General features: G+C 57.6%; 55 protein-coding genes and 1 pseudogene (2 of these 56 only partly in view). 23 read left to right on the top strand and 33 right to left on the bottom strand.

Going from position 1 to position 56,677, the window contains the following annotated elements:
• Nucleotides 1-753, bottom strand: the 5' portion of a protein-coding gene (locus tag DDA898_RS07605) for a LysR family transcriptional regulator (RefSeq protein ID WP_038910768.1). Its footprint begins 168 nt before the window's first position; the window shows 753 of its 921 coding nt (coding positions 1-753); its start codon is at nt 751-753; its stop codon lies beyond the left edge, outside the window.
• 102 nt (nt 754-855) lie between these two features.
• Here DDA898_RS07605 and DDA898_RS07600 point away from each other — a divergent pair, with 102 nt between their 5' ends.
• A complete protein-coding gene (locus DDA898_RS07600; RefSeq protein ID WP_038910767.1) occupies nt 856-1,740 on the top strand; it encodes an aldo/keto reductase family oxidoreductase in 885 nt (294 codons plus the stop codon).
• Nucleotides 1,741-1,936: 196 nt separating this feature from the next.
• Here DDA898_RS07600 and phnP read toward each other — a convergent pair whose 3' ends face one another.
• The 10 genes from phnP to phnF are packed head-to-tail and all read right to left on the bottom strand — an operon-like array spanning nt 1,937 to nt 9,656.
• Nucleotides 1,937-2,686, bottom strand: a complete 750-nt coding sequence (gene phnP, locus DDA898_RS07595; RefSeq protein WP_038910766.1) for a phosphonate metabolism protein PhnP — start codon at nt 2,684-2,686, stop codon at nt 1,937-1,939.
• An 18-nt stretch (nt 2,687-2,704) separates the two neighbouring features.
• A complete protein-coding gene (gene phnN / locus DDA898_RS07590) occupies nt 2,705-3,265 on the bottom strand; it encodes a ribose 1,5-bisphosphokinase (protein WP_038910765.1) in 561 nt (186 codons plus the stop codon).
• Complete coding sequence (phnM, locus tag DDA898_RS07585) at nt 3,265-4,434, bottom strand: alpha-D-ribose 1-methylphosphonate 5-triphosphate diphosphatase (protein ID WP_050570224.1); 1,170 nt, start codon at nt 4,432-4,434, stop codon at nt 3,265-3,267. Before phnM ends, phnN begins: the two co-directional genes overlap by 1 nt.
• Nucleotides 4,431-5,153, bottom strand: a complete 723-nt coding sequence (gene phnL, locus DDA898_RS07580) for a phosphonate C-P lyase system protein PhnL (protein ID WP_038910764.1) — start codon at nt 5,151-5,153, stop codon at nt 4,431-4,433. The genes phnM and phnL overlap by 4 nt, the downstream gene beginning before the upstream one ends.
• 24 nt (nt 5,154-5,177) lie before the next feature.
• A complete protein-coding gene (gene phnK / locus DDA898_RS07575) occupies nt 5,178-6,005 on the bottom strand; it encodes a phosphonate C-P lyase system protein PhnK (protein ID WP_236616716.1) in 828 nt (275 codons plus the stop codon).
• Complete coding sequence (locus DDA898_RS07570; RefSeq protein WP_038900824.1) at nt 5,992-6,846, bottom strand: alpha-D-ribose 1-methylphosphonate 5-phosphate C-P-lyase PhnJ; 855 nt, start codon at nt 6,844-6,846, stop codon at nt 5,992-5,994. Before DDA898_RS07570 ends, phnK begins: the two co-directional genes overlap by 14 nt.
• Complete coding sequence (locus DDA898_RS07565) at nt 6,824-7,915, bottom strand: carbon-phosphorus lyase complex subunit (RefSeq protein WP_038910763.1); 1,092 nt, start codon at nt 7,913-7,915, stop codon at nt 6,824-6,826. Before DDA898_RS07565 ends, DDA898_RS07570 begins: the two co-directional genes overlap by 23 nt.
• Nucleotides 7,915-8,490, bottom strand: coding sequence for a phosphonate C-P lyase system protein PhnH (phnH, locus tag DDA898_RS07560; RefSeq protein WP_038910762.1), 576 nt, complete (start codon nt 8,488-8,490; stop codon nt 7,915-7,917). Before phnH ends, DDA898_RS07565 begins: the two co-directional genes overlap by 1 nt.
• The gene (gene phnG / locus DDA898_RS07555) at nt 8,487-8,936 is read right to left on the bottom strand and encodes a phosphonate C-P lyase system protein PhnG (protein ID WP_038900821.1); all 450 of its coding nucleotides are present in this window, start codon (nt 8,934-8,936) and stop codon (nt 8,487-8,489) included. Before phnG ends, phnH begins: the two co-directional genes overlap by 4 nt.
• On the bottom strand, nt 8,937-9,656 hold the full coding sequence (gene phnF, locus DDA898_RS07550) for a phosphonate metabolism transcriptional regulator PhnF (RefSeq protein ID WP_013317265.1): 720 nt from the start codon (nt 9,654-9,656) through the stop codon (nt 8,937-8,939).
• Nucleotides 9,657-10,352: 696 nt separating this feature from the next.
• Between phnF and DDA898_RS07545 the strand changes: the two genes are divergently transcribed.
• The gene (locus DDA898_RS07545; protein ID WP_071604513.1) at nt 10,353-10,571 is read left to right on the top strand and encodes a hypothetical protein; all 219 of its coding nucleotides are present in this window, start codon (nt 10,353-10,355) and stop codon (nt 10,569-10,571) included.
• A 228-nt stretch (nt 10,572-10,799) separates the two neighbouring features.
• Here DDA898_RS07545 and DDA898_RS23615 read toward each other — a convergent pair whose 3' ends face one another.
• Nucleotides 10,800-11,216 (bottom strand): hypothetical protein, encoded by a 417-nt coding sequence (locus DDA898_RS23615; RefSeq protein WP_236616715.1) that lies wholly within the window; start codon nt 11,214-11,216, stop codon nt 10,800-10,802.
• Nucleotides 11,201-11,593 (bottom strand): hypothetical protein, encoded by a 393-nt coding sequence (locus DDA898_RS23610; RefSeq protein WP_236616714.1) that lies wholly within the window; start codon nt 11,591-11,593, stop codon nt 11,201-11,203. The genes DDA898_RS23615 and DDA898_RS23610 overlap by 16 nt, the downstream gene beginning before the upstream one ends.
• A 689-nt stretch (nt 11,594-12,282) precedes the next feature.
• Between DDA898_RS23610 and DDA898_RS07530 the strand changes: the two genes are divergently transcribed.
• The 5 genes from DDA898_RS07530 to DDA898_RS22130 all read left to right on the top strand — a co-directional run bounded on the left by DDA898_RS07530 (nt 12,283) and on the right by DDA898_RS22130 (nt 16,748).
• Nucleotides 12,283-13,293, top strand: a complete 1,011-nt coding sequence (locus tag DDA898_RS07530; RefSeq protein ID WP_038910759.1) for an AraC family transcriptional regulator — start codon at nt 12,283-12,285, stop codon at nt 13,291-13,293.
• Between the two features lie 17 nt (nt 13,294-13,310).
• Nucleotides 13,311-13,979 (top strand): NAD(P)H-binding protein, encoded by a 669-nt coding sequence (locus DDA898_RS07525; RefSeq protein WP_038910758.1) that lies wholly within the window; start codon nt 13,311-13,313, stop codon nt 13,977-13,979.
• A 1-nt stretch (nt 13,980) separates the two neighbouring features.
• Complete coding sequence (locus DDA898_RS07520; protein WP_081639227.1) at nt 13,981-14,982, top strand: patatin-like phospholipase family protein; 1,002 nt, start codon at nt 13,981-13,983, stop codon at nt 14,980-14,982.
• A 61-nt stretch (nt 14,983-15,043) separates the two neighbouring features.
• Complete coding sequence (locus DDA898_RS07515; protein ID WP_038910757.1) at nt 15,044-15,874, top strand: oxidoreductase; 831 nt, start codon at nt 15,044-15,046, stop codon at nt 15,872-15,874.
• Nucleotides 15,875-16,268: 394 nt separating this feature from the next.
• Complete coding sequence (locus DDA898_RS22130) at nt 16,269-16,748, top strand: Hcp family type VI secretion system effector (protein WP_071604512.1); 480 nt, start codon at nt 16,269-16,271, stop codon at nt 16,746-16,748.
• 214 nt (nt 16,749-16,962) lie between these two features.
• Here the strand turns inward: DDA898_RS22130 and DDA898_RS07505 are convergent, their stop codons facing one another.
• Together DDA898_RS07505 and DDA898_RS23345 are read right to left on the bottom strand one after the other, a co-directional pair.
• Complete coding sequence (locus DDA898_RS07505) at nt 16,963-17,475, bottom strand: hypothetical protein (protein WP_038910755.1); 513 nt, start codon at nt 17,473-17,475, stop codon at nt 16,963-16,965.
• Between the two features lie 13 nt (nt 17,476-17,488).
• Nucleotides 17,489-17,749 carry a hypothetical protein gene (locus DDA898_RS23345; protein ID WP_161624723.1) on the bottom strand — a complete coding sequence of 87 codons (261 nt, stop codon included), beginning with the start codon at nt 17,747-17,749 and terminating at the stop codon, nt 17,489-17,491.
• 113 nt (nt 17,750-17,862) lie between these two features.
• Between DDA898_RS23345 and DDA898_RS07500 the strand changes: the two genes are divergently transcribed.
• Nucleotides 17,863-18,183: a hypothetical protein gene (locus DDA898_RS07500; protein WP_038910754.1), complete on the top strand. Its 321-nt coding sequence runs from the start codon at nt 17,863-17,865 to the stop codon at nt 18,181-18,183.
• A 110-nt stretch (nt 18,184-18,293) separates the two neighbouring features.
• Here the strand turns inward: DDA898_RS07500 and ygjG are convergent, their stop codons facing one another.
• The 3 genes from ygjG to pdxR form a co-directional block, all read right to left on the bottom strand.
• Entirely contained in the window at nt 18,294-19,712 is a 1,419-nt protein-coding gene (ygjG, locus tag DDA898_RS07495; RefSeq protein WP_038910753.1) for a putrescine aminotransferase, read from the bottom strand.
• A 279-nt stretch (nt 19,713-19,991) separates the two neighbouring features.
• On the bottom strand, nt 19,992-21,428 hold the full coding sequence (patD, locus tag DDA898_RS07490) for an aminobutyraldehyde dehydrogenase (protein WP_038910752.1): 1,437 nt from the start codon (nt 21,426-21,428) through the stop codon (nt 19,992-19,994).
• A gap of 249 nt (nt 21,429-21,677) precedes the next feature.
• Nucleotides 21,678-23,159: a MocR-like pyridoxine biosynthesis transcription factor PdxR gene (gene pdxR / locus DDA898_RS07485; protein ID WP_038910751.1), complete on the bottom strand. Its 1,482-nt coding sequence runs from the start codon at nt 23,157-23,159 to the stop codon at nt 21,678-21,680.
• 189 nt (nt 23,160-23,348) lie between these two features.
• Here pdxR and DDA898_RS07480 point away from each other — a divergent pair, with 189 nt between their 5' ends.
• Together DDA898_RS07480 and DDA898_RS07475 are read left to right on the top strand one after the other, a co-directional pair.
• Nucleotides 23,349-23,978 carry an FMN-binding negative transcriptional regulator gene (locus DDA898_RS07480; RefSeq protein ID WP_038910750.1) on the top strand — a complete coding sequence of 210 codons (630 nt, stop codon included), beginning with the start codon at nt 23,349-23,351 and terminating at the stop codon, nt 23,976-23,978.
• Nucleotides 23,979-24,692: 714 nt separating this feature from the next.
• Nucleotides 24,693-26,033, top strand: coding sequence for an anaerobic C4-dicarboxylate transporter (locus DDA898_RS07475; protein ID WP_013317253.1), 1,341 nt, complete (start codon nt 24,693-24,695; stop codon nt 26,031-26,033).
• Nucleotides 26,034-26,120: 87 nt separating this feature from the next.
• Here the strand turns inward: DDA898_RS07475 and cuyB are convergent, their stop codons facing one another.
• The 3 genes from cuyB to DDA898_RS07460 all read right to left on the bottom strand — a co-directional run bounded on the left by cuyB (nt 26,121) and on the right by DDA898_RS07460 (nt 29,064).
• Nucleotides 26,121-26,849 (bottom strand): cysteate racemase, encoded by a 729-nt coding sequence (gene cuyB / locus DDA898_RS07470; RefSeq protein WP_038910749.1) that lies wholly within the window; start codon nt 26,847-26,849, stop codon nt 26,121-26,123.
• On the bottom strand, nt 26,849-27,862 hold the full coding sequence (cuyA, locus tag DDA898_RS07465) for a D-cysteate sulfo-lyase (RefSeq protein ID WP_038910748.1): 1,014 nt from the start codon (nt 27,860-27,862) through the stop codon (nt 26,849-26,851). Before cuyA ends, cuyB begins: the two co-directional genes overlap by 1 nt.
• Nucleotides 27,863-28,041: 179 nt before the next feature.
• Nucleotides 28,042-29,064: a malate/lactate/ureidoglycolate dehydrogenase gene (locus tag DDA898_RS07460; RefSeq protein WP_038910747.1), complete on the bottom strand. Its 1,023-nt coding sequence runs from the start codon at nt 29,062-29,064 to the stop codon at nt 28,042-28,044.
• A gap of 355 nt (nt 29,065-29,419) precedes the next feature.
• On the opposite strand from DDA898_RS07460, the gene DDA898_RS07455 reads away from it, so the two are divergent.
• The 4 genes from DDA898_RS07455 to DDA898_RS07440 are packed head-to-tail and all read left to right on the top strand — an operon-like array spanning nt 29,420 to nt 33,297.
• Nucleotides 29,420-30,487: an ABC transporter substrate-binding protein gene (locus tag DDA898_RS07455; protein WP_236616713.1), complete on the top strand. Its 1,068-nt coding sequence runs from the start codon at nt 29,420-29,422 to the stop codon at nt 30,485-30,487.
• A 16-nt stretch (nt 30,488-30,503) separates the two neighbouring features.
• Nucleotides 30,504-31,361 carry an ABC transporter ATP-binding protein gene (locus DDA898_RS07450; protein ID WP_038910746.1) on the top strand — a complete coding sequence of 286 codons (858 nt, stop codon included), beginning with the start codon at nt 30,504-30,506 and terminating at the stop codon, nt 31,359-31,361.
• Complete coding sequence (locus tag DDA898_RS07445; RefSeq protein ID WP_038900804.1) at nt 31,321-32,187, top strand: ABC transporter permease; 867 nt, start codon at nt 31,321-31,323, stop codon at nt 32,185-32,187. Before DDA898_RS07450 ends, DDA898_RS07445 begins: the two co-directional genes overlap by 41 nt.
• A gap of 33 nt (nt 32,188-32,220) precedes the next feature.
• Nucleotides 32,221-33,297, top strand: a complete 1,077-nt coding sequence (locus DDA898_RS07440; protein WP_038910745.1) for an iron-containing alcohol dehydrogenase family protein — start codon at nt 32,221-32,223, stop codon at nt 33,295-33,297.
• Nucleotides 33,298-33,437: 140 nt separating this feature from the next.
• Here DDA898_RS07440 and DDA898_RS07435 read toward each other — a convergent pair whose 3' ends face one another.
• The 7 genes and pseudogenes from DDA898_RS07435 to DDA898_RS07405 form a co-directional block, all read right to left on the bottom strand.
• A complete protein-coding gene (locus tag DDA898_RS07435) occupies nt 33,438-34,445 on the bottom strand; it encodes an amidohydrolase family protein (RefSeq protein ID WP_038910744.1) in 1,008 nt (335 codons plus the stop codon).
• A gap of 101 nt (nt 34,446-34,546) precedes the next feature.
• Nucleotides 34,547-35,341: a carboxymuconolactone decarboxylase family protein gene (locus DDA898_RS07430; RefSeq protein ID WP_038910743.1), complete on the bottom strand. Its 795-nt coding sequence runs from the start codon at nt 35,339-35,341 to the stop codon at nt 34,547-34,549.
• A gap of 132 nt (nt 35,342-35,473) precedes the next feature.
• Entirely contained in the window at nt 35,474-36,457 is a 984-nt protein-coding gene (locus tag DDA898_RS07425) for an aldo/keto reductase (protein ID WP_038910742.1), read from the bottom strand.
• A 164-nt stretch (nt 36,458-36,621) separates the two neighbouring features.
• Nucleotides 36,622-37,311 (bottom strand): type 1 glutamine amidotransferase domain-containing protein, encoded by a 690-nt coding sequence (locus tag DDA898_RS07420; RefSeq protein ID WP_038910741.1) that lies wholly within the window; start codon nt 37,309-37,311, stop codon nt 36,622-36,624.
• A gap of 11 nt (nt 37,312-37,322) precedes the next feature.
• Nucleotides 37,323-38,371 (bottom strand): annotated as a pseudogene (locus tag DDA898_RS07415) (NAD(P)-dependent alcohol dehydrogenase).
• Between the two features lie 97 nt (nt 38,372-38,468).
• Entirely contained in the window at nt 38,469-38,768 is a 300-nt protein-coding gene (locus DDA898_RS07410; protein ID WP_038910740.1) for a hypothetical protein, read from the bottom strand.
• Nucleotides 38,769-38,798: 30 nt separating this feature from the next.
• Complete coding sequence (locus DDA898_RS07405) at nt 38,799-39,368, bottom strand: flavodoxin family protein (protein WP_038910738.1); 570 nt, start codon at nt 39,366-39,368, stop codon at nt 38,799-38,801.
• 184 nt (nt 39,369-39,552) lie between these two features.
• Between DDA898_RS07405 and DDA898_RS07400 the strand changes: the two genes are divergently transcribed.
• From DDA898_RS07400 to yghU, 3 genes are all read left to right on the top strand, one after another.
• Nucleotides 39,553-40,458: a LysR family transcriptional regulator gene (locus tag DDA898_RS07400; RefSeq protein WP_038910737.1), complete on the top strand. Its 906-nt coding sequence runs from the start codon at nt 39,553-39,555 to the stop codon at nt 40,456-40,458.
• A gap of 364 nt (nt 40,459-40,822) precedes the next feature.
• Nucleotides 40,823-42,718, top strand: coding sequence for an autotransporter outer membrane beta-barrel domain-containing protein (locus DDA898_RS07395; RefSeq protein WP_081639285.1), 1,896 nt, complete (start codon nt 40,823-40,825; stop codon nt 42,716-42,718).
• Between the two features lie 224 nt (nt 42,719-42,942).
• Nucleotides 42,943-43,806 carry a glutathione-dependent disulfide-bond oxidoreductase gene (gene yghU / locus DDA898_RS07390; protein WP_038910736.1) on the top strand — a complete coding sequence of 288 codons (864 nt, stop codon included), beginning with the start codon at nt 42,943-42,945 and terminating at the stop codon, nt 43,804-43,806.
• Between the two features lie 37 nt (nt 43,807-43,843).
• On the opposite strand, the gene DDA898_RS07385 is transcribed toward yghU, so the two are convergent.
• The 5 genes from DDA898_RS07385 to hybG form a co-directional block, all read right to left on the bottom strand.
• Nucleotides 43,844-44,833, bottom strand: a complete 990-nt coding sequence (locus tag DDA898_RS07385; RefSeq protein ID WP_038910734.1) for a Gfo/Idh/MocA family protein — start codon at nt 44,831-44,833, stop codon at nt 43,844-43,846.
• A 94-nt stretch (nt 44,834-44,927) separates the two neighbouring features.
• Nucleotides 44,928-45,698: a YdcF family protein gene (locus tag DDA898_RS07380; protein ID WP_038910733.1), complete on the bottom strand. Its 771-nt coding sequence runs from the start codon at nt 45,696-45,698 to the stop codon at nt 44,928-44,930.
• Nucleotides 45,699-45,919: 221 nt separating this feature from the next.
• Nucleotides 45,920-47,236 carry a glutamate/aspartate:proton symporter GltP gene (gene gltP / locus DDA898_RS07375; protein ID WP_038910732.1) on the bottom strand — a complete coding sequence of 439 codons (1,317 nt, stop codon included), beginning with the start codon at nt 47,234-47,236 and terminating at the stop codon, nt 45,920-45,922.
• 437 nt (nt 47,237-47,673) lie between these two features.
• The gene (cbl, locus tag DDA898_RS07370; protein ID WP_038910731.1) at nt 47,674-48,627 is read right to left on the bottom strand and encodes an HTH-type transcriptional regulator Cbl; all 954 of its coding nucleotides are present in this window, start codon (nt 48,625-48,627) and stop codon (nt 47,674-47,676) included.
• A 450-nt stretch (nt 48,628-49,077) separates the two neighbouring features.
• The gene (gene hybG, locus DDA898_RS07365; protein ID WP_013317240.1) at nt 49,078-49,353 is read right to left on the bottom strand and encodes a hydrogenase maturation factor HybG; all 276 of its coding nucleotides are present in this window, start codon (nt 49,351-49,353) and stop codon (nt 49,078-49,080) included.
• 399 nt (nt 49,354-49,752) lie between these two features.
• Between hybG and DDA898_RS07360 the strand changes: the two genes are divergently transcribed.
• The 6 genes in view from DDA898_RS07360 to DDA898_RS07335 are tightly spaced (at most 16 nt apart) and all read left to right on the top strand, a layout consistent with a single transcriptional unit that may run on beyond the window.
• Nucleotides 49,753-50,379, top strand: a complete 627-nt coding sequence (locus DDA898_RS07360) for a 4Fe-4S dicluster domain-containing protein (RefSeq protein WP_038910730.1) — start codon at nt 49,753-49,755, stop codon at nt 50,377-50,379.
• Nucleotides 50,376-52,415 (top strand): hydrogenase 4 subunit B, encoded by a 2,040-nt coding sequence (gene hyfB, locus DDA898_RS07355; RefSeq protein ID WP_038910729.1) that lies wholly within the window; start codon nt 50,376-50,378, stop codon nt 52,413-52,415. The genes DDA898_RS07360 and hyfB overlap by 4 nt, the downstream gene beginning before the upstream one ends.
• Nucleotides 52,416-52,427: 12 nt before the next feature.
• Nucleotides 52,428-53,375, top strand: coding sequence for a respiratory chain complex I subunit 1 family protein (locus tag DDA898_RS07350; RefSeq protein WP_038910728.1), 948 nt, complete (start codon nt 52,428-52,430; stop codon nt 53,373-53,375).
• Nucleotides 53,376-53,391: 16 nt separating this feature from the next.
• Nucleotides 53,392-54,831, top strand: coding sequence for a hydrogenase 4 subunit D (locus DDA898_RS07345; RefSeq protein WP_038910726.1), 1,440 nt, complete (start codon nt 53,392-53,394; stop codon nt 54,829-54,831).
• A 9-nt stretch (nt 54,832-54,840) separates the two neighbouring features.
• The gene (gene hyfE, locus DDA898_RS07340) at nt 54,841-55,491 is read left to right on the top strand and encodes a hydrogenase 4 membrane subunit (RefSeq protein ID WP_013317235.1); all 651 of its coding nucleotides are present in this window, start codon (nt 54,841-54,843) and stop codon (nt 55,489-55,491) included.
• Between the two features lie 5 nt (nt 55,492-55,496).
• A protein-coding gene (locus tag DDA898_RS07335) for a hydrogenase 4 subunit F (RefSeq protein WP_038910725.1) crosses the window boundary here: on the top strand, nt 55,497-56,677 show its 5' portion. 499 nt of this gene lie beyond the right edge of the window; only the first 1,181 of its 1,680 coding nucleotides appear in the window; it begins with the start codon at nt 55,497-55,499; its stop codon lies beyond the right edge, outside the window.

The raw sequence follows: 56,677 nt of genomic DNA, 5'->3' as shown, positions 1-56,677 counted from the left end.
TAGCCAGTCCTCAAACAGATAGACAATACCGACGCCTGCAATCGCTACATCGATAAGAAGATCGGTACCACCACCGATCTGCACCACCAGCGGCCCCGCAGGATCCACCTGCACCACCTCGCCATTACGCTCAAACTCCCACAGCGGCATCGTCCCGCTGGGAAAACGACCACGCAGACAAGCATGCCCGACCAGATCTCGCGGGTGCGCCGGGCGGCCACAGCGTGCAAAGTAAGCGGGAGACGCCGCTATCGCCAGGCGTTGCGAGCGAGGCCCAATGGGCACGGCGATCATATCCTGCTCCAGTCGCTCGCCGTAACGAATACCCGCATCGCATCCTGCGGCCAGCATATCGACAAAGCTTTCCTCTACGACCACCTCAAGTTTGATATCAGGATACGCGGCAAGAAATGGAGCGATCAGGCCCGGCAACACCAGTCTGGCGGCACTGACGGGGACATTCAGTCTCAGCGTCCCCGTTGGCCTATCGCGAAAACCGTTCACCACATCAAGCGCATTTTCGACTTCGGTCAACGCGGGCTCCAGCCGCGCCAATAAACTCTGGCCCGCCTCCGTCGGCGCAACGCTACGCGTCGTACGATGCAATAACCTGATCGCCAGTTGCGTTTCAAGGCGGCGTACCGCCTCACTCAACCCTGACGCGCTGACGCCATTCGCTCGGGCGGCGTCACGAAAACCGCCGGCACGCGCCACCGCCACGAAGGCTTCCAGATCTTTTAAATCGATATTCATTTATTGTTCGCAATATTGCACAGCCCGTACCAATTGTACTGAATTATCGTCAATATCAACAACCGCTATAGTGTCGCCTTGCTCATCTGAAGGAGAAAGGCCATGTCAACTATCAATACATTAGATACAGTTACCCTCGGCAGCTACACCATCAAACGGTTAGGTTACGGGACAATGCGGTTGGCGGGTCCCGGCGTCTTCGGCCCGCCGAAGGACAAAAATGCCGTACTGGCGGTGTTGCGCGAAGCGGTTGCATTAGGGGTGAACCACATCGACACCGCCGATTGCTATGGTCCCCATGTGACTAACCGGTTGATCCGCGAAGCGCTGGCCCCTTACTCCGACGATCTGGTCATCGCCACCAAGGTTGGCGTCGGGCGAAGCAAGGACGGTTCATGGTTCGACGCGTCATCCCCCAGAGAGTTGACCCAGGCGGTGCACGATAACCTGCGTGATCTCGGGCTGGATGTGCTTGATGTGGTTAACTTTCGGGTAATGACCAACCCGCACGCGCCGATGGAAGGGTCGATTGAGGCTCAACTTACTACGTTGGCCGAGCTTCAGCAGCAAGGTCTTATCCGCCATATTGGGCTGAGTAATGTCACGGCCTCTCAGGTGGCGCAAGGACAAAAAATCTGCGCAATCGTCTGTGTCCAAAACCACTACAATCTGGCGCATCGTACCGATGATGAGCTGATTGATGCGCTGGCCGCGGCAGGCATCGCCTACGTTCCGTTTTTCCCGCTTGGCGGCTTCAATCCGTTGCAGTCGTCTATTCTGTCCAATGAGGCCCAACGCCTCGGTATCACGCCCATGCAGTTAGCACTTGCATGGCTGCTGCGGCGTTCACCGAACATCACATTGATTCCTGGCACCTCATCCGTTATGCATCTTCGGGAGAATCTCGCGGCCATCAATATCAAACTACCAGAGGAAGTCATGACGATACTGAACAATGTGGCAGTACGCTCTGGTGCCGCCGTCTAGTTTTTCTTTCTCATCGGCGTGATTCTTTTCAATCAAAAAACGCCACTACCACGCAGGCGTTTGTATCACTTGCGTGTTTGTATCACTTGCATGTTTGTATCACTTGCATGTTTGTATCACTTGCGTGGTAGCGATGGTGGAGAACCGATGAGCCCCCGCTGAATACACTGATCGAATTGAGATTCGGTTTTGCGCATTACATAACGATCCATGCCCCATCGGCCGCGGCGCGCACCCCGTCCGGCAGGTCGTTTTGCATCAGCCAGGCGTCGGTTTCATGGCTGACGTGGGTCAGCCAGGTCTGCGTCGGCCGCAGTTGTTCGCGCACCCGCAGCACGGTGTTGAGGTCGCTGTGGTTGAGCGGCGGCCGATCTCGCGGCGGCTGGGTGCAGTCCATCACCATATGGTCGAGCGGTTTGCCGCGCAGGAAATCCAACGTATCGTCCGGCAAACCGCAGGTGTCGGTCAGGTAGGCCACGCTCTGCCCGCCATGTTCCAGCAGATAGCCGAAGGTGGGTTTGGAATGATTGAGCGGCAGCGCCGTGACCCGCAGCGCCCCCATCGCTACCGTCTGAAACGGCGTCATCGCCGGCTGAAAATCAAGCCGACGCGGATGCTTGTACAGATCGTCGCATCCTTGTTCATCCGGCGGGCCGAACACCGGAATACGGTCGCCGATGCCCCAGCGCAGCGAAAACAGCCCCTGCACATGGTCGACATGGTAGTGCGTCAGCAGAATGCGGCGAATCTCGTTAACGCCAAAGCGCTGCTCCAGTTGGGTCACGCCGGCGTCCAGCAGCGTCGCCTCGCCGTCGCACCGCACCAGCATGCTGCTCGGTCCGCGCTGAAAACGCGGGTCCAGCCGGGCGCGCTCGCAAGCGATGCAGTCGCAACCGGTCAGCGGCACCTGCTGCGCGTCGCCGGTGCCCATAAACATCAGTTCCATAACATTAGCTCCATAACGTCACTTCCATTTTTCAGCCTCTCGTTTTTCAGCCGCCAGCAGGGCGTGAAACGCCTGCAGCGTTTGCGCCAGCGAACCATCGTTATTCAGCAGTCGGCACGCCGCCGGAACCGGCATCGCGCTGGCCCGCTGCAATCGCTGCGCGATCTGTTCTTCATCTTCCCGCCCGCGCTGACGCAGCCGCTGCGCCAGCACCGCCGGCGACACCTGCAGACACACCGGCAATAAGCGGTCGCCATAGCGCTGTTGCGCCTGCGGGTGGTGAGAGCGGGAGCCGTTGATTACCACATCCAGCCCGGCGGACAGCCACAGGTCGATTTCAACGCCGATGCCGTACTGATACTGATGCGCCTGCCAGTGCAGGGCGAACAGGCCGCACTCGCGGCGGTACGCAAACTCCGCGTCGCTCAGCGCAATATGGTTTTCGCCGCCGGCCTGCGCCGGGCGAGTGATATAACGGTGCGCCACCAGCAGCCGCGCCGGATTCGTCTGCCGCAGCGCATCCAGCAGGGAATCTTTGCCGGAGCCGGACGCGCCGGTCAGCCAGATTAACCGCGCCATCAGAACACCTGCCGCCCCTGCGCCCACACCTGACGAATCCGCACCTGACCGTGGGAGTGGTGCGCCAGCACCAAATCGGCGCGCAGCCCGTCGGCAATCCGCCCCCGATCGCTTAACCCGACCGACTGCGCCGGATTAGCGCTCACCATCGCCACCGTCTGCGGCAAGGTAAACGGATTATGCTCATCCGCCGCCAGACGAAACGCCGCATCCAGCAAGCTGGCGGGGTAATAGTCGGATGACAGAATATCCAGCAGCCCTTGCTCCGCCAGATGGGACGCCGCCACGTTGCCGGAGTGGGAACCGCCGCGCACGATGTTGGGCGCGCCCATCAGTACCTTCATACCGCTGGCGTGCGACGCCTGCGCCGCCATCTCGGTGGTGGGAAATTCGGCAATCACGCTGCCCAGCGCCAGCGATTCATCCACGTGCGCCGCGGTGGCGTCGTCGTGGCTGGCCAGCGCGATGCCGCGCTCGCGGCAGTGGGCGGCAATCGCCAGCCGGTTCGGCGTCGACCAGCGTTCGGATAGCATTCGCTGTTCGGTTTCAAAGGCATCCATCTCAGCATTGTTCAGGCGGTACTTGCCCTGATAATACTCGCGGTATTTTTCCGGCGTGGCGAACTGCCGTTGCCCCGGCGAGTGGTCCATCAGTGATACCAGCGCCACTTCCGGGGTGTCCATCAACGCTTCAAATAACGGCAAGGTGCTGTCGTGCGGCAATTCACAACGCAGGTGTAGCAGATGCTGCGCCCGGTTCACCCCCAGTTGCTGGCTGTGAATCACGGCGTCAATCATCCGCCGCAGGTTGTCGAGCCGGTGGCCGCCGTCGCGCACATCGCCTATCGCCACCGCATCCAACACCGTGGTGATACCGCTGGAAACAATCAGCGCATCGTGGCTGCTCATCGCCGAATGGGCCGGCCAGTCGACTTTCGGGCGCGGCATAAAAAACTTGTCCAGGTTGTCGGTATGCAGTTCCACCAGCCCCGGCAGCAGCCAGCCGCCTTCGCCGTCCAGCGCCTGCGGCAGTTGGCTGGGCGTGGAAGAAAACGCCTCGATCACGCCGTCGCGCCAGGCCAGCGACCCGCTGACGACTTCATCCTGCAACACCAACTGCACATTATTGATGATCCGGGTCGTATTGATGATCTGAGTAGCCGCGCTCATGACGTGAGCTCCTGCGTTACGGGTGCCATGTGATGCAGGCGGTCCGCCACACGGGCGCGCACCTCCGCATCGTGGAAAATACCGACTACCGCCGCGCCGCGCGAGCGGGCTTCCTCAATCAGCCCCACCACCGCCTCGCGGTTGGCGGCATCCAGCGAGGCGGTCGGCTCGTCCAGCAGCAGCAACGGATAGTCGGCGATAAACCCGCGGGCGATGTTGACCCGCTGCTGCTCGCCGCCGGAGAAAGTGGCGGGCGCCAGCGTCCACAAGCGACGCGGAACGTTGAGCCGGGTCAGCAGTTCGCTGGCGCGCGCTTCGCATACCGCCCGGTCTTCGCCGCGCTCCAGCAACGGCTGCATCACCACTTCCAGCGTCGGAATACGCGGGATCACCCGCAGAAACTGGCTGACCCAGCCGATAGTATCGCGCCGCACCGCCAGCACCTGCCGGGCCGGGGCGGTGACCAGATCCACCCACGTATTACGATGACGCATCCACACCCGGCCGCTATCCGGCTGGTAGTTGGCGTACAGCGAACGCAACAGCGTGGACTTGCCGCTGCCGGAATGGCCGTGCAGCACCACGCATTCGCCGGCCGCCACCGTCAGGCTGGCCTGATGCAACACCGGCAGCCGGGCGGCGTGCTGGTTGTGTAGTACAAAGGTTTTACTCAGATTTTCCACACGCAGAATTGTCATGGCCGTGCCTTCGGTTGTCATAGTTCACCCTATCGTCAGTCGCGCTTATCCCAGTACCGACGACACCAGCAACTGGGTGTAAGGATGATGAGGATCATCCAGCACCCGGTCGGTCAGGCCGCTTTCCACTACCCTGCCCTCGCGCATCACCAGCAGCCGGTGCGCCAGCAGACGCGCCACGCCGAGGTCATGGGTAACAATCACCACCGCCAGCCCAAGGTCGCGCACCAGCGTGCGCAGCAGATCCAGCAACCGCGCCTGCACCGACACATCCAGCCCGCCGGTCGGCTCATCCATGAACACCAGCTTCGGATGGGTGACCAGATTGCGGGCGATCTGCAACCGCTGCTGCATCCCGCCGGAAAAGGTGGTCGGCAGGTCATCAAGCCGCGACAGCGGGATCTCCACATCCTGCAACCACTGCCCGGCCTGACGGCGAATATCGCCGTAGTGACGCCCACCGACCGCCATCAGCCGTTCGCCGATGTTGCCGCCCGCCGATACGCGGGGGCGCAAGCCATCCAGCGGATGCTGGTGCACCACGCCCCACTCGGTGCGCAGCAGGCGGCGACGATCGCTTTCGCTCATGGCGTACAGCGAGCGGCCCTGGTAATCAATCTGCCCGGCCTGCGGCGTCAGCCGGGCGGATATCGCCCGCAGCAACGTGGTTTTGCCGGAACCGGACTCGCCGACAATCCCCAGCACTTCGCCGGGATAGAGATCGAACGACACCTCGCTGAAGCCCTTACCGGGCGCGTACAGGTGGGTCAAATTGCGCACCTGCAACAGCGGTGTTTCAGCGTCACCGCCAACCGGTACGACGGCCTGATCCACAACAACCTGATCCACACCAGCCTGATCAATGTGATTCATGGTGCCCAGCCTCCTGACGCTCGCGGCAATAATCGGTATCGGAACAGACGTACAGGCGGGTGCCCTGATCGTCCATCACCACCTCGTCGAGGTAGCTGTCGTGCGAACCGCACAGCGCGCAGGGCTGCTCCCAGCGCTGAACGCTGAACGGGTGGTCGTCAAAATCGAGGCTTTCCACGTTGGTATAGGGCGGTAGCGCGTAAATACGCTTCTCGCGCCCGGCGCCGAACAGTTGCAGCGCCGGCATCTGGTGCATTTTCGGGTTGTCGAATTTCGGGATCGGCGACGGGTCCATAATGTAGCGACCGTTCACTTTCACCGGGTACGCGTAGGTGGTGGCAATGTGGCCGAAGCGGGCGATGTCTTCATACAGCTTCACCTGCATGATGCCGTACTCCTCCAGCGCGTGCATTTTGCGCGTTTCCGTCTCGCGCGGTTCGATAAAACGCAGCGGTTCGGGGATCGGCACCTGGTAAATCAGGATCTGGTCTTCGCACAGCGGCGTTTCCGGGATGCGGTGCCGGGTCTGAATTAGCGTGGCTTCCACCGTGCGTTCCGTGGTGGCCGCTTCGCTGACCCGCTGAAAGAAGCGGCGGATCGATACCGCGTTGGTGGTGTCGTCGGCGCCCTGATCGATGACTTTCAGCACATCGTCATCGCCGATCAGGCTGGCGGTCAGTTGGATGCCGCCGGTACCCCAGCCGTAGGGCATCGGCATTTCCCGCCCGCCAAACGGCACCTGATAGCCGGGGATCGCCACCGCTTTGAGGATGGCACGCCGAATCGTACGTTTACTCTGTTCATCCAGATAACCGGGGTTATATCCGCTCAGCGTGTTCATCGCGCTCCTCCTGCGGTGACTGGCGCAACTGGCGCAGCAGCGCCAGCTCGGCCTGAAAGTCGACGTAATGCGGCAACTTGAGATGGGAGACGAAACCGGCGGCCTCCACGTTGTCCGCGTGCGACAGCACAAACTCTTCGTCCTGCGCCGGGCTGCCGACCGGCTCCTGATAGGCCGGCGCCTGCAACGCCCGGTCCACCAGCGCCATCGCCATCGCCTTGCGTTCGGCACGGCCGAATACCAGCCCGTAGCCGCGGGTGAAATGCGGCGGCTCCTCCTCCGGCACGGTAAAACCGTTGACCATCTCGCATTCGGTCAACAGGATGTCGCCTATTTCCAGCGCAAAGCCCAGTTCTTCCGGTTCGATTTCCACCGTGACGTAACCGGTGCGGATCTCGCCGGCGAACGGATGGGTACGGCCGTAACCACGCTGGGTGGAGTAGCCCAGCGCCAGCAGAAACCCTTCGTCGCCGCGCGCCAGTTGCTGTAACCGGGCGCTGCGCGGCATCGGGTAGGCGGGCGGATCGCGGGTGATATCCAGCGGCTCGCTGCCGTCGTCCCGTTCGGCCGCCGCCAACCCTTCCGCCGTCATCATGGTGAACATGTGCGGGCAGTGGTCCGCCAGCGGTTCTTCCGCCCTGGGCGCGAGCGGCGGCTCACCTTCCGCCAGCAGGACAAAATCCAGCAGCCGGTGGGTATAGTCATAAGTAGGGCCGAGCACCTGTCCGCCGGGCAGGTCCTTGTACACCGCCGAAATACGCCGCTCCAGTTGCATCCGCCCGGTATCCAGCGGCAGGCTGTCCGCCAGCCGGGGCAGCGTGGTGCGATAGGCGCGCAGCAGAAAAATCGCCTCCACCAGGTCGCCGCTGGCCTGTTTGATCGCCAGCGCCGCCAGTTCCCGGTCGTAAATACCGCCCTCGGTCATTACCCGATCCACCGCCAGCCCCAGTTGCTGTTCAATCTGCGCCGCCTGCACCTCTGGAAGCCGGGTGTCGCCGCGCCGCAGGTTGGCCTGTAACTGATGAGCGGCCTCAATGGCTTTTTCGCCCCCTTTCACCGCGACATACATCAGCACACCTCCACATGCGTGGTGCGCGGCAACGCCATCAGCGTGCCGCCGCAGGTAAACATGAAGTCCAGCCCGGCGGGAAACGGGTGCGGGCGCTGTTCCAGATAATCCAGTACGCTGGCGGGCAACTGCGGCGCAATCATGCGCGCTTCGGCAATCCCCGGCCCGGTCAGGCGCAATGCGCGTCCGCCGCCCAGCGCGGGCACTTCCAGCACCAGCGTGACGCCGTTTTCCGGTGCCATCTCGTCGCCGGCGGCAAAACCATCCAGCGACAGTTCCCGGCTGATCGGCAACAGCGCGAACGCCGCCGCCTCGCGCTCCACCAGCTTCACGCCGGTGTGAAAGCGCAGATTGGTCAGCAATGTCTCCTGCGACAAGGCCGGGTCCAGCCACAGCGGCGTTTCGCGGTCCATCAGCGTCAGCGCCACCGCGGTGGCGGACGGCGAGAGTCCGTCCCAGCCGATATCATGATTCAGCGACACCACCACGCCCGGTTCGCTCATCGCTTTCAGAATGCGGCGAAACGCGTACTGCGCATCGCGCCAGGGATGGGAAAATCCTGCCAGTAGCGTCATGCGTTATCTCCTCGCACCAGCGTAAAGAAATCGACCTTGCTGCTGGCTATCTCCCGCGCCCGTTGCTGACGCAACTCGTCACGGGTAGCGGCCAGCGGCACGATCAGTTGTTGGTAGAGCGCGCTTTGCGTGCCCTGCTGTTGCAACAAGGCGTCGATCACCGCGCACAGCTCGGCGTGGGGCTTGTTGCGGCCGGTAACGTAGCTGTAGCCGCAGGTGCCGTCGTCCAGCCGAACCACCGCGCGGGTGACGGTGACATCACCCAGCACGAAGCGATTGCCGGTCGCGCCGATGCGCGCCTGCAAACGAGCCAGCCCGGTTTCCGGCGCCCGTAATGTTTGCCAGGCCGGATGCAGACTCAGCGGTTGCCAGTGGCGTTGCAGTTGCTCCGGATCGCTGTGCGCCAGTACCGACAGCCAGCGTTGCCTTGCGGTTTGGGTTGCCATTCAGTGCTCCATTGTCAGTTCGATCATGTCGGCCCGCGCCAGACTGACGGAATACTCCGCCACCCGGTCGCTGCCGCTGCAAATATTGAGCGTGCGGATGCACATCAGCGGGGTTTGCCGCGCCACCTCCAGTAACTGCGCTTCTTTTGCCTGCGATGCGCGGGCGCTGATGCGGGTCTGGCGGCGGGTCAGGGATTGCTGTAGCTCGCGGGCCAGAAAATCGTGCAGCGACCCGCTGGTGAAACGCTGCAACGCCGGCCACCAGTCCAGCGCCGGCAGGTAGTGATCGATCAGCGATACCGGCACGCCGTTGACCCGGCGCAGGGTGCGCAGGTGGATTACCTCGTCGCCATCTTCCCGCCCCAGCGCCGCCGCCACATCGGCGTTGGCCGGGCGCAATACCGCCAGCAACCGCTCGCTGGTGGGATGACTGCCCTGCTCCAGCAGGTTTTGGCTGAAACGCGCCTGCGCATGCAACGGATAGTCATAAGGTCGCATCAGCACCAGAATGCCGACGCCATGCCGACGCTGCACCAGCCCTTTATTGACCAGTTCATCCACCGCTCGGCGCAGCGTATGGCGATTGACCTCGTAGCGCGCCGCCAACTGCTGCTCGGACGGCAGATAGTCACCGCAGCGGTAGACGGTGCGCAGCTCTTCTTCCAGCCGGGCGGCGATAGCCTGATACACAGTGGTAGGATGTCTAGATATCATGTCCATAAAAAAACTCCTGCTCGCAGGGAGCCTTTCCGGGCGGACATTCGCTCGCGGATCGGTTAGCCACGAAGCGGGACCGGAATGCCGCCAGCGGGCAGCGCGGTACATCGCTTCAATCAGGGGGATTGGCGATTATGTTGGCAAAAGCTGTGTGACAGACCGGCGAAGCGTGGATGACGAAATGGTGAAGGAAAAAGGACAGGTGGCGAGGCGGGTTGATTTAATAGATAGGCAGGTAGTGGGCGAAGAACATCTTATGTGTATTGGCTCAGATTTGAGCTAGTGCTTTGTGGCTCAGGGCTATGCCTAAATAGCTGCGCCTAATACCGCTACATCTGTCATTTATTGACGTGTGGCAGTCGCGAAAGAGCAACACATCACTAGCCAGATGTAACGCGACTTTGCGGAAAAAGTGCCTAAGCTCCTCGCCCTGCAAGAGCTAGCCAAAAGTGGATGCTTCATCTTCAACGTATGTTATCCAATCGGGAGTGGAGCACTGCTCAAACGATGTTTATGGGCGCATTAGCGGTTCAATACCGATCCACTTTACAGAGGAAAACACTGCACGATTACATCTGGAATGTTAACTCTATCAACAAAATTAAAAATAATATAATACGAGCTTGAAATCCCCAGTACAAAAACCGATGTAAGAGAAGCGCAGCACACTATTTTCGTACTAAAAAACGAGGAGATAGAATGCCTAACTATGTTATCAACAAAAACCAGCAAGCTAATGGTGATCATGAAGTACATGATGTCACTAATGGTTGTTCTTATATGCCTGCTTCAGAGAACCAAATTTCTTTGGGCTATCACCCATCCTGCCAAAGTGCTGTTCTTGATGCTAAACGCCGCTGGCCGGGCTATAGAATTAACGGTTGCTACTATTGCTGTAAGCCATGCCACACTAGTTAAGAGATCCAAAAGCTCTCTGTCGGGAGCTTTTTTTAATTATGCTGGCGGCACCTAACAGTCCAGGGGTATTTCTACCATAATCTGAACGTACGCCCCTCGGCCATAGCTGATATAAAAGTTCTCCACACTGTCCGCTCCGTACCAGAAGCGGATATTGTTATACGGGGAGCAGGTCACTCTACCCGTTATAACCATTGCTAATAAGTGTGGCTTTTATTGAGAATGCATTTATATCCTTGAGTGATCGTATTCATCATTGCGGATTAGAATCTGTTCCATTTTCTCAAGTCTAGGCTGCATCTCATCTAATATTTCTTCATAACCTGCAGCTGAAAAAACATTCATTAACGATACACATCTTAACCCAGTTGCTAATGAAAAATTATATATAGCTAGACGTCTATGCTCCTGTTTTATGAACTTCATCCCATCCACCATAATTTCGTCACATAGCGTTCCCGCGTGGAACAAATCAACAATATTAGCCATGTCATCAGCAAAGGTATGAACAGAATCGCATAATGGAACGTAATAGGCATGATACTGATTTTCCCAATCAAGGGCTTCAAATAATCTCCGGACGCCTGGATAGGACGGAGTATCAGGCCACCTACTACTATAATGCTCTGTCAAAAAATTACCCATTCTAATTCTTTCTTGTGCCGCTGGATTCTTTTTTCCACTAGAGTTGAGGTGCGACAGCCAATTATTTCCGTTTTTAATAAGCATTTTTTACAGGCTATAAGTAATGACTGCGAATTTTTTCCATCATCAGCAGCTATGTAGCTTTGATTCGCAACTTGCTCCATTATTACCCTTGTTAAAACTTCAACTACTGATAACCTATTAGATTTTAAACAATCACAAGCTTGGGTACTGAGTTCATTTAATATGTTGAAATATTGCATCACCATCAGTTTCTGTTCAATACATCCAAGCTTGTTCAGCTTAGACTTATGCTCTAAAAATTTTTCCTGGCAAAAAACATTGACATTTATAACCACATCAATATCTTCTTCCATGTTGAACTCATACTTTTTAAACATGTTATCATTCATATGCTTTCATCCCGGACATATCGATAATTGTACGTTAGAGTTTAAGTTAAACTGATTAGAGAAATTACTCAAATACTATTTCTCATCCATTACCAGAAATCAATAAATGAAAAACTTAAAAATATATTTCCCCTGATATCAAACAAACAATCACATTCACTTGGTTTTTATTTCCCCGTATACATTATGAGAATGTAGGTGTATTGGCCTCTTTTCGAAAAGCGCAACTACTACATATTCCCATAGTTGCAATTGTCTGGAAAAATATATAACGCTATTTAATATAAAGAATAACCCTTGTGTAATCCATTTCGCAGTAGTGAGAGAAATTACGAACTTCCGCCCCTCGCTCATGCCAGACCTGACAGCTCTCCAGCCTGTCAGCCTCGTGCCAAAGCAGACAAAGACATAAGTACATGCGCTGATCATCCGGTAGTTGATAAAAGTGAGGAGAAGAAACCTCAAGATACCCGGCTGTAAAAATACGGATATGGTTATTGCCTGATGTAGAAGGTGATTCACAGGCTTCAGTTTCTGTCGCGCTTTACCATAAATATGGCGCCTTATGAATGTCACCACCCGGATTGAAACGTTATGCTGTTACCTGAAACCCGTTTCATATTCGAAGGTCATTCACTCCCGGAAATCTGACAATGGCACGTAACCGCACTTTCTCTCTCGATATCGGCTGGAGAACGCTGCTGAAAGATGCAGGACTGCAGCCTGAACATGTCCTGCGAAAGGCAGGATTGCCCGACGATCTTTTTTCAAGGTCAGAGCGTGGCCTTGGCACTGACGAATATTTTCGTTTCTGGCGCACACTGGAGACAGAGGCTAATGATGCTGCGTTTCCCTTGCGCCTGGTAGAAATGGTTACTGCAGAAGTGTTCGATCCTCCGCTCTTCGCCGCACTGTGCAGCACCAATATGATGCAGGCGGTACAGCGGCTAGCCAGATATAAGCAGCTCATTGCCCCGATGGTTCTGGAAACAACCGTGGATCAAACCGGGAACCTGACCGTGTACCCGCAATGGTTGTCTGTCGCGACAGACATACCCGCATCGTTGCAGGTCGCTGAACTTGCCTTTTTACTACGGCTGCTACGGCTTGGAACCCGTGAACCGGTTAAAGCGCTACGGGTGGTGATCCCACAACTTCCTCCTCGTGTTTCGGCTCGCCACTATGACCGCTTCTTCGGTATAGCCGTGCAATATGGTGAAAAACCAGCCATCAGTATTTCGGCCGCGGATGCACTCCGACCGTTTTTGACGGTGAACGAAGGAATGTGGCAAGTATTTGAGCCTGAACTGCGCCGCCGTCTCAGTCAGTTAGATGAAACGGCGTCAACCGCTGAACGCGTGCGCGCGGTACTACTGGAACTTCTGCCGGGTAACGAAGCCACCATCGAGAAAACGGCGGAACGCCTGGGTATGAGCAAACGCACACTACAGCGCAGGCTCGAAAATGAAGGGGAAAGTTTTCGCGTCCTTATCAACAGTTGCAGGGAAAACCTTGCCCGCCACTATCTGTGCAATACCAGTCTGTCCGGTTATGAAATTGCATTCCTGCTTGGTTTTGAAGACCCAAACTCATTCTACCGTGCATTTATGGCCTGGACCGGCCAGACACCTGAAACAGTCAGGGAATCCCTGCGTCTTAATTAAAAGAGAACATCATAACGATGCCAGAAAAAAAGCGTGTTGTACTGCTTGCGGGCGCCACCGGTCTGGTGGGGGGCCAGTTGTTACAAATTTTGCTGAACGACCCGGGTGTTGTCAGCATCCATGCACTGGGCCGTAAGCCACTGAAAATCAACCACCCGAAGTTGCAGGTCCACCTGATCGATTTTACTTCCTTGCCACAACTTCCTCATGCGGATGAAGCCTACATTGCACTGGGGACAACGATTAACGTCGCGGGTAGCAGGGAAGCGTTCCGGGCTGTGGATTTCGATGCCTGTCTGGCGGTTGCCAGAGCCGCGCTTTCGGCAGGCGTCCGCCGTATGGGACTGGTCAGCGCGGGAGCTGCAAATGTGAAGTCATCCCTGTTTTACACCCGCGTTAAAGGCGAACTGGAAGCAGCGATCAGCGCCCTGCCATTTACCACACTGGTGATCGCGCGCCCCTCTTTTCTGCTTGACTACCGTTATGGACTGGGGCAGCCAGTACGCCTGGGCGAACTGATTTCCATACCGATAGCCAGGCTGCTATCTCCCCTTTTGCCCGGGGCTTACAAACCCGTACGCGCTCTGGCTGTTGCCCGATCGCTGGCGCAGACGGTACCCACGACAGAGGGGATTGAGGTCCTGGCTTCTGACCAGCTGATCAGGCTGGGAAAGCGATCCGGCTGACATGAAAGCGAGCCTTTCCGGTCGAAGCATGTTGATGCTTTTTATGGTCTGTCTGCTCGCGGCCTGTTCAACCGCCGGTCTTCCTGCCCGCAACAATTTTTCAGGCAGCCTGCTGATTGATGGCCGCTTACAGAACCCGGGCTCCGTTCTCTCTCCCTTGCCGACAACCACCCGACCACAGGTGGCTCTGGTACTTGGAGGCGGCGGTCTGCGCGGCTATGCACATATAGGCGTGCTGCAGGCACTGGAAGATGCGGGTATCCGGCCCGACATCGTTGTTGGGACATCAATCGGAAGCATCATCGGGGCTGCCTATGCGTCGGGTAACTCCCCCAGCCAGATCTGGCATCTGGCCACTACCCTGCGGGTACTTTCTCTGGCCGATTTGAGTATGAGCGGCCCAGGTTTTGTCAGGGGGAATGCTCTTGCACTCTGGGCAGATAACCTGGTCGGGGGAAAAGTCATTGAACGCTTCCCTGTGCGCTTCGCCGCAGTAGCAACAGCGCTGAATCTTTCGCTGCCGTATGTGATCACGGCGGGAGATGCCGGTCAGGGACTGAGAGCCTCGGCAGCCATACCGGGCGTGTTCTTGCCGGTAGAGAGCAATGGTCTGACGCTGGTCGATGGTGGAGTCAGCGCACTGGTTCCTGTACGGGCTGCCCGCGCGCTGGGTGCCGATGTGGTGATCGCCGTCGATATTTACTGCCATGGGCAGCAGTACCCGATGAACTCAGCACTCTCAATGCTGTTACGCGTATCGCAGGCACAAAGCTGTCTGCTCGCCAGCCCTGAAGCGGATTCAGCAGATGTCCTCGTCACCCCGGCAGTCAAACCCGCAGGAATAAACGACGCCAAAGCGCGTGAAACAGCACGCCGTCTGGGCTATCAGGCTGCCGTTGAAAAACTGCCAGCGATAAGATCGGCGTTACGGCATTTCCGTTTGCCTGAAAGAAGCGCTCTCCCCGCTCCGGTTGGCGTACCTGGCAAGAACTCTGACGCGTAATGCAAGAACAATCAGGCATCTGTTCAGGCAAACTGGCAGCAGGTCATTAAACGAGGTGCCTATGTTTACTCAGGAAAAGAAAACCGCGCTGGTCACCGGCGCATCGTCAGGCATGGGCAAGACCATTGCTCGTCGTCTTATTAAGGATGGCTATCAGGTCTACGTGGCCGCCCGCAATATCGAAAAAATGGCTGACCTTGCCCGGCTCGGAGCACAACCGCTGCGGATGGATATTTCCAGGGATGAGGAGATTGTATCCGGAGTAAACACCATTCTGGCTCAGACTGGCGGTGTCGATGTGCTGGTCAACAACGCCGGCTTTGGTCTGTACGGGCCCGTAGAAGAGATTGGTATTGACGAAGCTCGCTATCAGTTTGAGGTCAACCTGTTCGGTGCCGCGCGGCTCACGCAGCTGCTGCTCCCCGCCATGCGTGCCAGACGCTCCGGGCGTATTATCAACATCTCCTCCATGGGAGGAAAGATGTACAGCATTCTGGGGGCCTGGTATCACGCCACCAAACACGCACTGGAAGGCTGGTCAGACTGCCTGCGGCTCGAAGTTGCCGAATTCGGCATAAAGGTCGTGATCGTCGAACCGGGGGTCATAGAGACGGGCTTCGGAGATGCCGCAAATGACAGCATTGTCAAACGTTCGGCCAGTGGGCCGTATGGTCACCTGGTGAAGAGGGTGTCCATGTCGATAAAAAATACTTATGGGCAGGGCACTGGCAGTTCTCCGGAGGTCATTGCTGAAGTGGTTTCCCGTGCAGTGAAAAGCCGCAACCCGCGTACACGCTATGCTGCCGGTAAGTTTGCAAAGATGCTCATCCGTATGCGCGTCTGGCTGGGTGACCGTCTATTCGACCGTATTATTCTCAGTCAAACCCGCTGACATGTAGTCCCTTCGGTTTTTAGTACCACCGCCAGCGGGCAGCGTGGTACATCGCTTCAATCAGTGGGATTGGCGATTATGTTGGCAAAACTGTGTGACAGGCCGGCGAAGCGTGGATGACGAAATGGTGAAGGAAAAAGGACAGGTGGTGAGGCGGGTTGATTTGACAGGGAAGAAGGTAATAGGAGAAAACAACTTATACGTTCAGTTAGTTCCTAAACGAACATTTTAGATGTCCATTATATTATTTCTATATTTATCATTAAGCAATGCAAATGAAATAAAGCCATGCTAATTGAGACGATTTTATTTGAAATGAAGCCTATTTTTAAATAGAATATTATAAAATAAAAAATCAATGATAACACCAACTCAATAAATAAGGATATTAATTATGTCACATGTTATTTATCTAACCTTAGAGGGTGACCAACAAGGGTTAATATCATCCGGGTGCTCAACACATGACTCGATTGGAAATAGATACCAATCTGGGCATGAAAATCAAATTCAGGTTCTGGGACTTAACCACGCAATTACCAGAGAACAAAACATTGCTCACCATCCAATACAGCTTATTAAGCCAATTGATAAGTCCTCACCTTTGCTAGGCGTATCCATAACTTCCAACGAAGCTCTCACAGCGACATTCTTTTTCTATAGAACAAATATAGCGGGACAATTAGAAGTATTTTATGAAATTAAGCTCGCAGATGCCAGAATTGTTGATGTATCTTCGACCTACCCTCACTCGATAAACAACAACGATGCCATTCCATATGAGAAGATTCTACTGAAATATAAATCAATTTCATGGTCACATAAAACAGCCGGCACTTCGGGGTATAGCATATGGAATGAGAACTCCCTTTAAAATCAAACCAGGTGTTACAATCACACCTGGTTATTTTCTATACCAAACGCAAGTCAAAATCATTGCAGTGAACCCTAATGTTAACCGCCCCCAAATATCTGGAAAGAACTCTACCGTGATAACAGAACACATTACGATAAGAATAACAGGGATAACCCCCCATAAAATATCACTAGCAAGTTCCATTAAAAATTTAACAATATATTTAATCACATCAATCACCATTCGATAAGTCTAATAATGTTAAAGCCGCCTCCTCATCCGTTCTTATTTTCTTTATACGATTTATATACTTAGAAAAAGCCGGCTCAACAACGAAATAAACCATCTCCAATCTCTCAGAGTATAGAGCCCAATAAAACTCCGGGAATTCTCGCTTTAGTCTATCTGCGGATACAGAAGCATGCTCAACATTCCCATATAATGTAAACGCAAAAATAGACATATTGGAAAACGACTGAATCCTTCTTCTGACTATCATATTAAAGTAGATCTGCTCTGATAGAACTTTAGCTATAGAATATGCAATCGCCGTTTTTGTCACGCCAGTAAATATAAATTTAGATGTGTACTTTAGTAAAATTCTATATACCGCATCAAAATCTCTCTTCTTTAAAATTTCATTAACATATATCTCTGTCATCCTAAAGATAGCATTACCTTCTTTTATTACCCTCCATATATTTTTGGCCATTCGGGTATCTTCAGCGTTGATTTTCTCATTCACATCTTCATAGCCTTCAAAAAAAAACAGAAGTTCTCCAAATGAGTCTCTTAGCACCAACCTCTATTGTTTCCACGGTATCCTTTGCAATATCACCCAATGCTTTTCCTGTATGATCAGCATTCAAAGCCAAGTTTTTTTCGGCTTCCAACTTCTGCTGTAAGTACCGATCCATGTAATTCATTACTGTAATCCCTGTTAATGTCAGCTGTTGGATTTTTCGAGATTTAAAAGCATTAACTCTAAATTTTATGGTAAAACCTATGGTAAAAGACACATGATTGTCATTCTTGTAACTGCATTATTATAACATCAGTTGATACTATAAATCACGTTTTGCGTTTAGATTTGCAACCGTTCTATTTACCCCCGTTAAAACAGGCGTATAACATGCAAAGAATCAGCAACGGCACATCACGCATCATCATGCTCTTTTGCCTGTTACCGTGGCAGGTTACGTTAGCAAATACCGTTCATTTTCCTGATGACGTAAAACTTCCCGACGACGTACAACGTTTCTTAAATAACGCGGAGGAATGTCAATATCTCTCCGGAGAGTGGGACAGCTCACTGCCTAAATCACGTCAGCGGGAAATTGAGCGGGAAGTGGATAAGTACTGCAAGCCGGCGAAAAAACAGCTGAATGCGCTCAGGCATAAGTACAAAGGAAATCAGCAGATAGAAGACAAACTCAGTGAATTTGATTTTTAATCTGTTCTTCCATCTCCGGCAGATTTACCCACAAAAAAAAAGCCAGTCGACTAATCAGACTGGCTTAACGTATCGGCTCAGCACCGGGCTGAACGCATAAGGGGGGGTGTTCACTGGAGTGCGAGTTCCTTATTAACAGGTTTGGGTTTGGCGTCATCCACATCGGTTGCCCGTAGCCTCGCCAGCGCCCGTTCTGCCTCTTGCAGCACGTGCTGACATTGCTCGTGGGTGATGGTCAGCGGTGGTTCGATGCGAATCGACTTGGCGTTGTTCAGCGTACCCGCCACCAGCACGCGGCGCTGGAACAGTTCGCTGGCAAAGGCATAGCCAATCGCGTTTTCCTTGAATTCAATCGCCTGTAACAGCCCTTTGCCGCGCGCTTCCACGATCAGGTCCGGGTACGCCGCCGCCAGCCGTTGCAGCCCGGCCAGCAAAAACGCCCCCTGACGCGCCGCCTGCTCCGCCAGGTTGTCGCGCAACAGCACGTTGACGGTCGCCAGCGCCGCTGCACAGGCCAGCGGGTTGCCGCCAAAGGTGGTGGTGTGCAGGAACGGGTTGTCGAACAGCACCGAGAACACTTCTTCGGTGGCGACCGTTGCGCCGATCGGCATCACGCCGCCGCCGAGCGCCTTCGCCAGACACAGGATATCCGGCTGCACGCCATAGTGCTCGCAGGCAAACATCTTGCCGGTGCGGCCCATGCCGGTCTGTACCTCATCCAGAATCAGCAACGCACCAATTTCATCGCACAGTGCGCGAACGGCGGGCAGATACTGCTCCGGCGGCACAATCACCCCGCCTTCGCCCTGAATCGGCTCCAGAATCACCGCGGCGATACCTTCGCCGTTGCGCTGGCACTGCTCGACTTTCTGCCGCATGGCCTGAATATCGCCGAAGGCTACATGGTGGAAATCCGGCAGTAGCGGCATGAACGGACGACGGAACACCGGCTTGGCGGTGGCGGACAACGCCCCCAGCGACTTGCCGTGGAACGCGCCGTGGGTGGCGATGAAGCTGAACTTGCCGCGCGGCGACTGATAGGCTTTCGCCAGCTTCAGCGCCGCTTCCACCGACTCGGTGCCGCTGTTGCTAAAGAAGCTGTACTTCAGCTTGCCGGGCGTAATGGCCGCCAGCGTTTTCGCCAGCATGGCGCGCAGCGGGTCCAGCAACTCCTGGCTGTGCAGCGGTTGTTTGGACAGCTGTTTTTCCACCGCCGCCACTACCGTAGGGTTACGGTGACCGACGTTGAAAATGCCATAGCCGCCAAGACAGTCGAGGTATTCATTGCCCTGCGTATCAAGCAGCGTGTTGGGGCCGCTGGCGCGCCATTCTACCGCACCGTAGCTGCCACCGGAGGTGACGGATTTTCTGTATTCCAGAAAACCGGGATTGACGTATTCACGAAAAGCGTTAAGGGTTTCCTGGTTGAGCGCCGCCATCGCGTCGGCGGACAGGGTATCGCTCATAATCCAGTCAAGGGCCTGCTGAGAACACTCTAGCGGGTTAAAATGTGACGGAGATCTGGACAAAATGTGCTCCTTGGGGGTGAGGTATCATGTGATACCAATTTAAGTAATGCATATAACGCACCACCTGCCCACCCGATTTGGAAATCACGATTTCCTCCTGCCATTGTCTTTTTTTGCAACACTTTATAAACAAAATAATATATTCCGTATCACCCCCAGCCATGAGCAGCCTGATAAAGAGCAAAAAACGCTAAAAAAACAAGGCGGACGCACTACTACTGTGCAATCCGCCCCAGTGTTGGGCATTTTTTCACCACCTGCCCAGGTTTACCCAAGCCGTCAATGACGGATCATGACGTGCCGCACTACGGTGTAATCTTCCAGACCGTAGACAGACATGTCCTTGCCGTAGCCGGACAGCTTCTGGCCGCCGTGCGGCATCTCGCTCACCAGCATAAAGTGGGTATTGACCCAGGTGCAGCCGTATTCCAGACAGGCGGCGACGCGGTGCGCGCGGCCGATGTCGCGGGTCCACACCGAGGACGCCAGCCCATAATGTGAGTCGTTAGCCCACGCCACCACCTGCGCTTCATCGTCAAACGGCGTGATGGAGATAACCGGGCCAAACACTTCCCGCTGGACGATTTCATCCTCCTGCCGCGCATCCGCCAGCACCGTGGGCTGAAAATAGTAACCGCCGCCGGGCACCCGCTCCCCGCCGGTGATCAGCCGGATATGCGATTGCGCGCGGGCGCGATCGACAAAACCGGCGACCCGCTCCAGTTGCTCAGCGGTAATCAGCGGCCCCAGTTCGGTAGTGGGGTCGTCGGGCGCGCCGATCTTCAGGGTGGCGACCGCCTTGCCCAGCGCCTCCACCAGTTGTTCATACACCGGGCGCTGCACATACAGGCGGCAGGCGGCGGTGCAATCCTGCCCGGCGTTGTAGAAGCCGAAACTGCGAATACCGTCCACCACCTGATCCAGGTCGGCGTCGTCAAACACAATCACCGGAGCTTTGCCGCCCAACTCCATGTGGGTGCGTTTCACGCTGGCCGCCGCATTGCCGATGATATGCGAACCGGTGGCGATCGACCCGGTCAGCGATACCATGCGCACCCGCTCGTGGCCGGTCAGCGCATCGCCGATTTCTCGTCCCTGCCCGAACAGAATATTGACCACGCCCGGCGGGAACAGGTCGGCCAGCAGGCTGGCCAGATACAGCGTCGTCAGCGGCGTCTGCTCCGCCGGCTTCAGCACCGCGCAGTTCCCCGCCGCCAGCGCCGGGGCCAGCTTCCACGCTGCCATCATCAGCGGGTAATTCCAGGGAGCGATAGAGGCGACGACGCCGACCGGATCGCGGCGAATCATTGAGGTATGCCCTTCCAGATACTCGCCCGCCGCCGAACCGTTCAGGCAGCGCGCCGCCCCCGCGAAGAAGCGGAACACGTCCGCCACCGCCGGGATCTCGTCATTCAGCGCCGCGTGATAGGGCTTGCCGCAGTTCAGCGACTCCAGCCGGGCCAGCGTCTCGCCGTGCGCCTCGATAGCGTCCGCCAGTTTCAGCAGTAGCGTGGCGCGCGTTTTCGGCGTGGTCTGCCCCCAGTGGGCAAACGCGGCATCCGCCGCCATCACCGCGTCATCGACCTGCGCCAGGTCCGCCTGCGCAATCTCAATGATGGCTTCGCCGGTCGCCGGGTTGTATACCGTGTAAGGCGCCCCGTTGCCCGACACCCGTTTTCCGTCAATCAACATGTCAGTCAATATCTTGTCGTGCATAACCTGATCCCTCGAAGCGATAGCTATAGGCATACCTGTAGAGACTTATTTGCAAAATATCTGCCATTTTCACGGTGTTGAACCGCATTCGGATTCGCGAGTGAAAACCGCAGGCGTTCCTTATCAAGCGTAGCCGAGCCGTTAGCAAATGAGCGGACGGCCCTTGTGAGGGAAAGCACATCTATACTATTCCGTTCACAGCGATGCCTCAGTTCACAACGATGTCTCAGGTCACAACAATGTCTCCAATCACAACAATGTCATAAACGGCGTCAGTACCGTGCGCAACTGTCGAACAGCCTGTCGCAGCGCCTCGGGCGGAAACCCGCCGAACCCCAGCATCAGGCCCGAGCGACGCGTCGGGCCGGCATACATCGGCGAGAGCGCGCGCAACGCCAGCCCGGCGGCGTGGGCCGCACGCTCGACCGCCACATCCTCTACGCCATCGGGCAGCCACGCCACCAGATGCATGCCTTGATCGCCGGGTTCAAGCTGCAACCAGGGCGTTTCGTGCTGCAATGCCTCAATCAACACGTGACGCCGTTCGGCATAAACGGTGCGAATGCGACGAATATGCGCCTCGAAATACCCCTCTTGCATATACGCCGTCAGCACGTGCTGGTCAGCCAGCGGCGAAGCGCGCCCCATCAGTGCGCGGGCGCCGGCGAACGCCTCCGTCAGCGCCGCGGGCACCACCATATAACCGAGCCGCAACGACGGCGCCATCACCTTGCTGAACGTGCCCAGATACACCACCCGCCCGGGGTCCAGCCCTTGCATGGCGGGAAACGGATGCCCGACGTACCGCAGCTCGCTGTCGTAATCATCTTCCACAATCCAGCTATCGTGCTGCCTCGCCCACTCCAGCAGCGCCAGGCGGCGCCCCATGCTGAGCGGCATTCCGAGCGGATACTGATGAGACGGCGTAACAAACGCCGCCCGGGCATCGGCATAGCGGCGTGTCGCCAGTTCCACGTCCATGCCCTGCGTATCCACCGGTATGCGCCGCGTCTGCACGCCGCATTCGGTCAGCACCGCGATCAACCCGGCATAAGCCGGATCTTCCGCCCAGGCGCCGTCGCCGGGCGACAGCAGTACCCGCGCCGCCAGATACAGCCCCTGCTGGGTGCCTTCGGTCAGGATAATGTTGTCCGGCTCGGCGATCGCCGCCCGCGACTGGCGCAGATACGTGGCAATCGCCGCACGCAGCGAAAACAGCCCTCGGGGGTCGCTGTATCCGGCCAGCGCCGCCGCCTGACCGGCGCGTACCCGGTTGCCGAGGCATCGCCAGCGATCGTCCGGCGCCGCCTCCCCTTCCGGCACTGCCACTGAAAACGGTACTGCCGGTAACGGCGACAACGCGCGGGCGATGGCGGCATAACGCTGCGCCGAGGACGGCAACGACACCGGAGCCGGAGGCGCTGCCGACGATGCCGTCATGCTGACCGGCGCCATGAGGCCAAACGCGGAAGAGACCCAGGTGCCGGAGCCGCTGCGCGCGTCCAGATACCCCTCCGCCGCCAGTTGGTCGAACACATCCGCCACCGTCGAGCGCGCCAGCCCCAGCGATCGCGCCAGCGTTCGGGTTGAAGGAATACGTTCGCCCGCTTTTAATTCTCCGCGCTGAATGGCTTGCCGCAGCGCCAGAGCCAGCTGGCGCCCCACCGAGCCGGCGGCCCGGTCCAGCGCGCCGAGCGCAGGCAATTCGGTCAGGCAACGTGATCGTGGCATCAGCGCATTCCTTTTTATCTGTGATCGCATGGGATATCGCCACCGAATAGCGGCCTGTCAATTAATAGTGGCCTATCAATTAATAGTGGCCTGTCGATATTACGCCAAAGCGGCTCTTAATTGCAGACCGCTTTACCGCACAATGGTCGGGATGAATGATGTTATCCAGCCACAGAAGGAATGATCGCTATGCATTGTCCGCACGTATTTCGGGAAGAACGCCAGCCGATTCTGCACGCGTTGATGCGTGCCCATCCGCTCGCCATGCTGATTACCGCCGGCCCCGGCGGTCTGTCCGCCAACCTCGTCCCTTTTCTGTTAACCGATGACGGCGCATTCGGTACGTTACGCGCTCATCTGGCCCGTAATAATCCGCAGGTGGCTGAATTAAGGACCGTCGGCGAGGCGCTGGTGGTGTTTCAGGGGCCGGACAGCTACATCTCGCCAGACTGGTATCCATCGAAACAGGCACACGGCAAAGCGGTGCCGACCTGGAACTATGTGATGGTGCAGGCGCGCGGCGCGCCAATGGTGACTGACGACGCAGACTGGCTGCGCCGGCAGATCGACGCCTTGACCCACGCCCATGAGCACGAGCGCCCCCGGCCGTGGCAGGTGGACGATGCGCCCGCCGCGTTTATCGCCGCCCAGCTTAACGGTATCGTCGGGTTGGAAATCCCGATCGCGGCACTCGACGGTAAATGGAAAGTCAGCCAGAACAGAACGCCGGAAGATCGTCAGGGGGTGATTGATGGGTTACAACGTGAAAACGGCTGCCCGGCAATGGCGGAATGGGTTGGCGCCCGACGTGCAGAATGAGTGTTCGTCGGCAATGCCGTTTCACCTGGCTTTAGGTTAAACCTGTAATGATGCGCAGCGAGGTCTAATAGACAAAAATACACCATGACGGTTTTATTTTAATAACCAGACAAACTATTAACCGTTCCCCATCATATTCATTTTACCCATGAATGAAATAATGTGATGTCGCCGGTAGATTTATAAAATAACGCAGTCAGAACGACCGGGAATTATTATCATTTATTCCCGGCCATCGATACACGCGATTGACATTAAAAAAACAGCGCAGAAAGATAGAATTAAATTTATATAAGATGATTATAATCAATGACTTACTTTAAAGTTATATTATTGATTTATTTTTAAAACAGCGTTAACTTTCGCGCCGCTCACCCTATTGGGGCAAAAACGCAACTATAAAAAAACACCATCACAACAAAAACAAAACACTCATCAAAACAAAACGTTGAAGCAATAAAACCTATGAAACAAATTGACGACAATTCATCTTTATTAAGAATTATAAAATTAATCTTATAATTAATAAACTAAAAAAAATCAGGAGATTTTTATTCCTGCAACACGCCCCATTAATTCACCATCCAGGAAAGAAACAGAGAGAATAGTAGATTTAGATCAAGAAAAAACAGACGGAATAATCTCTATAGTACCTGTGACGACAGTAATCCAATCTCAATTAATTAACTCGTCATTCTGAGCAATGGGGAATCTATGGACTTTATCATTCAACTTATCATAGTCCTGATCTGCCTGTTTTACGGTGCGCGAAAAGGTGGTATCGCGCTCGGATTATTAGGGGGTATCGGACTCGTCATTCTGGTTTTCATTTTTAAACTAGAGCCTGGGAAACCGCCGGTGGACGTGATGCTGGTCATCATCTCCGTGGTGGCCGCCTCCGCCACGCTGCAAGCCTCCGGCGGGCTGGATGTGATGCTGCAGGTGGCGGAAAAAATGCTGCGACGCAACCCGAAATATGTGTCGATCATTGCGCCGTTCGTGACCTGTATACTGACCATTCTGTGTGGCACCGGCCACGTGGTGTACACCATCCTGCCGATTATTTACGACGTCGCCATCAAGAATAACATTCGCCCGGAACGGCCGATGGCCGCCAGTTCGATCGGCGCGCAGATGGGGATTATCGCCAGCCCGGTTTCGGTGGCGGTGGTGTCGCTGGTCGCCATGCTCGGCAAATTCACCTTCCACGGCAAACATCTTGAATTCCTGGACTTACTTGCAATCACGATTCCCTCTACCCTGTTGGGTATTCTGGCCATCGGGATTTTCAGTTGGTTCAGGGGTAAAGATCTGGACAAGGATCCGGAATTCCAGAAATTCATTTCCGTGCCGGAAAACCGCGAGTACGTCTACGGCGACACCGCCACCCTGCTGGACCGCAAACTGCCGCGCAGCAACTGGGTCGCCATGTGGATCTTCCTCGCCACCATCGCCGCGGTAGCGTTGCTGGGCGCGGTGGAAAGCCTGCGTCCGTCCTTCGGCGGCAAACCGCTGTCGATGGTGCTGGTGATTCAGATGTTCATGCTGCTGTCCGGCGCTATCATCATCATCGCCACCAAAACCAATCCGGGGTCGATTTCGAAAAACGAGGTATTCCGTTCCGGGATGATCGCGATTGTTGCGGTGTACGGCATCGCCTGGATGGCGGAAACCATGTTCGGCGCGCACCTGACGGAAATTAAGGAAACGCTGGGCACGCTGGTGAAAGAGTACCCGTGGGCGTATGCGCTGATCCTGCTGCTGGTGTCCAAGTTCGTGAACTCGCAGGCCGCCGCGCTGGCCGCCATTGTGCCGGTCGCGCTGGCGATCGGCGTTGACCCGGCGTACATCGTGGCGTCGGCACCGGCCTGTTATGGTTACTACATTCTGCCGACCTACCCGAGCGATCTGGCCGCTATCCAGTTCGACCGCTCCGGTACCACCCACATCGGCCGGTTTGTGATTAACCACAGCTTCATCCTGCCGGGCCTGATTGGCGTCAGCACCTCCTGCGTATTCGGCTGGGTGTTCGCCGCCATGTACGGGTATTACTGAGTTATCACGCTGCGCCGCAGCACGTCGGCGCAGCACATGTTCTCCCCCCAACCGCCCGTTCGGTCCCAGCCGTCGGGCGGTTTTTCGTTACCCGCCCGCCTGTTCCCGCCACAGCGCGACGCAGTGCCGGGCCAGCGCCTCAGTACTGTCGATACTGCGCGCCAGCCAGCGTGACTGCGTTGCCGCCAGTCCGGGAGCCACTTCAGTACAGGCCAGAATCAGGTGGGTGGCGCCGCGTGCAGCCAGCCGTTCCGCCAGTTGCCCGAACAGCGCGCCGCCCGCCGCCACGTCGCCGCGCTTGACGGCGTAACAGCCCGGCACAAACAGGTTATCCATCTCCTGTTCATCGGGCAGCACCGTCTCGATATCCAACGCCGCCAGCCGCCGTTGATACCAGCCCGCCGCCAGCGTGCCATGGGTGGCGATTAGCCCTACCCGGGGCGATGACGTGTCAGCCAGCGCGGCCTGCGCCTGTGCCAGCGTGACATCGGCGATATGCAGCACCGGCGCGCGGCTGGCCGCTTGCAGTTCATCAAACCAGTGATGCGCGGTATTGCAGGGAATAATCAGATGACTGATATCCAGCCGGTTGAGGCGCTCAACGCCATCCAGCAACGCCGGCAACGGCGATGCGCCAATCCCGGCCAGCGCCCGCTGACGATCCGGAATCTGCGGCACATTCCACACCGCGACCGGTACATGTTGCTGGTCGCGCTCGGCGGGCGTGGCGGCGATGATCTTCTGTAACAGGTCGACGGTGGCGAGCGGCCCCATGCCGCCCAGCACCCCGACCAGAAAACGCGCCGGCGACGGCATCACCAGCCTTCCTGCTGTTCGAACAGTTGGCGGTAACCAAACAGCCCGGCCGACCCGCCGGTATGAATAAACAGCACGTTTTCATCCTTGCCGAACCGCCCCTTGCGCGCCAGATCGATCAACCCGGCCAGCGCCTTGCCGGAATAGACCGGGTCCAGCAAAATGCCTTCCAGCTGCGCCGCCAGCGTCAGGGCCTCCAGCGTCCCGGCGGTGGGAATGCCGTATCCTTGCCCGACATAGTCACTGTTAACCTGGATAGCCTCGCGCGGCACCTCGCCCACCAGCCCCAGCTTCTGCCAGGTGCGCTGCGCCAGTTGCCAGACGTTTTCTTCCTGCTTCGCTTTCGGCGCACGCACGCTGATGCCCAGCACCGGAATACCGCTGTTGCTGGCGGTCAACCCGGCAACCAGCCCGGCCTGAGTGCCGGTGCTACCGGTGGCGTGTACGATATGGTCGATGCGCAGCCGCTGCTGGCTGGACTGATACAGCAACTCTTCAGCACAGGCGACGTATCCCAGCGCGCCGGTCGGGCTGGAGCCACCGCCGGGGATCACATAGGGGCGGTGTCCCTGCTCGCGTAACGTGGCGGCCAACACCTCCATCGCCTGCTGCATATCGGTGCCGGCCGGCAGGTGGTCAACAATGTCGCCGCCCAGCAGTTTGTCCAGCAACACGTTGCCGGAACGCTGGTAATCCACGCCGTAATCTTCAACCCGTTTTTCCAGCAGTACCTGGGTTTTTAACCCCAGTTTCGCCGCGGCGGCAATGGTTTGCCGTACATGGTTGGACTGGGTAGCGCCCTGGGTGATGATGACATCGGCCTCCTGCTGCAAGGCTTCCGCCAGCAGAAATTCGAGCTTGCGGGTTTTATTTCCGCCGGTCGCCAGCCCGGTGGCGTCGTCACGTTTGATATAAATCGTCGGGCCGCCGAGATAAGCCGATAAACGCGGCAGCGGTTCCAGCGGCGTAGGGAAATGGCCCAGCGATAAGCGGGGAAAACGGGCGAGATGCATATTTTTCTCCTCGGGGAATAATCAATGTGTTTTAGCCGTCGTTTTTTTCATCTTATTTCGCCCACGCTAATCAACGGACGAAGTAATAAAAACGTGTTGCAGAACACGCCATGAAATAAGACGTCGCGCAGTTAATCAGGGTAATAAAAATAACCGTGGCGTACTGACTGACAACCGGTTCAGGCCACTTGCCGCTCCAGTTCGGTTAATTGCCGCCAGCTGGTGTCGTCGACGAAAATACCGTTTGCCAGCCGTTGCTGATACGCCTGCTGTTCCGGGTCGCCGGGCAGCAGCAATCCGCCATCGGGGCGCGACTGGCGCACCCAGTCCAGCAAGGCGGGAATTTCCTGCTGATAGCTGGCCGCGCCGCCCAGCCGCTCCGGGTCGATCAGTATCGACAGCATGCTGTTGATGATCTGCTTACCCTGACCGGTGGCGGTGCGCTCGGTCGACCCGCCGGTCAGCGCCGCGCCAAGCAGCGAGCACACCAGCGCCAGCCCGGAACCTTTATGTTGACCGAACGCCAGCAACGCGCCGAATGGCTCTTCCATTAGCCAGCGCGGCTCCACCGCAGGCTGGCCCTGACTGTCGACAATCTGCCCCGGCGGCAGCTGTCGCCCTTCGTTCCAGGCAATGCGCGCCTTGTTGCCGGCAATCACGCTGGTAGCGAAATCGAGAATCACCGGCGAGCCGCCCGCCACCGGAACGCCGGCGCAGAACGGATTGGTGCCAAAACGCGGTTGCTGCCCCTGCCAGGGCATGACGATCGGGCGGGTATAGACGTTGGCGAAATGCAGCGACACCAGCCCGGCCTCGGCCGCCTGCTCCGCCCAGGCGCCGATGCGCCCGAGATGGTGTGCATCCGACAGGCTGATCACCGCCACGCCCTGCTGTTTCGCGCGCTCAATGCCCTGCGCGATCGCCTGCCGGGCCACCACCTGACCAAAGCCATGCTGCCCGGAAAACGCCAGCATCGGCCCGGCGTCCAGGGTCTGTTCCGCCCGCGCGTGCGGTGACAACCCGCCTTCGCGAATGGCGGCGATGTAACGCGGCAGCATGCTGACGCCGTGGGAATCGTGCCCTTTTAAGCTGGATTCCACCAGATTATCCGCCACTATCCCGGCAACCTCCGCATTCACCTCCGCGTCGGTCAGGCGTTCGCGCAGATAGCGACGTAAATAATCATGAGCAAAGACAGGCATACTCCGGGTCCCCGTAAATCAGAAAGGGGTTTACTATAATCCTCGCGGAAATCGGGGTAAGTGAATAATACGGGAAACGATAGCAACAATATTGCTTAACAGAATATCCACTCTGCTTATCAGGAATAACTATAAATAGAATTAAAATAACTTATTCCCAAATAAGCTTTGCCGTCAGGGATTATAAAAATAGCATGCGAAAGTTATCCCTTTCGAAATGAAACATGATTGCCGATTTTTATTAATTAAATAATTAACCGACTGCGAGACTATACCGATGGCGCCAGTGGAAACGCAATTTTTGAAAACCAATCGATTCGTGAAAACAGATCTATGTGTAAAAACAAATCAGTTCGTGAAAAAAAACCAATTCGCCAAAATAAACCGGACTGAAAGCACGTCTGGGCAGAATACCGCCTCCAGCCATGTCACACGCGGCTGGCTGCTCGCGCTGGTACTCGCTCTGGGCGCCTCGCCGCTGGCAGCACAGGCGGAAGGTAGCATCAGCATCGCCCAGCAGTTTGGCATCGGCTACCTGATTCTGGACGTGGTGCGTGACCAGCAGCTGATTGAAAAGCATGGCAAGCAACAAGGGCTGGAGATCAAGGTCGACTGGCGCACGCTGTCCGGCGCCACCGTCATCAACGAAGCATTGTTGTCCGGCGCGCTGGATGTCGCCTCCGCCGGCGTACCGCCGATGCTGACCCTGTGGGACCGCACGCTGGGCAAACAAAATGTGCGCGCCATCGCCTCGCTGGGCTCCATGCCGAATTACCTGCTGAGCAATAACCCGGCGGTGAAAACCCTGCGCGACCTGAGCGACCGCGACCGTATCGCCACCCCGGCCGCCGGCGTCGGTTTCCAGTCACGCACGCTGCAAATTGAAACCGCCAAACTGTTTGGAAATAGCGACTACAAACGCTTCGATACCATCACCGTCAGCCTGCCGCACCCGGACGCCAACGCCGCGCTGATCGCCGGCGGCTCGGAAATCACCACCCATTTCTCCAGCCCGCCGTTCCAGTATCAGGCGCTGGAGCACCCGAACGTGCACAAAATCCTGAGTTCCTATGACGTGCTGGGCGGTCCGGGCACCTTCAACGTGCTCTACACCACGCAGAAATTCCACGATGAAAACCCGAAAACCTACCGCGCCTTTTACGACGCGCTGAAGGAAGCGTCCGACATTATCAACGCCAACAAGGCCGCCGCCGCGGAAATCTATATCCGGGTGGAAAATTCGCGCCTGCCGCTGCCGCTGGTCAAACGCATCGTCGAAGACCCGGAGGTGAACTTCACCATCGTGCCGCAGCGAACCTCGGTATACGCCGAAAAACTGCACCAGCTCGGCGTACTGAAAAACAAGGCGGCATCATGGAAAGACTACTTCTTCACTGAAATCCACGATCAGCCGGGCAGTTAATATCCGGCTACAGGAGATGGCGATGTCCGCTCATCCATTGCATCCGCTGTTGCAGGTCAATGGCGTTGACCTGCGTTACCGCACCCATCGCGCGCAGATACAGGCGACCCATGACGTCAGCTTTGACGTGTTCCCGGCGGAACGCTTCGTTTTGCTGGGGCCGTCCGGCTGCGGCAAGTCCAGCCTGCTGAAAGCGATCGGCGGATTTCTGTCGCCGGCCGGCGGCAGTATCCGGTTGGAAAACCAACCGGTTACCCGCCCCGGACCGGACCGTATGATGGTGTTTCAGGAGTTCGACCAGTTGCCGCCGTGGAAAACCGTGCTGGAAAACACACTGTTCCCGCTGGTCGCCAGCGGCACGCTGCCACTATCCGAAGCGCGTGAACGGGCGCTGCATTTTCTCGATAAGGTCGGGCTGGCAAAATTCGCCGATGCCTACCCGCACACGCTGTCCGGCGGTATGAAACAGCGGGTGGCCATCGCCCGCGCGCTGGCGATGCAGCCGAAAATCCTGCTAATGGACGAGCCCTTCGCCGCGCTGGACGCCCTCACCCGCCGCAAGATGCAGGAAGAGTTGCTCACACTGTGGGAAGAGGTGCGCTTCACGTTGCTGTTCGTCACCCACTCGATTGAGGAAGCGCTGGTGGTCGGCAGCCGGATCCTGCTGTTATCGCCCCATCCCGGCCGGGTACGGGCGGAAATCAACAGCCATCAGTTTTCGCTGAACGATGCCGGCGGCGAGGCGTTCCAGCACACCGCGCAGCGCATCCACGATCTGTTATTCCCGCCGACGCCGGCCCCTCGCGGCGCGTTGGCTTCACACGAGGTTCCTCATGAATACGTTGCCCCCGGTCAGACCCGAGTATCAGCGTGAACTGACGCCGCTGCCGCCCGAGACGCTGGAAGCGCCGCTACCGTGGCTGACCCGGCTGGCGCAGCATACCGTGCTGCGGCGGTTGATACTGGTGCTGTTGCTGCTGGTGTTGTGGGAAGCCGCCGCCCGCTGGCAGAACAACGACCTGATGCTGCCCGGCTTTCTCCAGACGCTACAGGCATTCCAGCAGGATTGGCTGAGCGGCGAACTGCCGCAGAAAACAGCCGTGTCCCTCGGTACGCTGCTCAAAGGATACGTCATCGGCAGCGTGCTGGCGCTGTTGCTCAGTACGCTGGCGGTGTCGGTGCAACTGGGGCGCGACCTGCTGGCGCTGCTCACCGCGATGCTTAACCCGCTGCCCGCCATCGCCCTGCTGCCGCTGGCGCTGCTGTGGTTTGGACTCGGTGAAAAAAGCCTGGTTTTCGTGCTGGTGCATTCGGTAATGTGGCCGATGGCGCTCAACGCCTACAGCGGCTTTCTCGGCGTTTCCGACACCCTGCGCATGGCCGGGCGCAATTACGGCCTGACCGGCTGGCGCTATGTCGCCCGCATTCTGATCCCGGCGGCGCTGCCCGCCATTATTTCTGGTCTGAAAATCGGCTGGGCTTTCGCCTGGCGTACCTTGATCGCCGCTGAACTGGTGTTTGGCGCTTCCAGTGGCAAAGGCGGACTGGGGTGGTACATTTTTCAGAACCGCAATGAGCTGTATACCGACCGCGTGTTCGCCGGTCTGGCTTCGGTGATCCTGATCGGGTTATTGGTGGAAGGGCTGATTTTCGCCACGCTGGAACGCCTGACCGTCCGAAAATGGGGTATGCAGCGCTAGGCTGCGCAGAAAAAATCGACAGGAGAACAGAGCATGATCGCCATACAGGTCCCGGACACCTACCTTAATCAGGACGGCCTGCTCGCCCAAGTGGGCGATTATATCCAGCCGCTGGCGAAACGGGTGTTGATCATCACCAGCCCGACCGCCTGGCTGCACACCGCCGCCACGCTGGAGGCCAGCCTCAGGCAGCATGGTTTGTATTACCGGACGCTGTTTCTGGAAGGCTATTGCACCGAAGAGAGCATCGCGGCGCTGCGTGAACAGGCGCACATCGAACGCGCCGAACTGATTCTCGGCGTCGGCGGCGGAAAAGTGTTGGATACCGCCAAAGCAGTGGCCGACCAGTCCGACGCGTTGCCGATGATCGCCGTGCCGACCGTCGCCGCCACCTGCGCCGCCTGGTCGCCCATCAGCGTGCTCTATACCCGTGACGGCGCGCATCTGGGCCGGCTCAGTCTGAACCGTCTGCCGGCGTGGGTGCTGGTCGATAGTACGGTGATTGCCCGCGCGCCGGTACGCTATCTGAAAGCCGGTATTGTCGACGCGCTCGCCAAATGGTACGAATTTCTGCCTTACCTGCGGCACGGCGACGATGCTCTGTCGTTGCACATCAAAGCCCGTATCGCCCGGCTGGCGGTCGACATGTTTGATGCACACGGCGAGCAGGCGCTGGCGGATAACCAGCAGCAACGGGTAACGCCGGCGCTACGCCGGGTGATCGACGCGGTGATTGCGCTGGCCGGAATCGCCAACAGCGTCAAGGATGAACGCGCGCGACTGGGCGTTGCACACGCCATTCATAACAGTCTGACCCACCAACCGGAATCCAAACGCTGGTTGCACGGCGAAAAAGTCGGGTTGGGTCTGGCCGTGCAGGCGCAACTGGAAGCGCGCCACGGGTTCGACAATCAAGAGCTGCTGGCACAATTGCGCCGCTACGACAGCCCGTTAACCCCGCAAACGCTGGGCCTGACCGCCGAATCCCAGTGGGACGACATTGCCGCGCAGGTGACAATCCCAGCCGACGTCGCCGCCCGGCTGCCGTTCGCGGTGGATAGGGCGGCGCTGAGGCAAGCGCTGGCCGCTACGGCGCAGTCCAGAGCGTAGTCCACGCGGATTAACCCGTATGTCTGGCCCGCATCTCAATCGGCTTATGCGGATTACCGATTGGATTACGGGCGGCCCGGCGTACGGGCATCAGGATCGGGACCGCCATGATGGATTCCATATTGTTTCGGACGTCATTATTAACGCACCAGATCCGCTGGTTCATTCCCACCACCCCGCCGGGCGCAAAGCCGCTCCCAGTTTTGATGAGCAAGCCCGGCTTTGCTCGCCGGCTCCAGCGCCAGTTCGTTCAGGAAACGTCTCGCATCGCCTCCCGGCCGATACTGGTAGGGATAATCGGTCGAAAACAGAATGCGATCTGGCCCCACGGCATCGATCGCGCGCTGCAGGTAGTTTGCACTGAACATACCGCTGGCGGTCAGATAGAGGTTGTTACGAACATAGTCGAGCAATGGCTTCTGCAGTTTAGACACCCGATCCAGCATGGTCAGGCGCTCCAGATAGAAGATGACCACTTCCCCCCAGTGCCCCAAAATGACCTGAAGGTTGGGATGGCGATCAAACACCCCGGCCAATACCATCCGGACAAACTCGATGCCGGCTTCGTAATGCCAGCCCAGGCCAAAGGTAGCAAAAGCCAGGTCGACCGGCGGGGAAAACCCGCTGTAATAGGCCTGTTGCACCGACGGTTGCGGAATCTGCGGATGGATCAGTACAGGGACGTTGAGTTCGGCCGCGCAGGCAAACGTCGGTTCGAACAGTTCATCGTCCAGATGCTTATCCCCCACCCGGCCGTACAAAATGGCGCCTCTGGCGCCCAGTGCGGTGACAGCGCGGCGTAATTCGCTCGCCGCCGTTTCGGCATTGGCAAAAGGCAGCGCGGCAAGAAACTGGAAACGGCTCGGGTTGGCGCGAACAGCGCCCGCCAGCAGGTCATTGGCGCGTTGGGCCAGATCGACGCCGTGCTCCCCGAGATTGTTCAGGCCCGGCGTGGTTAGCGACAAGACCTGTACGTCGACGCCCGTCTCGTCCATCAATGCCAGCCGCTGCTCGCCAAGGTCGGCGAGGCGTTCATCGATGACCGCGGGATTGAGGGCCAGAGTCCCATCATCCGCACCGGTTATCGTCGTCCAGGCGTGCTTGATGTCGCCCGGCAGAACATGCTCTTCAATCGCCACGAGTTTCATCGTTGCATTCCCCTACTTCGGTTTAACGTCGCTCACCGTCCGGGCTGCGTGGGTCGCGCCGTGGTCCTCGGGTGAGATTGCGATGCGCTATATTCGCACGACTATTTCGCACGACTGCGCAGTACCTCCGCGACCACCGCCGATGCGGAAAACGCATTCGGCCAGCCGGCATAGAACGCCGCATGTGCCACGACTTCCCCCGCCGCTTCGGCGGTCAGGCCGTTATCCATGGCGCGGTTGAGATGATAGGCGATCTGTGCGCTCTGGCCCGATGCGATCAACGACGTGACGGTCACCAGACTGCGATCCCGCGCGGCAAGCCCGGGCCGCTGCCAGAGGTCGAGAAACAGCGGATCGGTCGTGAATTTCACCAATCCCGGCGAAACGGAGCCGATGCTGTTCTCGACGGTGGTAGCGCGCCGTTGCTCCGCCTCTTCATTGAGCGGCAGCAACGGCGGTGACGCCGGAGGAAGCTGCCCGGCGGTGACGCCTCGCGCCGCGAAGACATCCTTAGTGACGGCGATCGCCGACATCGCGTTCGGCCAACCGGCGTAGAAAGCCAGGTGGGTGATGATTTCGGAGATCTCAGCCGGGGTCACACCGTTATCGAGCGCCACACCAACATAGTGCCGGAGCTCGGCGGGTTGGTTGCGCGCAATCAGGGTGGCGACGGTGACGATACTGCGGTCGCGCGGCGACAGCTGCGGCCTTTGCCACAGGTCCGCCAGCACGTCTTCGCGGGCATAGCGGGCAAGCGCCGGGGATACGGATTGAATGTCGTTGATCGACAATGACGATACGCTTTCTGGCATGATGGTGCCTCCTGTTCTTTCTTTCGCCAACGCGGGTTCACTCAGCACGAGCGAGAGCGCGGCGGCCAATACGATACGTTTCATGGTGTCCCTCCCGATGCGATCTGTTCTTCAAGCCAACCGGCCTCAAGGCGCGAAAACAACCATCGTGCTACGGCCCGGAACTACACTCCTGAACTACATTCCTGAACTACAGTCTGGAACTACAACCTGGAACTACAGCCCAGAGCGGCGCAGGATGGCCTCCGGATAGCGGGCGCCCTGGATAACGATGTTGGCTTGCTGGATTTCATCAAGGTCGGCCCTGTCGAGCGTCAGGTGCAACGCGCCGATGTTCTCCTCAAAGCGTTCGAGCTTGCGCGTACCGAACAGAGGAACGATCCAGGGTTTTTGGGCCATCAGCCAGGCCAGAGCAACCTGCGCCGGCGTCGCCCCCCGCTTCTCCCCAATCTTGCGGATGAGATCGATCAGCTTCTGGTTGGCGACCCGCGCGTCTTCAGCAAAGCGGGGGGTTTCCGAGCGGATATCGGATGCATCGAACGTCGTATTGACGTCGATCTTGCCGGTCAGAAAGCCCTTTCCAAGTGGGCTGTAGGGCACCAGTCCGATGCCAAGCTCTTCAAGCGTCGGGATGATTTCCGCCTCGGGTTCACGGGTCCATAGCGAGTATTCGCTTTGCAGCGCCGCCAGCGGCTGCACCGCATGCGCCCGGCGGATCGACAACGCGCTGGCCTCGGACATGCCGAACCACCGGACTTTGCCCTCGGCGATCAGGTCCTGCACTGTCCCGGCCACGTCTTCCATCGGCACGTCGGGATCGACCCGATGCTGGTAGTACAAGTCGATATAGTCGGTCCGCAGGCGCCGTAGACTGCCCTCAATGGCGCGGCGGATCTGGTCGGGCTTGCTGTTGACCCCGCCCCGGTGTTCGCCGGTCGCTTGATCGATGTCCCAGCCGAACTTCGTCGCAATCTTGACCTTATCGCGCACCGGTGCGAGCGCTTCGCCCACCATCTCCTCGTTAGTCCAGGGGCCGTAGACCTCTGCGGTGTCGAAGAAGTCCATACCGTAGTCGACCGCAGTGCGGATGAGCGTCATCATCTCCGCCCGGTCGGGGAGTTCCCGCGCCTTGCCATAACCCATAGCACCGAGCGACAGGGCCGATACCTCAAGCCCCTGACCGAGTTTGCGTGTGATCATGCTGTGTCTCCTTTCTTCGCTGACTGACTGCCGGGAAGCAAGACTGAGATGGCAACGGTCACTCGTCGTGACCTCAGGAATGCTCCCGGCGACAGATGGCAAAATGTTTGAGCGCTACGATTATCGCGGCCTGCCGGCAGCCATCTACCCCGACAGATTCCCCGTCAGGCGGTTGCCTTGAGCTGGTTGACGACCGCCACGCCGACGCCATGCGCCGATGCCGGATTTTGACCGGTTACCAGCCGACCATCCGTCACCACGTTTTCAGCCCAGTCCGGCGCGGGCTGATGCCGCGCGCCGCGCTGTTTAAGGGCGCTCGCCAGCAGATAAGGCACCACCGCGCTGTACCCGACCGCAGTTTCTTCTTCATCCGTAAAGGCAGCGACGTTCTTGCCCGCGACAAGCCAGGTGCCGTCTGACAGCGTGGCGTTCACCAGCGCGGCAGGGCCGTGACAGACGGCGGAAACGATACCGCCGGCTTCCCAGATGTCCCGAATGATGGTTTGTACGGCCGAGCTGTCGGCAAAATCCCACATCGTGCCATGTCCGCCGGCAAAGAAGACCGCTGAATAGCGGGACGGGTCGAGATCGCCGAGCACCAGTGAGTGCGCCAGCGCATCACGAAAAGCCTTGTCTTGCCAGAAGCGGGCATTCACCGGGTCGGAAAGGTCGAAAAAATCAATCGGCGGATGACCGCCGCGGATTGAGGCGATCTCCACCGGAATACCGGCTTTTTCGAACACATCAAGCGGATGAGTCAGTTCGACCAGCGCAAATCCGGTGGGCTCACCGCTGTCGCCCCTAATCGGGTGACTGGTCACAACGCAAAGAATGGGTTTGATAGTACCGCTCATGTCTGGACTCCTCACGCTTTGAGCGACGCCATGTCGATGACGAAGCGATACTTGACGTCGCTTTTCAACATGCGCTCATACGCGTCGTTAATGTTCTGGATGGGGATGATTTCAACGTCGGAGACGATGCCGTGCTCGCCGCAGAAATCGAGCATCTGCTGGGTTTCCGGCACGCCGCCGATGAACGACCCCGATACCGCGCGACGGCCTCGCACCAATAAGCCGGCATTCACCGGAGTGCTCAGGGGCGCCATGTAACCCACCAGCACCAGTACGCCTTCCAGCGTCAGGGTGGGCATGTAAGGATTGATATCGTGGTCGTAGGGAACCGTGTCGATGATGACGTCGAAACGCCCCGCGACAGCCTGCATCTGCTCCGGTTCACTCGACAGCACGACATGATCGGCGCCAAGGCGGAACGCATCTTCTTCCTTGCCGGTGGATCGTGTGAACAGCGTGACATCGGCGCCCAGCGCTTTGGCAAGTTTCAACGCCATATGACCCAGCCCGCCAAGACCGATCACCGCAACCTTGCTGGCTTTGCCCACGTTCCAACGGCGCAAAGGCGACCAGGTGGTGATGCCTGCGCACAGGAGCGGCGCGGCGCCGGCTGGATCGAGGCTATCAGGCAAGGACAGAACGAACTGTCACGCACCACGATGGAGTCAGAATAGCCGCCGTAGGTCACGCTGCCATCGTGCCTGTCGGTACTGTTGTAGGTGAATGTGGCGCCGTCAATACAGTCCTGCTCCCAGCCCTGCTGGCAGGGTGCGCAGTGCTGGCAGGAATCAACCATGCAGCCGACGCCGACCCTATCGCCGACGCGGAAACGGGTGACCTGATGACCGACCTGCCGCACCCGACCGATAATTTCGTGTCCGGGCACGATGGGATAGGTCGAGAATCCGCCATGATTGCGGGCAAGGTGCAGGTCGGTGTGGCAGACGCCGCAGTACAGGATATCGATCACCACATCATCCGCTTGCGGAGCGCGTCGCGTGAAGGCGAACTTTTCGAGCGGGCTGGCAGCCGATTGTGCGGCAAAGCCTAATACATTCATGAATGGTCCTCTTTCATCTTGCATCTTGCGCCGGATACCATGAAGCAGATTGCCGCTCCGGCAGCGCGGGGCGAGACAGGAATAGCAAGTCCGACGCTCAGGCGTTGTCCCGGGCAAACAGCGCTTCCCAGTTCGTGAAGGGGCCAAGTGGGATGATATCCCAGTCGATTAACCCGGCTTTAGCGAGTGGAAACTCGGCCAGCGCCGCCTTCGCGGCGTCGACAGACTCGCACTCGGCGATGATGGCAACACCCGGGCGATCCTGTCGGAAGTAAATGTCGCGAACCAGACCGCTTTTGTACAATTCCCAGCCGTGCCGGACTTCATCCAGCATATAGGGTTCGTACTGCGCCAGGGTTGCGCCGGGCTGGGGGATATCAAGGCAAAGCAGTTTCATAGTCAGTCTCCTGTTCGGGGATGGCGTGGGTCAGGCGGAATGAAATCGACGGGCGGTTTGCGCCACCCGGCGGCCAAGGTATTGCGCGGTCTTCAGATCGCTGCCGGGCGGTGCGACTTCGGGGGACTCGTCCGTATTGGCCTGCGTCATGACGCCAAGCCAGCTTCCCAGACGGTTGAGATCGTCAGGGCTGCCGGCGCTGCTGCTGTTGCCCGGCATCAGGTCCAGACCCACCCAGATCATGCCGTGCTGGGCGGCGAACAGTACCATTGACATCAGCGAGTTAAGCTTGTCGCCATGCTGGGCGCCGGAGTTGGTGAAACCGGCCGCAATCTTGTTACGCCATTTCTGCGTGGTCCATGCCGCCTTGGTGGAGTCCTCAAAGAACTGCTTGAGCTTCGCGGTGATCAGGCCGTTATAGGTCGGCGAGCCGAAGATAATCGCGTCACTGTTCTCCAGCGTTTCCCAGTCCATCGGGCCGTCGGCGACGGCGATGAGCTTCACGTCTGCGCCGTCGACTTCGCGGGCGCCTTCAGCAACAGCGTCGGCAACACGGGCGGTGTGGCCATATCCGCTGTCATAAACGATCGAAATTAACATCTGTTGTGCCTTTCGTTGTTGGTTGTGCATGGACCTTGGGAGAGTGATTGCCTCACCCACTCTCCCAAGGCGCCACGAACTTTTGTTTATCCTCCAGGCACTATAAAGTAGAATTAGAATCACGATTAGTGGATTAAATTCCACTTAATGCTTCCAAAATTTCTACAAACCCAAGGGTAATGACGTGCTAAATAGATTCGATGGCGTGCAACTGTTCGTCGAGGTTGTCGACGCGGGCGGCTTCGCAAAAGCCGGTGAACGGCTTGCGCTGACGCGTTCGGCAGTGGGTAAGGCGATCGCGCGTCTTGAGGAAAGACTTGGCGTCCAGCTGTTTCAGCGGACCACGAGGACACAGAGCCTTACCGAGGACGGGCAACAGTATTACGAACGGTGCATTCGCGCCATCGATGAACTGCGTGCCGGTGAGGCGCTGCTGGAGTCAGGACGCCGGGAAGTGGCGGGCAAGCTACGAGTCTCGCTCCCGGTCCTGTTCGGGCGTTATTGCGTGGCGCCGATCCTGCGGAACTATGCACGTCAGCACCCCAGGCTCGAACTCGAACTGAATTTTAGCGACCGTTACGTCGATCTGATCGCGGACGGATTCGATCTCGCGCTGCGCAACGGCCCCCTGGGCAACGAGTCGTCGCTGCGCGCCCGCCGGCTGGTCAGCCAACGCAAGGTTCTCTGCGCGGCTCCGGCTTATCTGGCCGCGAAAAACGAACCGCGTTCGCTTGAGGACTTATCGGAGCACGACCTGCTCGCCTACTGGCGAAAGGATCATGGCATGCCCTGGCGACTGCCGGACTCGACGGGCGAACTGGTCGACATTCAGGTCAGTTCACGGATGCGTTTCAATGATCTTGAGGTCGTCGCGGATGCCGCCGTCGAGGGAATGGGGATTGCCTGGCTGCCTCACTGGCTCGTCAGGGAGCGGATACAACGCGGCGAGCTGGTCGAAATCTGGGGCGACCGTCCGGGCGCGGTTATGGAGTGCTACGCCGTCTGGCCTGCGGCGCATCACCTGCCATTGCGCTGCAGACTGGCAATCGATGTACTCGCTGCGGAGCTTCCCAACGGCCTGGAATCCTGAGACGAACGCGCAGATAAAATGTCGACACGATTTAAATAATCGAATATCGCCAACACAATATGAGCCGGAATAATTTAAACCTGCTGAATTTCCTAATTTAGCAGTAATTCCCCAGAATACTGACGAAAAAAATAAAACACATAAAAACCATAGCATATTGAATATACCACCACCTGAGACATATCTCATAAATTCACATATAAGACATGTCTTATGAATTTATTTATTATTGCATCAATAATAATCGCAAACCCAACTAAAACACCCTTGATTCACCATCACAGCATGTAAATTATGAACTTATTTAAGTTACGAAAAGGCGATGATTATTATCTTTAATAAGAATACCAGGAGTGCCAGCATTATGTTACTGATCCGAAAAGCCTTCAAAAGGCCTTATCCTGTCAATGTTATTAATCTGTATATCTGTTGGTGTTTGGCTTATGTATTTAGTGTGCGAGATAAAGCCTATGTATTACTTACTATTACTGTCCTATTCCTTTATACCCTGACCGGAGAGGCGGAAACGTTCAATAGCACGGTCGTTTTCGGCGATAGTTTAAGCGACGCGGGTAACCTTTCACAGGCATTAGGGCTTGGTATTGCAAGATTTACAACCAATCCCGGAGAAACCGCCGTCATGTATGTCGCAGAAGGGTTAGGTCTGTCGGCTACAGATTCATCCTCCGGGGGGACTAACAATGCCTGGGGTGGCGCCGGCGTACTTAATAATTACTCATTGGGTATAATTTTCTCACCGACCATTCAGGCTCAGGTTAATAACTACCTGAGAGATAATACTGTCAACGCGTCGACACTTTATCAAATGTGGGCAGGCTCCAATGATATCTATGCGCTTTACGAGTCTGCGCCCGATACCCCAACCGCTGAAATTATCCCTGTGGCAGAGGCTGAGATATCATTATTAAGTAGCCTGCACAATGCAGGTGGGAAATACGCTGTGGTTTATAATATGTCTAACCTCAGCGCCACGCCTGACGCAAAGATTAATGACCGACAGGAAAAATATCAAGAGGTTGTAACCCAATACAATCAGACCTTAAATAATGGCCTGAATGCACTGAGTAAAAATGGGCTTAATATCATTCCGGTAAATACCTATGGACTACTGAATGAAATAATGGCGAACCCATCAGCCTATGGCATTATCAACACCACCAGCGGTGCCTGCGATACAATATCATCGCTATTATGCACCTCGAATGATTACACCAGCGGAACAGAATATAGCTATTTTTTCGCTGATAACGTTCACCCCACAACGGGTGTCAACAAGATGCTTGCCAGTGTCGTGCTATCTGAAATTGCCGCGCCCGGTAAAATCTCACTGCTGAGCAAAGGCCCATTAGCGGCCACCCAATCGCAGTACACGTTGCTGCGTAATGAAATCCTGGCCGATACAAGCGGGAGCGCGACCCGAGTCTTCCTTGGCGGTGATTACCGCCACGCCCGCTCACCCGACAATACCCTGTCAACCAGCGGCAATAACCGCTTTATTTCGGTTGGCGGCGACCTGAAACTTAGTGAAAACGTTAACGCAGGCGCGGTGGTGACGCTTTCTAATCAACAGGCCGCTATTGATGACGCAGGTTATAAGCTCTATGACGACAGCATCGCGCTTTACGAGGTCTATCACCTCGATCATGCCTGGCTGAGCGCATTCTTCAACACTGGTCGATCCAACTTTGATGATGTTTATCGTACCATTCATATTGGCCCGGCAAATCGCCGAGAATCCGGCTCAGTGAAAGGACATCACCTTGGCGGCGGCATTGATGGTGGCTGGTGGTTCAATCTGGGGCCAGTTAAAACAGGCCCTTTTGCCCGTCTGGAGCGCCAGTTCGTCAAGGTATACGGCTACAGTGAGCGTGGGGATGACAGTTCCGCCATGTGGTTCTCCGCGCAACGTCGTAATTCTCTGGTTTCCGGTCTTGGCTGGCGTGCTCAGGGGCAGTGGTCGGTATTCGGTTTGGATATCAGCCCTTTCGCCGAGATCGCCAGGAATCATGACTACATGACTCATGCCCCGCAGGTAACGGCCGGATTGAACACTATGAATGGTTCTTTCTCTATGTCGGGGGCGGTTTCAGAGAAAAATTGGGACTCGGCAGACGCCGGGGTTATGCTGAATATCACCACCAATCTGCACACATGGTTGCAATATTCCAGTCAGTTTGGTGGTAACGCCAGGAAAGGTGATTATGGCGTCAGTGCCGGTCTTGAATATGCCTTCAGATAGTGCGTATTCAGATAATGAACGCAGATAATCTACCGAAAAGGGCCGTCATGGGGACGAGACACGTCAGCCTTGATGCGCCAGCGGGCAGAGGAACCGGCCGAAGAGTTGGAAAAAATACGCCCGGCACCAATGGCAACACCCACCGGTGCAAGCGTGGGTTAATCTGGCCCGTCCATCGCGTTAATTGTCCTTTCCCTGCCGAATGTGATTATCAGGAGGTTTGCATGACCGATTCATCCGAATACGTACCACCGAAAGTCTGGACCTGGAATAAAACCAGCGGCGGCCTCAATCGCCCGATCGCCGGCGCCACCCACGACAAAGACCTGCCGGTCGGCCGTCATCCGCTCCAGCTCTATTCGCTGGCGACGCCAAACGGCCAGAAAGTGACGATCCTGCTGGAAGAACTGCTGGCGCTTGGTCATAGCGGCGCGGAATACGACGCCTGGCTAATCAGAATCGGCAACGGCGATCAGTTCAGCAGTGGCTTCGTAGCAGCCAACCCCAATTCCAAGATCCCGGCGCTCGTCGACCACTCCGGGCCACAGCCGGTGCGGGTGTTTGAGTCAGGTGCTATTTTGCTTTATCTGGCGGAGAAGTTTGGCGAATTCCTGCCGACCGACGCGGCTGAACGCGCCGAATGCCTGTCCTGGCTGTTCTGGCAGATGGGCAGCGCGCCCTACCTTGGCGGCGGTTTCGGCCACTTCTACGCCTACGCGCCGGTCAAGATCGAATACGCTATCGATCGCTTCGCGATGGAAACCAAACGCCTGCTCGATGTCCTCAATCAGCGGCTTGCGCAAAGCGACTATCTGGCCGGTTCCCACTATACCATCGCCGACATCGCCGCGTTTCCCTGGTACGGCGGTCTGGTGAAAGGCTGGCTTTATGACGGCGCCGAATTTCTGTCCGTTCACGACTACCCACATGTGGTGCGCTGGGCGGACGCCATTCTCGCCCGCCCCGCAGTCCAGCGCGGCCGCATGGTCAACCGCCTGAGCGGCGATCCCGCCACCCAGTTGCATGAGCGTCACGACGCCAGCGACTTCGAGACGCAAACGCAGGACAAACTGTCGGCCCCGCGCTGATTGCACTCATCCCGTCGCCGCACTGACCGGCGGCGGGTTATTCCTGCGTGAGAGGGAAATCAATACCGCAACATTCTCTGGCCTGCTCCAGCACCTTAGAGACGTTCAGGGCAATATCCAGCAATTCATGGCACCGTGGCATATCCTGTGCGCTAACAATATTCCTGAATGCCTCAAACTCATAAATCATGTGATTTTTATCCGTGGTGTCGTCATGTTTTATCAGCGTTCCCGCTTGCGAAAATTCAACATGCTTACATACGCTCGGTATATCGGTAACTTTCACATAACCAGCCGTCCCCTGAACGGTGAAATACCCCGGGCTGGCCGAATCTTTCGCGCCGGTGCAAACAGCAATAAATTCCCCGTAATTCATGACCAGAATACCTGACGTATCAATGCCGTTGTGTCCCTTATTACAGTGATAACTCACGCTTTCCGGCGCGCCAAATAAAGCGCAGACATTATAAATGTTATATAAGTTGATATCGTAAAGCGCGCCGCCCGATGCAGCGGGATCAAACGCCGGATGCACGATGCCATTGACGTAGTCATTATAGCGGCTTGAATATTGCGAGTAATTTGCCTGTACAAGCTTAATCTCACCGATGTCAGCGACATGAGTCTTCAGATAATTAAAACCGGGAGTATGGATCGAGGTAATCGCTTCAAAAAGATAACGCCCTGTTGATTTCGCCAGCGTGACCAATTCCAGCAATTGCGCATAATTTGACGTGAACGGCTTTTCACAAATGACATGCTTTCCGGCGGACAACGCTTTATGCGAATAGGAAAAATGCAGGTGATTGGGTATCCCAAGATAAACAAAATCAATGTTGCCATCCTGCAACATTGCATCGTAATCGGTATAAATCGAATGGATATTATATTGGTTTTTTAATGCCTCGCCTTTTTGCAGACTTCCCTGTCGGACGCATAACGCCGCAATATCAATGCCCTCTATGTCTTTTAATGCATCAAGACAGGACAGCACTATTTTACCTGCCCCTACCAGCGCGATTTTCATGGGATAACTCCTGAGCGTATTACCGAAATATCGCTGACTATACCCTAAAAAACGACAGGCCATCTCGGGGTGGCCTGTCAGCATTGAAGAACCGTTATCTGACTCTCTCACTCAGCGACGAATTTCTCATCAGTCGTTGCCATGCCTGTGCGACGTCGTCAGGTATATCCACATGCCCAATAAAACCGGCGCCTGACGGGCCATAACCGTTCGGGTCATCTCTCAGGCGTTTCACCTCGCCTAAAACCATCGCGATATAACGCTCTATTTCCCACACCTCCGGCATTTGTCCGCCGGTAATCATCGGCTCGCCGCCAATCATAATGATCGATGGGGTAAACACCGGCCAACTGATAAACCGGCTGTGCATTTCCTTCTTATTCCAGCTGAACAGGAAGGTTTCTGTCGTGCGCCGTTGCATCAGGGGATCCTGCACCAGAATAATTTCCTGGCGCGCTATTTTTTTATCAAGCACCAACTCCCGGCTAAAGTCGGCGTTTTCGCCACAGTTTCTGGAGGCGCTCTCAATGAATAGGTTATCCGCAGCGATGCCGAATACGGTAATGGCGATGCGGGAGAGAATTTCCGCCTCACTTTTACCCGCGGAATCAATCGCGGCGGTCAGGCGGTTATTTTTTACCGCCTGCTGCAACAACACCGTGGAATGCCCGATCCCGCCGCTCAATAAGACCGGAATATCCGCGTTCTTCGCCAGTGTCAGCGCGCCGAAAATATTGGGTAAGATGGCATGACCGGCGATAATCATCAGGTCAGGACTCATGGTTTTCGCCTGCGGAAAATCATCCTGCGCCAGCCAGCTTGCAATACCGTTAAGGTCGTGAATCATTTCATCGGATAAATCCATAACACCTCTCCCGCCATCCGCCTGGAACCATTCATCGGGTGGACGGCTGTTCCACATCCGAAAAGCCCGGACCGCCAGATTTTGCTCTGGCTCCTCGCCGGTAGTATGCACCATTCCATACGACCTCACCGCCGCGGGCGATGGTACATGCTGTAAGGCGGCGGCCTGCCGCCATAAAAAAACCGGGCCAAGGCCCGGTTGTCTGACGTCACACGGCAGGATTATTCCTGACCGGCGGGACGTGCCGCCAGCGTCGCCCGTTCCTGCTCGTACGCGCGCGCTTTTTCTTCGTCGAACTGCCCTTCCCATTTGGCGACCACCAACACCGCCAACGCATTGCCTACTACGTTAAGCGCGGTGCGCGCCATATCCAGAATGCGGTCCACCCCGGCGATAAACGCCAGCCCTTCCAGCGGAATGCCGACGCTACCCAGCGTCGCCAGCAGTACCACAAAGGAGACGCCCGGCACGCCGGCAATGCCTTTGGAGGTGATCATCAACGTCAGTACCAGCACCAACTCCTGTCCCAGACTCAGGTCGATACCGTAAAGCTGGGCGATGAAAATGGCGGCGATACTCTGATACAACGTGGAGCCATCCAGATTGAACGAGTAACCGGTCGGCACCACAAAGCTGGTAATAGCTTTCGGCGCGCCATAGGCTTCCATCTTCTGGATAATACGCGGCAGTACCGTTTCCGAACTGGCGGTGGAGTAAGCCAGGATCAACTCATCCTTCAGAATGCGGATCAGCGTCGTGATGCGCAGCCCGCACAGCCGCGCCACCGCGCCCAACACCACCAGCGCAAAGAACACAATCGCGATGTACACCAGAATCACCAGCTTGGCGAGCGGCCACAGCGAGGCGAAACCGAAGTTGGCGACAGTAACGGAAATGAGCGCAAATACCCCAACCGGCGCGTAGCGCATAATCATGTTGGTGACGCGGAACATGGTTTCCGATGCGCTGCGGAACACGTTCAACAGCGGATCACGCTGTTCGCGCGCCAGCGACGACAACCCAAGACCAAACAGCACCGAGAAGAAGATCACCGGCAGCATTTCGCCCTTGGCCAGCGCGGCGAAAATGTTGGGAGGAATCAGCGACAGAATGGTGCTCACCAGACTGTGCGAACCGCTCTGCACCTGTTCGGTGGTTTTCTCGTATTGAGAAATATCCACCCGGGTGAGCATCGACATGTCAATGCCGTGCCCCGGCTGGAACACATTGGCCAGCGTAATGCCGATCACAATCGCCAGCGTGGTAATCACTTCAAAATACAGGATGGTTTTGAAACCGATGCGCCCCAGCTTTTTGGCGTCGCCGACGCCGGCGATGCCCACTACCAGCGTGGTGATCACAATCGGCACCACAATCATCTTAATCAACCGGATAAAAATATCCCCGGCCGGGCTTAGGACGTTGACGATCACCCATTGTTTGTCGGCCGGGTTTTCATGCAACCAGGCGCCAACGGCAATACCGATGATCAACGCGATGAGGATTTGCCAGGCAAGGCTAACTTTCTGTTTTTTCATGATACGAATCCATTGTCTGTGCTCCCTGCGACGACTTGCCGGTGGCTAAACCACTGCCATCGGACATTCCAGCGACTGCTGAACTGCGACAGATGAAGGGGAGAAATGAAGGTTGTTTTTTTACACAATTGCGTGACCCACAGCCAAAAACGTGACTCACCAAAACAGAGTGCGCTATCAAATAGTTATTCACTTAAACTGCGCAACTATTTGTATCGCAAAAGAAAATAAAAAGGCATAACCTGTTGTTATACCGCGGCATGCTACTATCCTCGCCCCCTGAGATCAAGCGCTTCGTTCGAAGGACTTTTCATAATTATGCGTTTCGTCACTGTACGCCGCCTGACCATTCGCCGATAAAAACCACAAAAAAATCCGGCCGCGCAGCAACAACGCGCGGCCGGACTCTCGGGTACAGGCGGCTGAACCGCCGCTCGTCAGATCTGATAATCGATCACTGCTTCGTTGTCTTCGGCGAACACCCGTGCTTTGATGTCATCCTGCGTCAGCTCCGGGTTGCACAGTTGAATAAACTTCCAGGTGTAGTTGCGCTGCAACTGACCGCGCTTGAGGCCCAGCCAGACCGTGCTGGCCTCAAACAGGTGACGCGCATCCAGCCGCACCAGACCGGGATCACGTGTGGCGTCAAACGACATGTCGGCGACGATGCCCACCCCCAGCCCCAGTTCGACGTAGGTTTTGATCACATCCGAGTCCTGCGCGCTGATGGAAATATGCGGCGTCAGGCCGGCGGCGGCGAACGCCCGATCGATACGGGAACGGCCGGTGATGCCCTGCCGATAAGTAATCAGCGGCACCGCGCTGAGTTTATCCAGCGTGACCGCCGGCTCTTGCGCCAGCGCGTGCCCTTCCGGCACCAGAATGACATGATGCCAGCGGTAATAAGGAAACGCCGCCAGCGAATTCACGTTCATCAGTTGCTCGGTGGCGATGCCAATGTCCGCCTCGCCGGATTCCAGCATCGCCACGATTTCGTCCGGCGTGCCCTGATTGAGCACCAGTTGCACCTGCGGGTAGAGCGCGCGAAATTCCTTGATCACCCCCGGCAGGCTATAGCGCGCCTGCGTGTGAGTGGTGGCGATCACCAGTTGCCCGACGTCGTTGTCGCTGAACAGGTTCGCCAGCCGCCGGATATGATTGGCGTCGTTAAGAATACGTTCGGCCATGACCAGCAGCTCTTTGCCCGGTTCCGTCATGCCCAGCAGGCGTTTGCCGCGGCGGATAAAAATCTCAATACCCAGTTCTTCTTCCAGTTCGCGGATGTGACGGCTTACGCCAGACTGGGAAGTGAACAGGGTATTGGCGACTTCGGTCAGGTTATAGTTGCACCGCGCCGATTCACGGATAATCTTCAGTTGTTGAAAGTTCACGCCCTTGTCCCTTGTCCGTCATTCTCGTTATCACTATTCATACGAAGTATTGTTATTCCGTACAAATAAAGAAAACTTACTATTTATAACTTTTTGAGATATAACGCCGTATGGCATCCGTCGTGCCACGATAGCCTGCGGTTGCTTTTCACAGCGCGCACAATGACGAGCACCTAGAAGTATCAACAGGAAAAAAGATGCTAAGTGGAATAGCTGACAACCTTGTTAAGTCTTTTTCCGGCGTCAAAACTGTACTGCGGTGGGAGACTTCTCTGCGAGAACGACATGAAGGCGGCGTTTAGTCCTCTTCTTGCCGGGTGTGCGGTGATGCTACAAAGGGATAACCGACATCATCAAGCATGGAACGCCCCACCGTTCTGGCATAAATCGTCAATAACAGAACGCCAGGGCTGCTTGCCAACAGCCCAGCTTATGGCTCTTCCCTTTCCTTCAAACCGATTTAGCCAGAAAAACGCCGACATCCGACTCGACTTCTTCCATCTGCCGCAGCGCCTCCAGCGTGTCGCGCGCTTCCTGCTCGTCCAGCCGGCTCATAGCAAACCCGACGTGCACCAGCACCCACTGGCCGATCAGCGATGACGGCTGCCCGTCGTCCAGCACCAGCGCCACATTGACTTCGCGCCGCACGCCGCACACATCCACCCACGCCAGTTGATGATCCGCCGACGCCCATTCCACCACCTGCCCCGGAATTCCCAGACACATAACGCCCACCCTGTTATTTGAAGTCACACCGTTTCTACCCGACAGCTTAAGCAAATTTGATGCCAGCCGACATGATCCCGCCCAACCCGCGAGCCAGGGGTTGACAGGCTAATAGTATGTTGTAACTAACTATCGTTGTACCTTAAAAAACCGGCGGTGCTCGTCAAAAGTGTCGAGCTTTTCCCTTCACCCGACGCTGTCGACGGTGACGACAATCGGGTAAAAACCGGCGGCAAAACGTCGTCACTAATGTCGAGCGGCAGGTTCGGCTGGCGGCCACCGATTGAGCACCCCTATCTAACTAGCTGATTTTAAAAGCTATCTCTCCACTGTTTTTCTTATGGCATGGAATATGCTTCCGGCGCAGGAAACATTTCTATCACCCCGGAGGGTATGGCTATGAACCGCTTCGTCATTGCGGAGCCAACGCGTTGTATCGGATGCAACACTTGCATGGCGGCCTGTACGCAGGTGCATCGCCAGCAGGGCCTGCAGTCTCATCCGAGGCTGACGGTCGAGCGTGATGCCAACGGCACCGCACCAGTGTTATGCCGTCACTGTGAGGATGCGCCCTGCGCCAGAGTGTGCCCGGTCAACGCCATCAGGCATCAGGATAATGCCGTGTTGCTGGATGAAAACACCTGTATCGGCTGCAAACTGTGCGCCATCGCCTGCCCGTTCGGCGCCATCACGCCATCCGGCAGCACGCCGCTGGCAACGCCTGCCACGTTTGATCACCACATCCCGCTATCGCTGCTGTCCGATGTGCCGGTGAGTCCACCGTCGATTCACCCGATGCTGGCGTGGAACGCCGGAGTACGCAGCATCGCGGTGAAATGCGACCTGTGTGATTTCCGCGAACAGGGGCCGGAGTGTGTGCGCGTCTGCCCGACACACGCGCTGTATCTGGTGGATGACGCCGCGCTGGACGACGCTATCGCCGCCAAACGCCGTCAGGCGGCGGAATGGCCCGAAGGCAACATCCCTTTTTCCTCCACCGGGACTGACAGGGAGCAAACACTATGATGACGCCACTGCAATTGTTCACGCCACTGCAATGGCTGGGCCTGTCGCTAGCGCTGTATCTGGCCGGCGCGCTGCTTTCGTTATGTCTGTGCCGCCGGGAATCGCTGGCGATTCGCCTGAGCGGGCTGTGCGCGCTGGCGGGCGGCTGCGCCGGTGCGCTGGCGGCGGCTCCCGTCCTGCTCGGCGGCGGCGTGCTGACCGCCGTGTTCGACGGGCCGTTTGACGCCTTCGCACACCTGACGCTGCGCTTCGATACCCTGGCCGCGTTCATGACGCTGGTGATTTCGCTGCTGGTGGCGGTATCCGCCCTGTATTCACTGGCTTATCTGGAGGAGTACCGCGGGCGCGGCGCCTGGGCGATGGGGTTCTTCATGAACCTGTTTGTCGCCTCTATGGTGGCGCTGGTGGTGGTGGACAACGCCTTCTACTTCATTGTGTTGTTCGAAGTGATGTCGCTCAGCTCCTACTTCCTGGTCATCGCCGATCAGGATGAAGAGGCGGTCGGTGCCGGGCTGCTGTATTTCCTGATCGCCCATGCCGGTTCGGTGCTGATCATGATTGCCTTCTTCCTGCTCTATCGCCACAGCAGCAGCCTCGACTTCGTCGATTTCCGCCACGCCGGGTTGTCGGCACCGCAGGCCTCGGTGGTGTTCCTGCTGGCGTTCTTCGGCTTCGGCGCCAAAGCCGGGATGCTGCCGTTGCACGGCTGGCTGCCCCGCGCGCACCCGGCCGCGCCGTCGCACGCCTCGGCGCTGATGTCGGGCGTGATGGTGAAGATCGGCGTATTCGGCATCATCAAAGTCGGTGTTGATTTGCTGGGCGCCACCGAAACCTGGTGGGGCGTGGTGGTGCTGGCGTTCGGCGCGGTGTCGTCGGTGCTGGGGGTGCTGTACGCGCTGGCCGAGCACGACATCAAACGCCTGCTGGCGTACCACACGGTGGAGAACATCGGCATCATTCTGATGGGGGTCGGCGTCGGCATGATCGGCATCGCCACCCATCATCCGCTGCTGGCGCTGCTCGGCCTGCTGGGCGGGCTGTATCACCTGCTCAACCACGCGGTGTTCAAGGGGTTGCTGTTTCTCGGCGCCGGCGCGGTGATCTACCGCGTCCACACCAAAGACATGGAAAAAATGGGCGGACTGTCACGGCTGATGCCGCGTACCGCGCTGGCGTTTCTGGTCGGGTGTATGGCGATCTCCGCCCTGCCGCCGCTCAACGGTTTCGTCAGCGAATGGTTTACCTACCAGTCGCTGTTCACCCTCAGCCATGACGGCAGCATCGGCCTGCGGCTGGCCGCGCCGATCGCCATCGTGATGCTGGCGATCACCGGCGCGCTGGCGGCGATGTGTTTCGTCAAGGTGTACGGCATCAGTTTCTGCGGCGCGCCACGTAGCGAGAAAGCCGCTCACGCCCGCGAAGTCCCCTGGCCGATGACGCTCGCCATGTTACTGCTGGCGTTGCTGTGCGTGCTGCTCGGCGTCGGCGCCAGCGTGGTGGTACCGGTGATGACCCGTATCGCGGCGGACCTGGCGCACACCCCGGAAGTCATGATGGCCGCGGGACTGGGCGTCTTCCCCGGCGACCACCTGCAAACCCGCCTTAATACGCCGCTGATTTTCATCCTGCTGCTGGCGCTGCCGTTGCTGCCGCTGATGCTCTACAGCCTGCTGCGCGGCCCGCGTCTCGGTTTTCGTCACAAAGGCACGCCCTGGGCCTGCGGCTACGGCTATGAATCCGCCATGTCGGCCTCGGCCGGCAGCTTTACCCAGCCGCTGCGGGTGATGTTCGCGCCGTTGTACCGCGTGCGCAAAACCCTCGACCCGGCGCCCGCGATGCAGCAGGCGCTGGAAAAGACCACGCAGGCGGCGGCGCGCGTCGAACCGGTATGGGACGACCACGTGGTGATGCCGGTGGTCAGCGGCGTGCAGCACATCAGCCGCGCGGTGCAATGGATTCAGCACGGCGATTTCCGGGTGTACTGCCTGTATGTGGTGGCGGCGCTGGTTGCCCTGCTACTGGCCACTCTGGCTTAAGGAGACCGGAACATGACTTACGCTTCACTCGTTTTTCCGCTGCTGGGCGCGCTATTGCAGGCCGTCCTGCTGATGGCGGCGGCACCGCTGCTGTCCGGCCTGTCGCGCGTGATCCGCGCCAAAATGCACTCCCGCCAGGGGCCGGGCGTGCTGCAGGATTATCGTGACATCGTCAAACTGCTGCGCCGTCAGGAAGTGGCGCCCGAGCACAGCGGCGGCGTGTTTCGCCTGATGCCGTTCATCCTGCTCGGCACCATGCTGCTGGTGGCGATGACGCTGCCGGCCGTGACCGACGGCTCCCCGTTCGGCGCGGCGGGCGACATCATCACCCTGCTGTACCTGTTTGCGGTCTTTCGCTTTTTCTTCTCCTTATCCGGCCTGGATTCCGGCAGCACCTTTGCCGGCATCGGCGCCAGCCGCGAACTGACGCTCGGCATCCTGGTGGAACCGATTCTGATGCTGGCGTTGCTGGTGGTGGCGCTGGTCGCCGGCTCCACCAACATCGGCAATATCAGCGTCAAACTGGCGAGCGGTCACTGGGCGTCACCCACCGCCACCGCGCTGGCGCTGCTGGCCTGCGCCTTCGCCACCTTTATCGAGATGGGAAAAATCCCGTTTGACGTGGCGGAAGCGGAACAGGAGTTGCAGGAAGGCCCGCTGACCGAATACGCCGGCGCCGGGCTGGCGCTGGTGAAATGGGGCATCAGCCTCAAACAGGTGGTGGTCGCCACGCTGTTCCTGTCGATTTTCGTGCCGTTCGGCAAGGCCGAAACGCTCACGGCGGTCAGCCTGTTGTGGGGATCGCTGGCGCTGATCATCAAGCTGGTGGTGGTGTTCGTCATCGCCGCCGTTATCGAAAACAGCCTGGCGCGCGGGCGCTTTCTGCTGACCGACCGGGTGACCTGGCTCGGCTTCGGCGTGGCGGCGCTGGCATTCGTTTTCTACCTGACCGGACTATAAGGAGTCGGCATCCATCATGGAGAATATTGCTCTTGCCACCCTGTTGCTGCCGTTTCTCGGCGCGCTGTGGATAGCTTTCGCACCGCAGCGCCTCGCCAAAGGGTTGTGCACGCTGTTCGCCCTGCTGGCGACGCTCGGCATGGCGCTATTGGCCTGGCGCTATCTTGACGGCGGCAAAACCGACCAGGTCGTCACCCTTTATCGTTACGGTCAGGCCGATCTGTTCGGTTTCCTGTTCGACCGTATCAGCCTGTTGATCGGCTTTGCGGTGGTGTCGCTCGGTTTTCTGGTCAGCCTTTACTCCTGCGGCTACCTGACGCTGGGCAACCGCGAGCACCCGCACGACGGCAGCAATCGCTACTACGCCTTCCTGCTGGTATTTATCGGCGCGATGGCCGGGCTGACGCTGTCATCCACCATCCTCGGCCAGTTGCTGTTCTTTGAAATCACCGGCGGCTGTTCCTGGGCGTTGATCGGCTACTACCAGAAACCGAAATCGCTGCGCTCGGCGCTCAAAGCGCTGTTAGTGACGCATATCGCCTCCGTCGGCCTGTATCTGGCGGCGGCCTGGCTGTTCGCCACCACCGGCACCTTCGCGCTCAGCGCCATTGCACAGTTGGACGATAGCAGCAAAATCATCGTGTTCGGCGGCATCCTGTTCGCGGCCTGGGGCAAATCAGCCCAGTTGCCGCTGCATGTCTGGCTGCCGGATGCGATGGAAGCGCCGACGCCGGTGAGCGCCTACCTGCACGCCGCCTCGATGGTGAAAGTCGGTGTGTATATTTTTGCCCGCGCCATTCTGTCCGCCGTCGAAGTGCCGCACATCATCGGCGTGGTCGGCGTCATCATGGCGACCATTACGCTGGTGTACGGCTTCCTGATGTACCTGCCGCAAAAAGACATGAAGCGGCTGCTGGCCTACTCCACCATCACCCAGCTCGCCTACATCTTTCTGGCGCTGTCGCTGTCCATCTTCGGTTCGCGCATGGCTTTCGATGCCGGTATGGCCTACATCTTCAACCACGCTTACGCCAAAAGCCTGTTCTTCCTGGTGGCCGGCGCGCTCAGCTACAGCTGCGGCACCCGCATGCTGCCGCAGCTGCGCGGCATGATGAAGCGCCTGCCGCTGCTGGGCGTCGGTTTCTGCGTCGCGGCGCTGGCTATCACCGGCGTGCCGCCGTTCAACGGCTTTTTCAGTAAGTTCCCGCTGTTCGCCGCCGGGTTCGCGTTGTCGCGCGACGTCTGGTGGCTGTTGCCGCTGCTGATCATCGCGCTGGTGGAATCGGTCGCCAGCTTCGCCTGGTTCATCTACTGGTTTGGCCGCACCGTGCCGGGCGAGCCGTCCGAGGAGGTGGCGTCGGCTACGGCGGTGCCGGCGTCGATGAATTTGGTGCTGCTGGTGCTGATAGTGATGTCGCTGTGCTCCAGCGTTATCGCCGCACTCTGGCTGAAATAAGGAACTCTCATGACTGGTTCTCTTCTTGTCAACAATCTGGCTGGTCTGCTGATCATCACCTCGCTGTTGGTGATCGCCGCCAGAAAACCCACGGTGTCCGCCGCGCTGTACGCGTTGCAGTCGCTGGTGCTGGTGCTGATTTTTGTGGCGCTGGGCGGGTTGCTTGGCTCCCACGAGCTGTATCTGTGGTCGCTCACCGCCTTCATCACCAAGGTAGTGATGGTGCCCGCCATTATGAGCTTCGCCTTCTGCCGGCTGGCTGACCCGAAAGCCGACGGCGGCGTCATCGGCACCGCGACTCTGATATTGATCGCCACCCTGATTGTGCTGCTGAGCTACTTTGCCGTCGCGCCGGTGAAACTGCCGATGGTTAACGACCTGAAACCGGTGCTGGCAGTGTCGCTCGGCCACTTCCTGATCGGCCTGCTGTGCATCGTCAGCCAGCGCAACATCCTCAAACAGGTGTTCGGTTACTGCCTGATGGAAAACGGCGCCCACCTGACGCTGGCGCTGCTGGCCTACCGCGCGCCGGAGCTGGTGGAGATCGGCATCGCCACCGACGCCATCTTCGCCGTCATCGTGATGGCGCTGATGGCGCGCAAAATCCACCGCACGCTGCACACGCTGGATGTTCAGCAACTGACCGCGCTGAAAGGATAATCACCATGACGACTTTGGATCTTTTTTCCCTGCTGCTGGGCGTGCCGTTTGTCGCCGCCCTGCTGGCGTTCGCCTGCCGCTTTACCGGCACGGCGGCGCGCGCGCTGGTGAGCCTGATTCATCTGCTCGGCATCAGCGCGCTGCTGCTGGTGGCGTTGCTGGCGGTGTGGACGGTCTACCAACAGGGCGAACTGCTGGCGGCCCACCGCTGGCTGCACCTCGACAGCCTGAGCGCACTGTTTCTGGCGATTCTCGGGGTGATTGGCTTTCTCACCGGCCTCTACTCGATGGGGTATATGCGTCACGAGGTGGACGGCGGCGAAATCAGCGTCACCACGCTGTGCCACTACTACGGCTTCTTCCACCTGTTTCTGTTCACTATGTTGTTGGTGATCACCAGCAACAACCTGATCCTGATGTGGGCGGCGATTGAAGCCACCACGCTCAGTTCGGCGTTTCTGGTGGGCCTGTACGGCCAGCGTTCGTCGCTGGAAGCGGCGTGGAAATACATCATCATCTGCACCGTCGGCGTCGCTTTCGGCCTGTATGGCACCGTGCTGGTATACGCCAACGCCGCCAACGTGATGGCGGAGCCGGGCAACGCCATTTTCTGGACCGAGGTGCTGCAACACGCCGGCGAACTGGACAGCACGCTGATGCATCTGGCGTTCATCTTTATTTTGATCGGGTTTGGCACCAAAACCGGCCTGTTCCCGATGCACGCCTGGCTGCCGGACGCCCACAGCGAGGCGCCCAGTCCCACCAGCGCCCTGCTCTCCGCCGTGCTGCTCAACTGCGCGCTGCTGGTGATCGTGCGCTACACCATCCTGATCAGCGCCGCCATCGGCCCGGAATTTCCGCAACGGCTGTTGTTGGTGTTCGGCCTGCTGTCGGTGGCCGTCGCCGCGTTCCTGATTCTGGTGCAGCGTGACATGAAACGCCTGCTGGCCTACTCCAGCGTGGAAAACATGGGGCTGATCGCCGTGGCGCTCGGCATCGGCGGCCCGCTCGGCATTCTGGCCGCGCTGCTGCATACACTGAACCACAGTCTGGCGAAAACCCTGCTGTTCTGCGGCTCCGGCAACGTGCTGTTGAAGTACGGCACTCGTGATATGGACGCGGTGAAAGGCATCCTGCGCGTCGCGCCGGTGACGGGCGCGCTGCTGGCCGGCGGCGCGCTGGCGCT

Origin of the sequence: Dickeya dadantii NCPPB 898 (assembly GCF_000406145.1) — a bacterium.
Taxonomy (GTDB): Bacteria; Pseudomonadota; Gammaproteobacteria; order Enterobacterales; family Enterobacteriaceae; genus Dickeya; species Dickeya dadantii.
This window is presented reverse-complemented; position numbering and strand designations above follow the sequence as displayed.

What these genes read in the sequence shown, in the direction of transcription:
- DDA898_RS07440 (WP_038910745.1), top strand. Translation starts at nt 32,221, where the DNA reads ATGATCGCCATACAGGTCCCGGACACCTACCTTAATCAGGACGGCCTG.
- cuyB (WP_038910749.1), bottom strand. Translation starts at nt 26,849, where the DNA reads ATGCCGTCGCCGGCGCGTTTTCTGGTCGGGGTGCTGGGCGGCATGGGG.
- DDA898_RS23610 (WP_236616714.1), bottom strand. Translation starts at nt 11,593, where the DNA reads ATGGAAGAAGATATTGATGTGGTTATAAATGTCAATGTTTTTTGCCAG.
- DDA898_RS22130 (WP_071604512.1), top strand. Translation starts at nt 16,269, where the DNA reads ATGTCACATGTTATTTATCTAACCTTAGAGGGTGACCAACAAGGGTTA.
- phnM (WP_050570224.1), bottom strand. Translation starts at nt 4,434, where the DNA reads ATGAGCGCGGCTACTCAGATCATCAATACGACCCGGATCATCAATAAT.
- DDA898_RS07600 (WP_038910767.1), top strand. Translation starts at nt 856, where the DNA reads ATGTCAACTATCAATACATTAGATACAGTTACCCTCGGCAGCTACACC.
- DDA898_RS07395 (WP_081639285.1), top strand. Translation starts at nt 40,823, where the DNA reads ATGTTACTGATCCGAAAAGCCTTCAAAAGGCCTTATCCTGTCAATGTT.
- DDA898_RS07530 (WP_038910759.1), top strand. Translation starts at nt 12,283, where the DNA reads ATGGCACGTAACCGCACTTTCTCTCTCGATATCGGCTGGAGAACGCTG.
- DDA898_RS07445 (WP_038900804.1), top strand. Translation starts at nt 31,321, where the DNA reads ATGAATACGTTGCCCCCGGTCAGACCCGAGTATCAGCGTGAACTGACG.
- DDA898_RS23615 (WP_236616715.1), bottom strand. Translation starts at nt 11,216, where the DNA reads ATGGGTAATTTTTTGACAGAGCATTATAGTAGTAGGTGGCCTGATACT.
- phnP (WP_038910766.1), bottom strand. Translation starts at nt 2,686, where the DNA reads ATGGAACTGATGTTTATGGGCACCGGCGACGCGCAGCAGGTGCCGCTG.
- DDA898_RS07565 (WP_038910763.1), bottom strand. Translation starts at nt 7,915, where the DNA reads ATGTATGTCGCGGTGAAAGGGGGCGAAAAAGCCATTGAGGCCGCTCAT.
- DDA898_RS07345 (WP_038910726.1), top strand. Translation starts at nt 53,392, where the DNA reads ATGGAGAATATTGCTCTTGCCACCCTGTTGCTGCCGTTTCTCGGCGCG.
- phnG (WP_038900821.1), bottom strand. Translation starts at nt 8,936, where the DNA reads ATGGCAACCCAAACCGCAAGGCAACGCTGGCTGTCGGTACTGGCGCAC.
- DDA898_RS07405 (WP_038910738.1), bottom strand. Translation starts at nt 39,368, where the DNA reads ATGTTAATTTCGATCGTTTATGACAGCGGATATGGCCACACCGCCCGT.
- DDA898_RS07570 (WP_038900824.1), bottom strand. Translation starts at nt 6,846, where the DNA reads ATGAACACGCTGAGCGGATATAACCCCGGTTATCTGGATGAACAGAGT.
- DDA898_RS07460 (WP_038910747.1), bottom strand. Translation starts at nt 29,064, where the DNA reads ATGCCTGTCTTTGCTCATGATTATTTACGTCGCTATCTGCGCGAACGC.
- phnK (WP_236616716.1), bottom strand. Translation starts at nt 6,005, where the DNA reads ATGAATCACATTGATCAGGCTGGTGTGGATCAGGTTGTTGTGGATCAG.
- DDA898_RS07500 (WP_038910754.1), top strand. Translation starts at nt 17,863, where the DNA reads ATGCAAAGAATCAGCAACGGCACATCACGCATCATCATGCTCTTTTGC.
- DDA898_RS07380 (WP_038910733.1), bottom strand. Translation starts at nt 45,698, where the DNA reads ATGGATTTATCCGATGAAATGATTCACGACCTTAACGGTATTGCAAGC.
- phnL (WP_038910764.1), bottom strand. Translation starts at nt 5,153, where the DNA reads ATGACAACCGAAGGCACGGCCATGACAATTCTGCGTGTGGAAAATCTG.
- DDA898_RS07410 (WP_038910740.1), bottom strand. Translation starts at nt 38,768, where the DNA reads ATGAAACTGCTTTGCCTTGATATCCCCCAGCCCGGCGCAACCCTGGCG.
- DDA898_RS07450 (WP_038910746.1), top strand. Translation starts at nt 30,504, where the DNA reads ATGGCGATGTCCGCTCATCCATTGCATCCGCTGTTGCAGGTCAATGGC.
- DDA898_RS07360 (WP_038910730.1), top strand. Translation starts at nt 49,753, where the DNA reads ATGAACCGCTTCGTCATTGCGGAGCCAACGCGTTGTATCGGATGCAAC.
- DDA898_RS07525 (WP_038910758.1), top strand. Translation starts at nt 13,311, where the DNA reads ATGCCAGAAAAAAAGCGTGTTGTACTGCTTGCGGGCGCCACCGGTCTG.
- phnN (WP_038910765.1), bottom strand. Translation starts at nt 3,265, where the DNA reads ATGGCGCGGTTAATCTGGCTGACCGGCGCGTCCGGCTCCGGCAAAGAT.
- DDA898_RS07435 (WP_038910744.1), bottom strand. Translation starts at nt 34,445, where the DNA reads ATGAAACTCGTGGCGATTGAAGAGCATGTTCTGCCGGGCGACATCAAG.
- DDA898_RS07480 (WP_038910750.1), top strand. Translation starts at nt 23,349, where the DNA reads ATGCATTGTCCGCACGTATTTCGGGAAGAACGCCAGCCGATTCTGCAC.
- phnF (WP_013317265.1), bottom strand. Translation starts at nt 9,656, where the DNA reads ATGGACATGATATCTAGACATCCTACCACTGTGTATCAGGCTATCGCC.
- cuyA (WP_038910748.1), bottom strand. Translation starts at nt 27,862, where the DNA reads ATGCATCTCGCCCGTTTTCCCCGCTTATCGCTGGGCCATTTCCCTACG.
- DDA898_RS07545 (WP_071604513.1), top strand. Translation starts at nt 10,353, where the DNA reads ATGCCTAACTATGTTATCAACAAAAACCAGCAAGCTAATGGTGATCAT.
- DDA898_RS07520 (WP_081639227.1), top strand. Translation starts at nt 13,981, where the DNA reads ATGAAAGCGAGCCTTTCCGGTCGAAGCATGTTGATGCTTTTTATGGTC.
- DDA898_RS07430 (WP_038910743.1), bottom strand. Translation starts at nt 35,341, where the DNA reads ATGAAACGTATCGTATTGGCCGCCGCGCTCTCGCTCGTGCTGAGTGAA.
- yghU (WP_038910736.1), top strand. Translation starts at nt 42,943, where the DNA reads ATGACCGATTCATCCGAATACGTACCACCGAAAGTCTGGACCTGGAAT.
- DDA898_RS07385 (WP_038910734.1), bottom strand. Translation starts at nt 44,833, where the DNA reads ATGAAAATCGCGCTGGTAGGGGCAGGTAAAATAGTGCTGTCCTGTCTT.
- gltP (WP_038910732.1), bottom strand. Translation starts at nt 47,236, where the DNA reads ATGAAAAAACAGAAAGTTAGCCTTGCCTGGCAAATCCTCATCGCGTTG.
- DDA898_RS07420 (WP_038910741.1), bottom strand. Translation starts at nt 37,311, where the DNA reads ATGAGCGGTACTATCAAACCCATTCTTTGCGTTGTGACCAGTCACCCG.
- hyfE (WP_013317235.1), top strand. Translation starts at nt 54,841, where the DNA reads ATGACTGGTTCTCTTCTTGTCAACAATCTGGCTGGTCTGCTGATCATC.
- patD (WP_038910752.1), bottom strand. Translation starts at nt 21,428, where the DNA reads ATGCACGACAAGATATTGACTGACATGTTGATTGACGGAAAACGGGTG.
- phnH (WP_038910762.1), bottom strand. Translation starts at nt 8,490, where the DNA reads ATGACGCTACTGGCAGGATTTTCCCATCCCTGGCGCGATGCGCAGTAC.
- DDA898_RS07515 (WP_038910757.1), top strand. Translation starts at nt 15,044, where the DNA reads ATGTTTACTCAGGAAAAGAAAACCGCGCTGGTCACCGGCGCATCGTCA.
- DDA898_RS07350 (WP_038910728.1), top strand. Translation starts at nt 52,428, where the DNA reads ATGACTTACGCTTCACTCGTTTTTCCGCTGCTGGGCGCGCTATTGCAG.
- pdxR (WP_038910751.1), bottom strand. Translation starts at nt 23,159, where the DNA reads ATGCCACGATCACGTTGCCTGACCGAATTGCCTGCGCTCGGCGCGCTG.
- hyfB (WP_038910729.1), top strand. Translation starts at nt 50,376, where the DNA reads ATGATGACGCCACTGCAATTGTTCACGCCACTGCAATGGCTGGGCCTG.
- DDA898_RS07475 (WP_013317253.1), top strand. Translation starts at nt 24,693, where the DNA reads ATGGACTTTATCATTCAACTTATCATAGTCCTGATCTGCCTGTTTTAC.
- hybG (WP_013317240.1), bottom strand. Translation starts at nt 49,353, where the DNA reads ATGTGTCTGGGAATTCCGGGGCAGGTGGTGGAATGGGCGTCGGCGGAT.
- DDA898_RS07425 (WP_038910742.1), bottom strand. Translation starts at nt 36,457, where the DNA reads ATGATCACACGCAAACTCGGTCAGGGGCTTGAGGTATCGGCCCTGTCG.